Source organism: Methylobacterium sp. WL7 (assembly GCF_008040085.1).
GTDB classification, from domain to species: Bacteria; Pseudomonadota; Alphaproteobacteria; order Rhizobiales; family Beijerinckiaceae; genus Methylobacterium; species Methylobacterium mesophilicum.
In genome coordinates, this window is sequence record NZ_VRVG01000036.1 from 1 (window position 1) to 41,771 (window position 41,771).

General features: G+C 68.7%; 37 protein-coding genes. 11 read left to right on the forward strand and 26 right to left on the reverse strand.

Annotated features, from left to right (window positions below; translation table 11 throughout):
• Positions 1-525: 525 nt before the first annotated feature.
• Both frc and FV233_RS11940 read left to right on the forward strand, forming a co-directional pair.
• The gene (frc, locus tag FV233_RS11935) at positions 526-1,803 is read left to right on the forward strand and encodes a formyl-CoA transferase (protein WP_147854566.1); all 1,278 of its coding nucleotides are present in this window, start codon (positions 526-528) and stop codon (positions 1,801-1,803) included.
• A 120-nt stretch (positions 1,804-1,923) separates the two neighbouring features.
• On the forward strand, positions 1,924-2,856 hold the full coding sequence (locus FV233_RS11940; RefSeq protein ID WP_147897599.1) for a methionyl-tRNA formyltransferase: 933 nt from the start codon (positions 1,924-1,926) through the stop codon (positions 2,854-2,856).
• Between the two features lie 21 nt (positions 2,857-2,877).
• Here the strand turns inward: FV233_RS11940 and FV233_RS11945 are convergent, their stop codons facing one another.
• Both FV233_RS11945 and oxlT read right to left on the reverse strand, forming a co-directional pair.
• Positions 2,878-3,528 carry a class II aldolase/adducin family protein gene (locus FV233_RS11945; RefSeq protein WP_147897600.1) on the reverse strand — a complete coding sequence of 217 codons (651 nt, stop codon included), beginning with the start codon at positions 3,526-3,528 and terminating at the stop codon, positions 2,878-2,880.
• A 93-nt stretch (positions 3,529-3,621) separates the two neighbouring features.
• Entirely contained in the window at positions 3,622-4,899 is a 1,278-nt protein-coding gene (gene oxlT, locus FV233_RS11950) for an oxalate/formate MFS antiporter (protein ID WP_147897601.1), read from the reverse strand.
• Positions 4,900-5,386: 487 nt separating this feature from the next.
• Here oxlT and FV233_RS11955 point away from each other — a divergent pair, with 487 nt between their 5' ends.
• From FV233_RS11955 to FV233_RS11965, 4 genes are all read left to right on the forward strand, one after another.
• Positions 5,387-6,079 (forward strand): GntR family transcriptional regulator, encoded by a 693-nt coding sequence (locus FV233_RS11955; RefSeq protein WP_147854562.1) that lies wholly within the window; start codon positions 5,387-5,389, stop codon positions 6,077-6,079.
• A 560-nt stretch (positions 6,080-6,639) separates the two neighbouring features.
• The gene (locus FV233_RS30285) at positions 6,640-6,792 is read left to right on the forward strand and encodes a hypothetical protein (RefSeq protein WP_187277696.1); all 153 of its coding nucleotides are present in this window, start codon (positions 6,640-6,642) and stop codon (positions 6,790-6,792) included.
• A gap of 114 nt (positions 6,793-6,906) precedes the next feature.
• Complete coding sequence (locus FV233_RS11960) at positions 6,907-7,980, forward strand: HD-GYP domain-containing protein (protein WP_147897602.1); 1,074 nt, start codon at positions 6,907-6,909, stop codon at positions 7,978-7,980.
• Positions 7,981-8,097: 117 nt separating this feature from the next.
• A complete protein-coding gene (locus tag FV233_RS11965) occupies positions 8,098-8,592 on the forward strand; it encodes a CAP domain-containing protein (RefSeq protein WP_147897603.1) in 495 nt (164 codons plus the stop codon).
• A 56-nt stretch (positions 8,593-8,648) separates the two neighbouring features.
• On the opposite strand, the gene recJ is transcribed toward FV233_RS11965, so the two are convergent.
• The 9 genes from recJ to FV233_RS12010 form a co-directional block, all read right to left on the reverse strand.
• Complete coding sequence (gene recJ / locus FV233_RS11970; RefSeq protein WP_147897604.1) at positions 8,649-10,472, reverse strand: single-stranded-DNA-specific exonuclease RecJ; 1,824 nt, start codon at positions 10,470-10,472, stop codon at positions 8,649-8,651.
• A gap of 136 nt (positions 10,473-10,608) precedes the next feature.
• Positions 10,609-12,006: an NAD(P)(+) transhydrogenase (Re/Si-specific) subunit beta gene (locus FV233_RS11975; RefSeq protein ID WP_147855385.1), complete on the reverse strand. Its 1,398-nt coding sequence runs from the start codon at positions 12,004-12,006 to the stop codon at positions 10,609-10,611.
• A 4-nt stretch (positions 12,007-12,010) separates the two neighbouring features.
• Positions 12,011-12,466, reverse strand: a complete 456-nt coding sequence (locus FV233_RS11980) for a proton-translocating transhydrogenase family protein (protein WP_147855384.1) — start codon at positions 12,464-12,466, stop codon at positions 12,011-12,013.
• Positions 12,467-12,490: 24 nt separating this feature from the next.
• Positions 12,491-13,720, reverse strand: a complete 1,230-nt coding sequence (locus tag FV233_RS11985) for a Re/Si-specific NAD(P)(+) transhydrogenase subunit alpha (protein ID WP_147855383.1) — start codon at positions 13,718-13,720, stop codon at positions 12,491-12,493.
• A gap of 187 nt (positions 13,721-13,907) precedes the next feature.
• Complete coding sequence (locus FV233_RS11990; protein WP_147855382.1) at positions 13,908-14,201, reverse strand: aa3-type cytochrome c oxidase subunit IV; 294 nt, start codon at positions 14,199-14,201, stop codon at positions 13,908-13,910.
• Between the two features lie 124 nt (positions 14,202-14,325).
• The gene (locus tag FV233_RS11995) at positions 14,326-15,687 is read right to left on the reverse strand and encodes an AarF/ABC1/UbiB kinase family protein (RefSeq protein ID WP_147855381.1); all 1,362 of its coding nucleotides are present in this window, start codon (positions 15,685-15,687) and stop codon (positions 14,326-14,328) included.
• A gap of 85 nt (positions 15,688-15,772) precedes the next feature.
• Positions 15,773-16,180 carry a type II toxin-antitoxin system death-on-curing family toxin gene (locus FV233_RS12000; RefSeq protein ID WP_147897605.1) on the reverse strand — a complete coding sequence of 136 codons (408 nt, stop codon included), beginning with the start codon at positions 16,178-16,180 and terminating at the stop codon, positions 15,773-15,775.
• Entirely contained in the window at positions 16,177-16,401 is a 225-nt protein-coding gene (locus FV233_RS12005) for an AbrB family transcriptional regulator (protein ID WP_147897606.1), read from the reverse strand. Before FV233_RS12005 ends, FV233_RS12000 begins: the two co-directional genes overlap by 4 nt.
• 61 nt (positions 16,402-16,462) lie before the next feature.
• Positions 16,463-18,334, reverse strand: a complete 1,872-nt coding sequence (locus FV233_RS12010) for a M3 family oligoendopeptidase (RefSeq protein WP_147897607.1) — start codon at positions 18,332-18,334, stop codon at positions 16,463-16,465.
• Between the two features lie 237 nt (positions 18,335-18,571).
• Between FV233_RS12010 and FV233_RS12015 the strand changes: the two genes are divergently transcribed.
• The 3 genes from FV233_RS12015 (at position 18,572) to FV233_RS12025 (ending at position 24,008) form a co-directional block, all read left to right on the forward strand.
• Positions 18,572-20,056 carry a sigma-54 dependent transcriptional regulator gene (locus FV233_RS12015; RefSeq protein WP_147897608.1) on the forward strand — a complete coding sequence of 495 codons (1,485 nt, stop codon included), beginning with the start codon at positions 18,572-18,574 and terminating at the stop codon, positions 20,054-20,056.
• 243 nt (positions 20,057-20,299) lie between these two features.
• Positions 20,300-22,303 carry a L,D-transpeptidase family protein gene (locus FV233_RS12020; protein ID WP_147897609.1) on the forward strand — a complete coding sequence of 668 codons (2,004 nt, stop codon included), beginning with the start codon at positions 20,300-20,302 and terminating at the stop codon, positions 22,301-22,303.
• 196 nt (positions 22,304-22,499) lie between these two features.
• A complete protein-coding gene (locus FV233_RS12025; protein ID WP_147897610.1) occupies positions 22,500-24,008 on the forward strand; it encodes a DUF882 domain-containing protein in 1,509 nt (502 codons plus the stop codon).
• A gap of 27 nt (positions 24,009-24,035) precedes the next feature.
• Here the strand turns inward: FV233_RS12025 and FV233_RS12030 are convergent, their stop codons facing one another.
• The 15 genes from FV233_RS12030 to FV233_RS12100 form a co-directional block, all read right to left on the reverse strand.
• Positions 24,036-24,287: a hypothetical protein gene (locus FV233_RS12030; RefSeq protein WP_147855265.1), complete on the reverse strand. Its 252-nt coding sequence runs from the start codon at positions 24,285-24,287 to the stop codon at positions 24,036-24,038.
• Between the two features lie 204 nt (positions 24,288-24,491).
• A complete protein-coding gene (gene ppdK, locus FV233_RS12035; protein ID WP_147897611.1) occupies positions 24,492-27,182 on the reverse strand; it encodes a pyruvate, phosphate dikinase in 2,691 nt (896 codons plus the stop codon).
• A 155-nt stretch (positions 27,183-27,337) separates the two neighbouring features.
• On the reverse strand, positions 27,338-27,490 hold the full coding sequence (locus FV233_RS12040; protein WP_147855263.1) for a DUF3096 domain-containing protein: 153 nt from the start codon (positions 27,488-27,490) through the stop codon (positions 27,338-27,340).
• A 118-nt stretch (positions 27,491-27,608) separates the two neighbouring features.
• Positions 27,609-28,721, reverse strand: a complete 1,113-nt coding sequence (pufC, locus tag FV233_RS12045) for a photosynthetic reaction center cytochrome PufC (RefSeq protein ID WP_147897612.1) — start codon at positions 28,719-28,721, stop codon at positions 27,609-27,611.
• A 10-nt stretch (positions 28,722-28,731) separates the two neighbouring features.
• Positions 28,732-29,712, reverse strand: coding sequence for a photosynthetic reaction center subunit M (gene pufM, locus FV233_RS12050; protein ID WP_147855261.1), 981 nt, complete (start codon positions 29,710-29,712; stop codon positions 28,732-28,734).
• Between the two features lie 95 nt (positions 29,713-29,807).
• Positions 29,808-30,632, reverse strand: a complete 825-nt coding sequence (gene pufL, locus FV233_RS12055; RefSeq protein WP_147855260.1) for a photosynthetic reaction center subunit L — start codon at positions 30,630-30,632, stop codon at positions 29,808-29,810.
• Positions 30,633-30,715: 83 nt separating this feature from the next.
• Positions 30,716-30,904, reverse strand: a complete 189-nt coding sequence (pufA, locus tag FV233_RS12060) for a light-harvesting antenna LH1, alpha subunit (protein WP_058194393.1) — start codon at positions 30,902-30,904, stop codon at positions 30,716-30,718.
• A 10-nt stretch (positions 30,905-30,914) separates the two neighbouring features.
• A complete protein-coding gene (gene pufB, locus FV233_RS12065) occupies positions 30,915-31,151 on the reverse strand; it encodes a light-harvesting antenna LH1, beta subunit (protein ID WP_147855259.1) in 237 nt (78 codons plus the stop codon).
• A 124-nt stretch (positions 31,152-31,275) separates the two neighbouring features.
• Positions 31,276-31,497 carry a hypothetical protein gene (locus tag FV233_RS12070; protein ID WP_187277756.1) on the reverse strand — a complete coding sequence of 74 codons (222 nt, stop codon included), beginning with the start codon at positions 31,495-31,497 and terminating at the stop codon, positions 31,276-31,278.
• Between the two features lie 35 nt (positions 31,498-31,532).
• Positions 31,533-32,999, reverse strand: coding sequence for a chlorophyllide a reductase subunit Z (bchZ, locus tag FV233_RS12075; protein ID WP_147897613.1), 1,467 nt, complete (start codon positions 32,997-32,999; stop codon positions 31,533-31,535).
• The gene (gene bchY / locus FV233_RS12080; protein ID WP_147897614.1) at positions 32,999-34,528 is read right to left on the reverse strand and encodes a chlorophyllide a reductase subunit Y; all 1,530 of its coding nucleotides are present in this window, start codon (positions 34,526-34,528) and stop codon (positions 32,999-33,001) included. The genes bchZ and bchY overlap by 1 nt, the downstream gene beginning before the upstream one ends.
• A 3-nt stretch (positions 34,529-34,531) precedes the next feature.
• Positions 34,532-35,536 (reverse strand): chlorophyllide a reductase iron protein subunit X, encoded by a 1,005-nt coding sequence (locus FV233_RS12085; RefSeq protein WP_147897615.1) that lies wholly within the window; start codon positions 35,534-35,536, stop codon positions 34,532-34,534.
• Positions 35,533-36,471: a chlorophyll synthesis pathway protein BchC gene (gene bchC / locus FV233_RS12090; protein WP_147897616.1), complete on the reverse strand. Its 939-nt coding sequence runs from the start codon at positions 36,469-36,471 to the stop codon at positions 35,533-35,535. The genes FV233_RS12085 and bchC overlap by 4 nt, the downstream gene beginning before the upstream one ends.
• Before the next feature lie 100 nt (positions 36,472-36,571).
• Positions 36,572-37,636, reverse strand: coding sequence for a methyltransferase (locus tag FV233_RS12095; RefSeq protein ID WP_187278096.1), 1,065 nt, complete (start codon positions 37,634-37,636; stop codon positions 36,572-36,574).
• A gap of 86 nt (positions 37,637-37,722) precedes the next feature.
• A complete protein-coding gene (locus FV233_RS12100) occupies positions 37,723-38,592 on the reverse strand; it encodes a polyprenyl synthetase family protein (protein WP_147897617.1) in 870 nt (289 codons plus the stop codon).
• A 109-nt stretch (positions 38,593-38,701) separates the two neighbouring features.
• On the opposite strand from FV233_RS12100, the gene crtD reads away from it, so the two are divergent.
• Together crtD and FV233_RS12110 are read left to right on the forward strand one after the other, a co-directional pair.
• Positions 38,702-40,237, forward strand: a complete 1,536-nt coding sequence (gene crtD / locus FV233_RS12105; RefSeq protein WP_147897618.1) for a 1-hydroxycarotenoid 3,4-desaturase CrtD — start codon at positions 38,702-38,704, stop codon at positions 40,235-40,237.
• Positions 40,234-41,094 (forward strand): carotenoid 1,2-hydratase, encoded by an 861-nt coding sequence (locus FV233_RS12110; protein WP_147897619.1) that lies wholly within the window; start codon positions 40,234-40,236, stop codon positions 41,092-41,094. Before crtD ends, FV233_RS12110 begins: the two co-directional genes overlap by 4 nt.
• Positions 41,095-41,771: the final 677 nt, after the last annotated feature.

A 41,771-nucleotide genomic window follows, 5' to 3' on the forward strand; every position in this document is an offset into this window, starting at 1 on the left:
CCATGAACCTCATCCGCACCGCATCCGACACGGACAGCCTCAAGACCCGCAGAAAAGCCGCCGCTTGGAACCACGACTACCTCAGAGCCATCGTCACTCAGACCGCCTGATCCCCTTCAAGCGATCGTCCTGGATCAGTTCCCCCAGTGCACGTACCCCGCCGCGTTGAGACGCAGAACTCTTGGGCCTATGCTACGGTGATGCCTACAACCTTCGCGAGTGCTTCTTTCTACTCGCCTCCCGCGGATGGCATGTGGTATACAAGTGTGACGGCCCTCTCGACGGGGCCGGCGTGACGGGTCCGCGAATCGACGGGACCGCGCATCGGGAGGGAGTGTCGGCATGTTCCGTCCGAGACGCGAGGACGCGGGTCTCCACGATCGTTACGCAACCGTCTCGACGGCGCGGCGCGCGAGACCTCGCCGCAGCAGCCCGTCACCGTCCGTCGGCGCCCGGCCCATCACGGCCCCGACCTGAGACACCCCCGCCGCTTCCCGAAACCCGATCCGAGATCCGAGACCGACCATGACCAAGGCCCTCGAAGGCGTCCGCATCCTGGACTTCACCCACGTGCAATCCGGCCCGACCTGCACCCAGCTTCTGGCCTGGTTCGGCGCCGACGTGATCAAGGTCGAGCGGCCGGGAGTCGGCGACGCCACCCGCCAGCAGTTGCAGGACATCCCGGATGTGGACAGCCTGTATTTCACGATGCTGAACCACAACAAGCGCTCGCTCACGCTCGACTCCAAGAACCCGAAGGGCAAGGAGGTGCTCTGGCGCCTGATCGAGGAATGCGACGTCCTCGTCGAGAACTTCGCCCCCGGCGCGCTGGCCCGGATGGGTCTGACCTGGGAGAAGATCCACGCGAAGAACCCGCGCATGATCCTGGCATCCGTGAAGGGCTTCGGCCCCGGCCGCTACGAGGATTGCAAGGTCTACGAGAACGTCGCGCAATGCGCCGGCGGCTCGGCCTCCACCACCGGGTTCCGGGACGGCATCCCGATGGTGACCGGCGCCCAGATCGGCGATTCCGGTACCGGCCTGCACCTGGCGTTGGGCATCGTCACGGCGCTCTACCACCGCACCCAGACCGGCCTCGGCCAGAAGGTCGACTGCGCCATGCAGGACGGCGTGCTGAACCTCTGCCGGGTCAAGCTGCGCGACCAGCAGCGCCTCGAGCACGGCCCGCTCAAGGAATACAGCCAGTTCGGCGAAGGCATCCCGTTCGGCGAGGCGACCCCGCGGGCCGGCAACGATTCCGGCGGCGGCCAGCCGGGCCGGATCCTGCGCTGCAAGGGCTGGGAGCAGGACCCGAACGCCTACATCTACGTCATCACCCAGGCGGCGGTCTGGGACCCGATCTGCGACATCATCGGCGAGCCCGACTGGAAGACCGACCCGAACTACGCCTCCCCGAAGGCGCGCCTGCCGCACCTCAACGAGATCTTCACGCGCATCGAAGCCTGGACGATGAAGATGTCCAAGTTCGAGGCCATGGACATCCTGAACGGGCACGACATCCCGTGCGGCCCGATCCTGTCGATGAAGGAGATCGCAGCCGACGAGGCGCTGCGGGCGACCGGCACCATCGTGGAGGTCGATCACCCGACCCGCGGCCGCTACCTCTCGGTCGGCAACCCGATCAAGCTCTCGGCGAGCCCGACCGAGGTCGTGCGCTCGCCGCTCCTGGGTGAGCACACCCAGGAGATCCTGCGCGACGTCCTCAAGTACTCGGAGGAAGAGGTCGGCGAGATCTCCGGCTCCGGCGCCATCGGGGGCGTGCAGAAGATCGCGGCCGAGTGAGGCCGCCAGGCGATCCCGGGCCGAGCGTCCGGGGTCGCCGCCGACCGTCCGCGTAACGTCGTAGTCCATACCCAAAAGATCCCGCCTCGCTTCGGGGCCGGACGACGCCAGGGATCGCCCATGCGCATCGCCGTCATCGGTCAGCAGGACTTCGGCAAAGCCGTCCTGGAGGCGTTCCTGAAGCGCGGGGATACCGTGGCGGGCGTGTTCTGCGCGCCGGAGAAACCCGGTGCCAAGCCCGACGTGCTGAAGACCGCGGCGGAGGAGCACGGGCTGCCGGTGTTCCAGTTCCCCAGCCTGAAGAGCCCGGAGGCCGAGGCGGCGATGCGCGGCCTCGAGGCCGATATCGGCATCATGGCGTACGTGCTGCAATTCGCGCCGCAGAGCTTCGTGACGATCCCGAAGCACGGCACCATCCAGTACCACCCCAGCCTGCTGCCGCGGTATCGCGGCCCGTCCTCGATCAACTGGCCGATCGCCAAGGGCGACCTTCAGACCGGGCTGACGATCTTCCGCCCCACCGACGGCCTCGATGAGGGCCCGGTCATCCTGCAGAAGGTCTGCGAGATCGGCGGGGATGCGACCCTCGGGGACATCTACTTCAACAACTTGTTCCCAATGGGCGTGGACGCCATGCTGGAGGCGGCCGACCTCGTGGCGGCCGGCCAGCATATCGAGATCGACCAGGACGAGGACGCGGCGAGCTACGAGGGTTGGTTCCGCACCGCCGAGGCCGAGATCCGCTGGTCCGCCCATGCCGAGCAGATCTACAACCTGATCCGCGCCGCGAACCCGGCCCCGGGCGCCTGGACCACCCTCGCGGGCAAGAAGCTGCAGATCTTCGACGCGCGCCTGCACCCGGTCCGCCGCCTGGGCGACGTGAAGGGCAAGCCGGGCGAGATCATCGCCGTGGACGACGACGGGTTCAGCGTCTGCGCGCAGGGTGGCCGGATCGAAGTCCGGAAGGTCAAGCCGGAGGACGGCAAGAAGGTCTCGGCCGCCGAGTTCGCCGCATCCGGCGGCATCGCGGTCGGCCAGTTTCTCGGACGCTGACCGCCGGCCGCGACCCGAGCATCAGTCGGCGGCGTTCAGCCCGTAGCCGCGGAAGCGCTCGACGGTGCCGGCGATCTCGTGGTCGGACAGGACGTTCGGAGCCCCGACCTGGAGCGCCACGGCGTATTGCCAGCACAGGGTCTCCAGCTCGACGGCCAGCCATACGGCCTTCTCCAGGCTTCCGCCGGCGGCGATCATGCCGTGGTTTGCCAAGAGGCAGACGTTTCGGCCTTCGAGGGCGGCGAGCGCCAGTTCCGACAGCTCTGCGGTGCCGTAGGGCGCGTAGGGGGCGCAGCGCACGTTCGGTCCGCCGAAGGCCGCGATCATGTAGTGGACCGCCGGGATCTGCCGTCCGCAGAGGGCGAAGGCGGTGCAGTGGATCGGGTGCGCGTGGACAACGGCGCCCACCTCGGGCCGCGCCGCGAGGATATCCCGGTGGAAGCGCCATTCCGAGGACGGCTTGAGCCCCGTCGGGTGGGTCCCGTCGAGCGCCATCGGCACGATGTCGTCCGGGCCCATGCGCGCCGTCGGCACCCCCGAGGGCGTGATCAGCAGGCCGTCGCGGAACCGCACCGAGACGTTCCCCGAGGTGCCCCGGTTCAGGCTCTGCGCGTCGAGATCCCGCGCCGCCGCGACGACACCCTCGCGCGCGATCCGTTCGTCGTTGTCCATGCCCGGTCTCCGGTTGCATCCGGCATCCGGTACGCATGAAGGCCCGGCGCCGTAAAGCGGCGCCGGGCCTTCGAGCTGACGGGCGCGCTGGCGTTACTGAGCCAGCACCGGTGCCAGGTTCGCCTGCGGGGCCTTGGTGTAGGCGGCGCGCATCGGCTTGAGGACGAACAGGGCCAGGAGCGCCGCCAGGATGTTGAGACCGGCCGCCACCAGGAACACCGTGTACCAGCTTCCGGTCATGGTCGTCAGCACGCTGGTATAGGGCACGATCAGGGCCGCGGTGCCTTTGGCCGTGTAGAGCAGGCCGGCATTGGTCGCCGCGTATTTCGACCCGAAGGTGTCGCCGCAGGTCGCCGGGAACAGCGAGTAGATCTCACCCCAGGCGAAGAACACCAGGCCGGTGAGCAGCACGAAGGCGATCGGGTTCTCGCCGAACTGGCTCAGCGCGTAGATGCCCAGGCCCTCGATGGCGAAGGCGATGAACATCGTGTTCTCGCGGCCGATATGGTCCGAGATCCAACCGAAGAACGGTCGCGTCACGCCGTTGAGCACCCGGTCCAGCGTCGCCGCGAAGGTGAGCGCCGGCAGCGTGATTCCGAGCAGCGAGACCGGAACGTCGGCGATCTTGAAGTCCTTGGCGATCGGGCCGAGCTGCGCGGTGGCCATCAGGCCGCCGGCGGCCATCATGACGAACATCGCGTACATCACCCAGAAGATCGGGGTGCGCACCATCTCGCCCGGCTTGAAGTCGCGCTTGGACTGGCTGACCCGGGCGACGTCCGGGACCTGGCCCTTGGCCGGCGAGCGCAGGAACAGGGCGACCAGCATCACGATCAGGCCCTGGCCGATGCCGAAGTAGAAGAACGCGGCCTCGTAGCCCTGGGACTTGATCATCGCCTGGATCGGCACGACGGTCAGTGCCGAACCGGCGCCGAAACCCATCGCGGTGATGCCCGCGGCGAGACCGCGACGGTCCGGGAACCACTTGAGCGAATTGCCGACGCAGGTGCCGTAGACCGCCCCGGCGCCGGTGCCGCCGATCGCGGCCGCGACGTAGAGCATCGTCAGCGTCTCGGCGTAGGAGTTCATCACCCAGGCGATGCCGCAGAGCAGGCCTCCGAACAGGGTGACGATCCGCGGACCGTACTTGTCCACGAACCAGCCTTCGATCGGGACCAGCCAGGTCTCGGTGACGACGAACAGCGTGAACGCGACCTGGATCGCGGCGCGATCCCAGCCGTGACGCTCCTGCATCGGGTTCACGAAGAAGGTCCAGCCGTACTGCATGTTGGCGATCATGCACATGCAGACGACGCCGAATGCGAGCTGCAGCCATCGGCCCGCCCCAACCGGTTTGCGAATCTCGGACATACGCTTCCCTCCTGGCTGGATTTATTATTCTGTATCTGATCCCGGCTGTGTTTATGCCCGGACACGGCCGCCCTTGTCAGAACAAAGCGAACGGCATGCTTTGAAAAATTCTTGACCGACAGACAAACGAAAACTCTGTCGGCATCGTCGCCAACCGTCGCACCCCGTCACCGAATACATGCTGGTGTACGGTATGCCAGAAGGATGGTGCTGGCGGCGGGAGATTCTGTCAATCGATCCTGCACAAAAATACACGAATATGCCGCTGGATTAACGCGGCGCTTCGTTCGTGCGGGACGAATTCGGAATTACCCTTCCGGATATTGCTCCGTGCCGGGGCGGAGGCCGGATCGCATACGGGACCAAGGGTCTGTGGGTCGGCTCGTAATTGACTAGGATCGGGAAAAGGTTTGGGTTAGTTCGTTTTACGAGCGCACGACAGAGAACACGTGCGAGACAATATGGGCATGGACCGGCTGGACGAGGCATGTCGAACTCAGAACCGTTGAGCGTTAAACCGATCGTCGCCAGCTCCAGTCTACGGACCTTGGCTTATGAAGCGCTCAAGACTGCTATAACCAACATGGATATCTACGGGCGGCCCGATGAGGTGCGGCTCGATGAGCGGAAACTGTCGCAGGACCTCGGGGTCAGCCGAACGCCCGTGCGCGAGGCGCTCACCGTGCTGGAGCAGGAGGGCTTCGTCCGGTCCGAGGCCCGTCGCGGCGTGTTCGTCATCAAGAAGAACAAGAGTGAGATCGTCGGCATGATCCACGCCTGGACGGCGCTGGAGAGCATGGCGGCCCGGCTCGCCTGCACCCGTGCCACCGACGCGCAGCTCCGTGCGCTGCGCGAGTCATTCCCGGAATTTTATGAAGGACAGCCGTCCGAGCACATCGACGAGTATTCGGACGCCAACATCCGCTTCCATCAGCGGATCATTGCACTCGGACATTGTGAGCCGATCGCCGAACTCACCAGCAATCTGCTGATGCATGTGCGGGGGATTCGCAGCACCGCGCTGCGGCAGGGCGACCGCGCGCAGCATTCGATCCGCGAGCATGTGGCGATCATCGCCGCGCTGGAGGCTCGAAACGCCGACACGGCCGAACGGCTCGTGCGCGAGCACGGTCTGGGGCTCGCGCAGCACGTCGATACCTACGGTGATTATCTGGACTGAGGATTCGCGACCGGGCGATGAAGCGGGGTCGAATGGTGTCCGCCGTCCATGAGGCTGCTTGACCGGTCATTCCCGTTTTCGCCCTCATCCCAAGGCGACGAAGTGAAGCGGAGGCCTCGAAGGGAACCGTCCAGCCTGCCGCGCGATCCCTGGCGGCCTCCTTCGAGGCTGCTGCGCAGCATCTCAGGATGAGGGGACAGGTTGGGGTCTCCGCCGGTAGAACGTTCATTCGACGGCGATCGTGCGGTCAGACAGGCTCTGAGCAGTCTCTTCGAGCATTGATTATCGAACGCGCGTTCTGGCAGGGCCGATTGCGTCGGATCACACAGCAATCCGATTGCAGTGCAACATACGCCTATTCAACCGGCCCAATTCGGTACCTCGCACGCGGAGCGGCCGACGCCGCGATCGACGTTGAGCGGTGTCTTTCAGCGAGCGATCGCGTCATGCGCTCCTGACATAATTGGCATTCGGTATTTGGAATACCAGTTTGCGCTGCGACATGGCATTTCATGCATCGCACCATCCAGTGTCCAGCCGAGCCGTACCGGAGCCGTCCGATGATCGCCAACTTCCTCGTCGTGTTCACCGCCTTCGCCGCCTGCCAGGCCCTCCTGGCCGTCAAGCTCGCGGACGTGCTGAGCCCGACTTCCGATGCCGGCAAGCCCGCCGCTCAGCAGACCCGCCAGGACGGCGCTGTCAGCCTCGCCTGAACACTGATTTTTCAGCGTCTACACGCCGGGAGACTGCGTAGGGTTAACACTTCGCTCAAAGGTTTCCGTTAGCGTCAACACATCGTTGACCATGCGGACCGGGGAGCAACCGCGTTGGCCCTCGGCATACAAGCGCAGACCACGAACAACCCGTTCGTGCTGTTGATTTCGGATCGCCCGACCGAACGGGCGGCCCTGGAGCGCGCCATCGCGCTGGTCATGGATTGCCGGGCGGTCGCCGCTGGGTCGGCGATTCCGCCGGGGCGCCCGCACCTTATCATCCTGGACCTGCATCCCGCACAGGCCGCGGCGCTCGAGCCGGCGCTGACCCATCGAGGCCGGCCGGTCCCACGCCTGGTCCTGGTCCGCGGCGAGCCGCTCAAGTCCGCGCCGCATCTTCGGCAACTGCCCGCCGCCGCACCGCGCCAGGTCGTGCTGGCCAACGTCTTCGCCATGATCGAGGCGGTGACGCGCTCGGTGGAAACCCGCATGCAGCGCCTCGTCGGCCGGGTCACGGATGCCACCGGGATCGTGGCCGAGCTGTTCGACAGTGCGGCGCTCGGGGCGGGCCTGCAGCGCGCCGATGTCGAGCGCGGGACCGAGCTGGTCCTGGCCGCCGTCTCGGAAGCCGGCATCACGGCCTGGCTCGCCGAAGTCTGGCGCCACGATGTCGGCGTCTACCAGCACACGCTCGGGGTCGCGGGTCACGCCGCCAGCTTCGGCGCGCAGATCGGCTTGAGCCGGATCGATCTCGCCCGCCTCGTGCGATCCGCCCTCCTCCACGACATCGGCAAATCGCGGATCCCTTCGGAAATCCTGAACAAGCCGGGCCATCTCGATCCGGAAGAGTTACGGCTGATGCAGCGCCATCCCGTGATCGGCGCCGACCTGCTGCGGGCACAGGGCGGCTTCGAGGACGAGGTGATCGACGTCGTCCTGCACCATCACGAACGGCTCGACGGCGCCGGCTACCCGGACAGGCTCTCCGGCCGGGCGATCTCCGATCTGGTGCGGATCGTGGCGATCTGCGACGTGTTCTCGGCGCTGACGGAGCGCCGCGCCTACCGGAAGCCGGCCAGCCCCGCCGAGGCGCTGGCGATCATGGTCGATGGGATTGGCCATCTGGATCCCGATCTCCTGCGCGTGTTCGCACCGGTCATGCTCGGGGGTGACGCACTCGCCGCCTGAGGCCCGTGGCCTTGGTGACACGGTCGGCCTATTGCGCCTGCGGGCGCCTTCGAGCGCCGCGCTTTCGCCGCAACCGGTCCCGAGGGAGACGCATCCCTCCCGGAACCGCGATCGACCGTGTCCAAAGCTCTCCTTCCCCTCGCCGCGGCCCTGGCGCTGGCACTTGCTGGCTGCGGCGGCCTGTCTTTCACGCCCGAGCCCAGTGTCGAGAACGTGACCCATACCGCGATCCTCGATGAGGTCGCGGCGGCGGCCGCAATCTCGGCCTATCGGGTCCAGCACGGATTGAGCCCGGTCGTCGTCGATGGCGGCCTGGTGAAGGCGGCCGCGTTCCAGGCCGGCAACAACGCGCGCAACGGCCAGCTCAGCCACGATGTCGGCGGCAGCTTCACGTCGCGGATGGCCTCGGCCGGCCTGGCGAAGTCCTACGCGGCGGAGAATCTCAGCGCCGGCTCGGAGACCTTCGAGCAGGTGCTGGCGCGCTGGAAAGCGAGTTCCGAGCATAACAAGAACATGCTGCTCCCCCAGATCCGCCGGATCGGCATCGCCCGGGTCGATGCGCCCAACACCCGCTACAAGCGGTTCTGGGCCCTGGTGATGGCCGGAAGCTGAGCGTTCGGCGCACCGTCGATTTCCGGAAGCCGGCGGCCAACTTTCGGAACGATGCCTCAGGCGTCGGCCGGAGCCAGATCGACGATCCGCAGCTGCGCCCGCTCGGCACCGCGCCAGCGGTCGCAGGACAGGGTGCCGGCGACGTGCATCTCCTGGCCGATGCTCCGAAGCAGGGCTTGGCCGAGCGGCCGCTCGGCGGCCCGAAAGCAGATCGCGCCGACGGCCTGCCCGTCGCGGCTGCGCAGGCGCGCGCGGACATGCCCGGTGCCGACCACGGCGGCATCGACCAGACGGTGACGGCCGAGCGCGAAGACCGGCTCCGGCGCGCCCTGCCCGAACGGACCGGCGCGCTGGAGCAGCCGCACGGTCTCGGCGGTTGCGCCGCCGGCGCTCAACCCGCCGTCGATCAGCAGGGCGTCGGCGGCCCGTGAGACGGCGACGCTGGCGCCGAGCAACGCGGCGAGATGGGTCTCGAAGCGCGGGATGTCGTCGGCCCGCAGGGTGACGCCCGCCGCCATGGCGTGGCCGCCGCCCTTGCTCGCCAGCCCGGCCTCGACGCAGGCCCGGACGGCCAGGCCGAGATCGGCCCCGGGGATCGAGCGCCCGGAACCGGTGGCGCTGCCGTCGGGCCTGATCGCGAACGCGAAGGCCGGCCGGTTGAAGCGCTCCTTCAGCCGCGCCGCGATCAGCCCGACGATGCCCGGATGCCATGCGGCGTCCCCGGTCACCAGGACGGCGCGTGCCGGATCGAGGGTCAGGGCGCGGTCCATCTCGGCTTCCGCCCCCGCCACCGCATGGGCCTCGATGGCCTGACGCTCGCGGTTGAGACGGTCGAGGTCCGCGGCGATGCGGGCGGCCTCGGCGGGATCCGCGGTGGTGAGCAGGCGCGCCCCCAGCGCCGAATCCCCAATTCGGCCGCCGGCATTGATCCGCGGCCCGAGCACGAAGCCGAGATGCCACGCTTCCGGGGGCTCGCTGAGCGAGGCGGCGTCGAGCAGAGCGGCCAGGCCGGTCCGGCCCCGGTGGCGCATCACCGTCAGCCCCTGGGTCACGAAGGCGCGGTTCAGGCCCACCAGCGGCACGACGTCGGCGACGGTCGCCAGCGCCACGAGGTCGAGGGCATCGGTGAGCGCCGGCTCGGGGCGATGTGGCCCGAAGAAGCCGTCCCGGCGCAGGGCACGGTTCAGGGCGGCGAGGGTCAGGAACACCACACCGGCGGCGCAGAGATGGCCGAGCCCGGAGAGGTCGTCGAGGCGGTTCGGGTTCACCACGGCCCGGGCCGGGGGCAGCACCTCGGCCGCCGCGTGATGGTCCAGGACGATCACGTCGAGGCCAAGCTTCTCGGCCTCCTCCAGCGGGCCGTGGCCGCTGGTGCCGCAATCGACGCAAACCAGTAGCGTCGCCCCCTCGGCTGCGAGCGCGGTGATCGCTGCGACGTTGGGTCCGTAGCCCTCGGTGATCCGGTCGGGAATGTGGATTGGGGCCCGGAGGCCGAGCTGGCGCAGGTAGCCGGCGAGCATCGCGGCGCTGGCCGCGCCGTCGACGTCGTAATCGCCGAACACGGCGACGATCTCCCCGCGCCGGATCGCGCGGACCAGCCGCCGCACGGCCACATCCATGTCGAGAAGCGTATCCGGATCCGGCATCAGGTCGCGCAGGCGCGGCGCCAGATGCCGGGCGGCCTCGTCCGGGGCCACCTGCCGACCGGCCAGGACCCGGGCCAGCAGCTCCGGCAGGCCGTGGGCCTGGACCATCTTGGCGATCTGGTTCTGCACCGCCGGGCCGGCACAGCGCTCCTGCCAGCGCCGTCCGGTCACGGATGCTGAGACGCCCAGGAACGGCGGCGGTTCGGTGATCGGCGAGGCGGTGGCGGCGGACACGGGTTGCACCCTACACCGTGTGGGCCCCGGGCGCGCGGGCGCGACAGCAACAGCGGCCGCGCTCGACCGTGAGCCGGCACGACAAAGGGGCGCGCATCGCTGCCCGCCCCTCGCCGAAACCGAACCCCAGGGTGTCTCAGAACGCCTTGAGGATGTTGTCGACCACCTTCTTGGCGTCGCCGAACAGCATCATGGTGTTGTCGCGGAAGAACACCTCGTTCTCGACACCGGCATAGCCCGAGCCCATGCCGCGCTTGATGAACAGCACCGTCTTGGCCCGCTCCACGTCCAGGATGGGCATGCCGTAGATCGGCGAGGCTTTGTCGGTCTTCGCGGCCGGGTTGGTGACGTCGTTGGCGCCGATCACGAAGGCCACGTCGGCCTGCGGGAACTCGCCGTTGATGTCCTCCAGCTCGAACACCTCGTCGTAGGGCACGTTCGCCTCCGCGAGCAGCACGTTCATGTGGCCCGGCATGCGGCCCGCGACCGGGTGGATGGCGTACTTCACGTCGACGCCCTCCTTCTTCAGCATGTCGGCCATCTCGCGCAGGGAGTGCTGCGCCTGCGCGACCGCCATGCCGTAGCCCGGGACGATGATCACCCGCTCGGCGTTCTTCATGATGTAGGCCGCGTCGTCGGCCGAGCCCTGCTTGACCGGGCGCGTCTCGACCTGACCCGGGCCGGCGGCCGCCGTATCGCCGCCGAAGCCGCCCAGGATGACCGAGATGAACGACCGGTTCATCGCGTGGCACATGATGTACGACAGGATCGCGCCCGAGGAGCCGACCAGCGAGCCGGTGATGATCAGAGCGAGGTTGCCGAGGGTGAAGCCGATGCCGGCCGCCGCCCAACCCGAGTACGAATTGAGCATCGACACGACGACGGGCATGTCGGCGCCGCCGATCGGGATGATGAGCAGGCCGCCCAGGGCGAAGGACAGCAGCACGATCAGCCAGAACACTGCCTTGCTCTCGTTGCCGATGAACAGGGCGATCAGCACCACCAGCGCCACCGCGATGCCGATGTTGATCAGGTGCCGCTGGGGCAGCATGATCGGCTTGCCGGACATCCGCCCGTCGAGCTTGGCGAAGGCGATGACCGAGCCGGTGAAGGTGATCGCACCGATCGCGGCGCCCAGCGCCATCTCGAACAGCGACTGCTTGTGGATGTGGCCGTTCTCGAGGATGCCCACCGCCTGCGGCGCGTAGAGGGTCGCCGCGGCGCCAGCCACGGCAGCCAAGCCGACCAGCGAGTGGAACGCGGCCACGAGTTGCGGCATCGCCGTCATCGGGACGCGCTTGGCGATGACCGCGCCCGCGCCGCCGCCGATGCCGATGCCGAGGATCACGAGGATCCAGGCGCCGAAGCCGGCCGGCGGATGGCCGATCAGCGTGGTCAGCACGGCGAGCGCCATGCCGATCATGCCGTAGAGGTTACCCTGCCGCGACGTGGTCGGGTGCGAGAGCCCCCGCAACGCCATGATGAACAGGACGCCGGCGACGATGTAGAGAAGGGCGGAGACGTTCTGGGACATCGTCTCAGGCCTTCTTCTTGTACATGCCGAGCATGCGCTGGGTCACGAGGAAGCCACCGAAGATATTCACGCTGGCCAGCACGATGCCGATGAAGCCGAAGGCGCGGGCCCAGCCGGTGCCCTTCTCCATAAGCGGCACGCCGGCCGCCAGGAGTGCGCCGACGATGATCACCGACGAGATCGCGTTGGTGACCGACATCAGCGGGGTGTGCAGCGCGGGGGTCACGGACCAGACGACGTAGTAGCCGACGAAGATCGCCAGCACGAAGATGGCGAACTGGAAGATGAAGGGATCGACGGCCCCGCCGGTGGCGGCGCTGATCCCATGGCCCATCCCGGCCGCGATGGCCTGGGCCTGGTCGGCCGCGTTGCGGGCGACATCGGCGGCTGCGCGCGCCGCGTCGGCCAGGACGCGGGTCTGATCAGCGGCCTGATCGGGAGGGACGACAAGGTTTGCCATACTGCTTCTCCTCGCGATCGGTCTTCAGCGGGCGTCGGACGGGGCCGGGGCGGGCTCGGCCTTACCGGTCTCCGACTTGGCCAGACCCACGGCGGCAGCTTCCGAAGCCGGCCCGTCGGTCTTCGCCTGGAACGAGGCGTGGACCACGGAACCGTCACGGGTCAGGTTGGTGGCCTTCACCAGCTCGTCGTCCCAGTTGATCGCCAGCGCCTTCGACTCCTTGTCGATCAGGGTCTCGACGAAGGCGTAGAGGTTGCGCGCGTAGAGGCTCGACGCCGTGGCGGCGAGGCGCCCCGGCACGTTGGTGTGGCCGACGATCTTCACGCCGCGATCGGTCACCACCACCTCACCCGGCTTGGCGCCCGCGACGTTGCCGCCGCGCTCGACCGCGAGATCGATCAGGACCGAGCCAGGCTTCATCGAGGCGACCATCTCCTCGGAGACCAGCTTCGGGGCCGGACGGCCGGGAATCAGCGCCGTGGTGATGACGATGTCCTGCTTGGCGATGTGGCCCTTCACCAGCTCGGCCTGCTTGGCCTGGTAGCCCGCCGACATCTCCTTGGCGTAGCCGCCCGCGGTCTCGGCCTGCTTGAACTCGTCGTCCTCGACCGCGACGAACTTCGCGCCGAGGGACTCGACCTGTTCCTTGGTGGCGGGGCGCACGTCCGTGGCGGTCACCACCGCGCCCAGGCGCCGGGCCGTGGCGATCGCCTGGAGGCCGGCGACGCCGACGCCCATGATGAACACGCGGGCCGCCGGCACGGTGCCGGCCGCCGTCATCATCATCGGCATGGCGCGGCCGTACTCGGCAGCGCCGTCGACGACCGCGCGATAGCCGGCGAGGTTCGCCTGCGAGGAGAGCACGTCCATCACCTGCGCACGGGTGATGCGGGGCATCAGCTCCATGGCGAAGCCCGAGACGCCGGCTTCGGCCATCGCCTTCAGCGCGGGCTCATTGCCGTAGGGATCCATGATCGCGACCACGGTGGCGCCGCGCTTGAGCAGCGACAGCTCCTCTTCGGCCGGCCGCCGGACCTTCAAGACGAGGTCGGCATCCCGTGCCGCGTCGGCGGCGCTGCCGGCGATCTCGGCCCCGGCCGCCTCGTATTCGGAATCCAGGACCCCGGCCTTCTGCCCGGCCCCCGCCTGCACGGTGATGTCGACACCGAGCGCCTTGAACTTTTTGACGGTCTCCGGGACCGCGGCCACCCGCGGCTCCGCAGAGTCCGTCTCGGACAGCACAGCGATGCGCATGCGAGGCTTCCCCTGGATAAGCTTGGCCTCCCGAATGCGCGAACCGGCACGGCTTTTCGAGACGCGAATGAAGATTGCGCTGATGGAATAAGTGGGAATGTAACCCGCGGGCTGCCGACAGGACAGCCGCGCTTCAACGCGTCATCGAACCGCTCGTCCAATCGGGCGCGCGGTTATCTTCGCGCGATCAGGCGAAGGCCAGGTAGAGGAACAGGAGAATCGCCACCACGAGGGGGCCGCGCCAGCCGATCGCGGGGGCAAGCGCCCCGACGGCGCCGGCGGCACCCGACACGATCACGCTGAGGATCGCCAGCAGCCAGGCTTCGCGGATGCCGCCCACGGCGAGGGCCAGCACCCAGCATATCACCACCCCGGTGCCGATCTCGACGAAGCGAACGAAGCCGCGATAGGTCTGCTCGTGGGTGCTTGCGTCCATCGCCGGGCTGTAGGTGTGCCCGCCCACCGTCTCACTCTCGGCCATCGTGCGCTCGTTTCCCTTGGATGCGACTTCTTGTGGTCGCATTGGGATGTAGCTCAAGCGTTTTCCTGCCGCAATCGGACGCACGCAAGTTGATTGCCCCCTCGGTGGACTCCCGAAGGGCCAACTAGGCCGGCATCGGCAATCCGGCCTGGGTCAGGATCTGACTCTGCCGCTGCGCCAGCTCCTCCAGCGAGAAGTGCTCGATCTCGGCCTCGAACAGCTGGTGATAGTTCAGCTCCGAGCGGAGATGGAGGAACACCGCTCCGAGGCCCACGGCGGCGCGGTCCATGAACACGAACTCCTGCGGCACCGTCACCGGGCCCCGCTCCTTTAGAGCCTGGTGCACCTGGAACGCCTGACTCCGGCCGTACTCGCCCGGTTTGACCCCATCGGCCACGGTGCGGGTGCGATCCTCCAGGAGCGGGCCATAAATGAACCGCGCCCAGATGTTCAGGATCTCGATCTTCTCCTTGTCGAGGTTCTTGAAGCCCCAGACCTCGTAGGCGTGGACGATTCGCGCGCCATCGTCCTCCAGCAGGCCCCGATACAGATCGACGACGCCGCCGACGAAGCGGGGATGGAAGATCCGCACGCAGCCGTAATCCAGCAGGTTGATGCCGGCTGCCTCGCCGCCCTCGGAGAAGACCGTGTAGTTGCCGAGATGCGGGTCGCCGTGGATGACGGCCGCACGGCTGAACGGGTGCCACCACGCCTTGAACATCGACTGCGCGATGCGGTTGCGAACCTCGACGGGCTCCTCGGCGAAGCTCAGGATCTTGGCGCCGTCGAGCCAGCTCAGGGTGAGCAGGCGCTTGGTCGACAGGTCCGGATAGACCCGCGGCACACGCACGGCGTCGATATCCTTGAGGACCTCGCCGTAAAGGCTGGCGTGCTTCGCCTCGTGCTCGTAATCCAGTTCCTCGCGGACCCGGGCGCCGATCTCCTTGGCGATCTCGCGGGTATCGAGCCAGCTGTTCATGCGCCGGTGAAGCGCGAAGGCGATCTCGAGCTGCTTCAGGTCGGCCTCCACGGCCGATTGCATGTCGGGATACTGGAGCTTGCAGGCCAGCAATTCGCCATCCGTCGTGGTCGCCCGGTGGACCTGTCCCAGCGAGGCCGCGGCCGCGGGCTTCAGGTCGAAACTGCCGAATCGGCCCTGCCAGCCGATCCCCAGCTCGGATTGCATCCGGCGCTTCACGAATGCGGCGCCCATGGGTGGCGCATCGGCCTGGAGCTTTTGGAGTTCCGCCGCGTATTCGGGCGGCAGCAGGTCGGGAATGGTGGCCAGAAGCTGCGCCACCTTCATGATCGGACCTTTCAACCCGCCGAGAGCCTGCGCCAGGGCCGCTGCGCTGGTCGTCCCCTCCTTGCCGAACAGCCGGGACATCGCCATCCGCGCGGCGACGCCGCCGACATTGGCGCCTACGCTGGCGTAGCGGCCCGCGCGGGCGGAGAAGCGATTGGCTTCGCGGTCGGTCTCGGCCATTGTCCAGGATCTTCCTCGGTGCAGACTTGGACATAAGCCTTCGCCGGCGGCGCACCAGAGCGCCGGGTCGCTGCGCCGCGGCGTCTCAGCCGGCCGGCCAGTTGTCTCGGATCCAACGGGTCAGGCCGAATTCGTCGATCTCGCCCGCCGCGAGGCCGCGTATCATCACCACAGCCTCAGCCTCGTCGGCGATGAAATCGATGTCGTTGAGGCCGAGGAACGTGATGAGCGCCAGAAGGGCAGCCCGCTTGTTGCCGTCGATGAACGGGTGGTTCTTGGCGATACCGAAAGCGTCGGCTGCTGCGAGTTCGGCCAGGTCGATCCGAGCGCCATCCTCGGCATAGGCAATTCGATTGACCGGCCGTCCGAGCGCCGATTCGAGGGCTCCCTCGTCGCGCAGGCCAGGAGGCCCGCCGAACTGCTTCAACTGCAGGGCGTGGAACGTTTTGACGAGTTCGCTCGTGAGCCAAACGATCTCGTGATCGGTGCTCATTTCGCCAGTTCCGCCAGTGCATTCCGGTAGGTCTTCATCGCCTTCTCGGCGATTTTCATGCCCTTCTCGAACGCCGGGTCATAAGGGGAAAGCCGCACCGAGCCGTCTGCATTCTCGGTCACGTAGAGCCAATCGCCCTGCGCGAGATTCAGCTTTCCGAGAAAATCCTTGGGCAGGATCAGGCCCGTGGAGTTGCCGACGCGCTTCACCTCGAGCTTCATGACCAACCTCCGCGATGTTATACGCAATGTATAACATCGCGGAGGCGTGCCTGGAAGTGGTTCAGGCCCCCACCTCCATCCCTTCCAGCTCGACGATCATCCCCTCGATCATCCCGAGCCCGATCTGCCAGAAACCCGGGTCCCGGGCGTCCAGGCCGAACGGTGCGAGCAACTCGCCGTAAGGCTTCGAGCCGCCGGCCGCGAGCAGCGCGAAGTAGCGGTCCACGAAACCGGATTCGGCCTTCGCGTAAACTCCGTAGAGGGAGTTCACGAGGCAGTCGCCGAACGCGTAGGCGTAGACGTAGAACGGCGAGTGGATGAAGTGGGGGATGTAGGCCCAGAACGGCTCGTAGCCCGCATCCAGGGTGATGGCGGGCCCCAGCGATTCCGCCTGGACCGAGAGCCAGAGGGCGTTGATCTGGTCGCTGGTCAACTCGCCCTTGGCGCGGGCGAGGTGGACCTTCCGCTCGAACGAATAGAACGCGATCTGGCGCACGACCGTGTTGATCATGTCCTCGACCTTCGCGGCGAGCATGGCCCGGCGCTGCGTCGTGTCGGTGGTCGCCGCCAGCAGCTTGCGGAAGGTCAGCATCTCGCCGAACACGCTGGCCGTCTCGGCGAGCGTCAGGGGCGTCGGCGCCATCAGGGCGCCGTTCGGACCGGCCAGCACCTGGTGGACGCCGTGGCCGAGTTCGTGGGCGAGCGTCATCACATCCCGCGGTTTCCCCTGATAGTTCACGAGGACGTAGGGGTGGACCGAAGGGACGGTCGGGTGCGCGAAGGCGCCCGGCGCCTTGCCGGGCCGCGTCGGCGCGTCGATCCAGCGCTCGTCGAAGAACCGCTTCGCGATCCCGGCCATCTTCGGCGAGAACGCGTCGTAGGCCGACAGAACGGTGTCGCGGGCCTCCGTCCAGGGAATCGTGCGCTGCTCGACCCTCGGGAGCGGCGCGTTGCGGTCCCAGTAGGGCAGCGCATCCTGGCCGAACCACTTGGCCTTCAGCCGGTAGTAGCGCTGCGAGAGCCGCGGATAGGCCGCCTGCACGGCATCGACCAGGGCGGCCACCACCTCGGGCTCGACCCGGTTGGCGAGATGGCGCGCGTCGGCGACGTCCTTGAACCCGCGCCAGCGGTCGGAGATCTCCTTGTCCTTGGCGAGCGTGTTGGTAATCAGCGTGAACACGCGGAGATTGCCGCGCAGGACTTCACTGATCGCGCCCGCAGCCTCGCGGCGCACGGCGCCGTCCGGATCCTGCAGCTTGTTGAGCGTCGGCTCGAGCGGCATCTGCTCGCCCTGGACGGTGAAGCGCAGGGCCGCGATCGTCTCATTGAAGAGCCGGTCCCAGGCGGCGTTGGCCGTGACCGACTTCTCCAGGAACAGCTTCTCGGTGCGGTCGTCGAGCTGGTGCGGCTTCTCGCGCCGCAGATCCTCGATCCAGGGCGCGTAATGCGCCAGCGGTCCCTGGGACATCGCGGCATCCATCACCGCATCGTCGACCCGGTTCAGCTCGAGGGCGAAGAACAGCAGGTCGGCCGAGGCATCGGTCAGGCGCTCGCGGGTGTCTCCGTAGAACTTGGCCCGCGCCTCGTCGGTCGTGTCCCCGGAATAGATCAGGCCGGCGAACGACATCAGCTTGCCGAGCAGATCCTCGATGCCCTCGTAGGCCTTGACCGCCTCGGCGAGGCGGTCGGACGCGTTCTCCGCTGCGGCCAGCTCGGCGATCCGGCCGGCATAGCGGTCTGAAAATCCGCGGCACATCTCCTCGGCCCGGGCCATGTCGGCTGCGAATTCCGGGGCCTCGAGGCCGGAATAGAGGTCCGACAGATCCCATTCCGGAAGATGGCCGAGGTCGACGGCCTTGGCGGCGGCGCGTGCGGCGCTCACGCCCTCGGGCAGACGGACGTTCACCGGCGAAGCGGTGGTGCTCGGCATCATGTCTCGCGATCCTGTTGGGGGGCTCATCCTCGTACCGTGATATCGAGCGCGCGGCCACGCGTTCAACGGCACCGGCCGCCCCGACGCTGTGACGACCGAATGCAAACGTCGTTAAGCGCCACTTTACGTCTCTCCGGCACCCTACGGTTCGAAACGAAACAGTCGCCGACTCAGGCGGTGCGGTGCGGGCCTGTCCCGAGCCGTCTCCGGGCCTGACGCGCCGCGCAGGGAGCCGCCATGTCCACCACCGTTCTCATCGTGGACGACGACCCGGTTCAGCGGCGCCTTGCCGAGGCGGCGGTGCGCCGGTTCGGGTTCAACGCACGCGTCGTGGAGACCGGCGCCGACGCGCTGACCGTGCTGAAGACCGAAGGGGCCGACGTGGTCCTCCTCGACCTGGTGATGCCGGGTCTCGACGGGCTCGGCGTGCTCGCCGAGATGCGCAGCAGCGGGCTCGACACGCCCGTCATCGTGCAGACCTCGAACGGCTCGATCGACGCCGTGGTCAACGCCATGCGGGCGGGCGCCGTCGACTTCGTGGTCAAGCCCGCCGGGGCCGAGCGGCTTCAGGTCTCGATCAAGAACGCCCTGCGGGTGGACGTGCTGGAGGAGGAGGTGCGCCGGATGCGTCGCCGCGCCTCCGGGGCGCTGACCTTCAAGGACCTGACGTCCAAGAGCCCCGACATGGAGCGGGTCATCCGCCTCGCCGAGCGCGCGGCCAAATCCAACATCCCGGTGCTGATCGAGGGCGAGTCCGGCGTCGGCAAGGAAGTGCTCGCCCGGGCGATCCAAGGGTCGGGCGACCGGCGCGGCAAGGCGTTCGTCACCGTCAATTGCGGTGCCATCCCGGAAAACCTCGTCGAGTCGACCTTGTTCGGCCACGAGAAGGGCGCCTTCACGGGCGCCACCGAAAAGCATGCCGGCAAGTTCGTCGAGGCCTCCGGGGGGACCCTGTTCCTCGATGAGATCGGCGAACTGCCCCTGGACGCGCAGGTCAAGCTGCTGCGCGCGCTTCAGGAAGGCGAGGTCGATCCGGTCGGCGGCAAGCGCTCCGTACGGGTCGACATCCGCCTGGTCTCAGCCACGAACCGCTCGCTGCTCGACCTCGTGAAGCAGGGCAAGTTCCGCGAGGACCTCTATTACCGCCTCAACGTCTTCCCGATGACGCTGCCGCCCCTGCGCGCCCGCCGCGAGGACATCCCGGATCTGGTGCGCTCGTTCTGTGCCCGGTTCTCGGCGGAAGAGGGCAAGCGGGTCCGGGCGATCACCCCGGAGGCGATGGCGCTGCTCACCCGCTATCCCTGGCCGGGCAACGTCCGCCAGTTGGAGAACGCCCTGTTCCGCGCCGTGGTGCTCGCCGATTACGACGAGTTGACCGTGGCCGAGTTCCCGCAGATCGCCGCCCAGGTCGAAGGGTTCGACGTCCGCATCCCGGCGGCGCCCACCCAGCCGCAGATGCCGGCCTACGCCCCCGAGCCGGTGCGCGAGATCGTCAGGGTCGAGGTCCGCGACCCGCATGCCATGTCGCTGGTCACCGAGGAGACCGGCGAGATGAAGACCATGGATGTGCTGGAGGCCGAGATCATCCGCTTCGCGCTGCAATTTTATCGGCAGCGCATGTCCGAAGTGTCCCGCCGCCTCGGAATTGGCCGATCCACCCTCTACCGCAAGCTGAAGGACCTTGGTCTGGAAGGCGACGAGAAGGCCGAGGACGCCGCCTAGCCAGGGCGGGGTGCGCTAGCGCACCGGGCGTTTCCTAGAGCGCCGGCCTGACGAACGACTTCGCGGCTCTGTCGAGCCCACAGGACCGACCAAACGACAACACATCGTTTGCCATTCCGATAAGATGTTTCGGCGCAAGAACTGAAGACTAGACGACGAAGACTGCAGTTGCTCAACGCCACGCTTGAGCGGATAATCACAATCTGAGCGTGCGGCCATGCCGCCGCGTCCCGGGAGATCACGATGCGCGTCCCGCGCTCCAGCCTCGTCGCGCTGGCCGCCCTACTGACCGGATCGCTGGCCTCGGCCGGCGCGCTCGGCGCCGAGACCGCCACGCTCGACCCGGCGGTCCTCGGCACGCCCGCGCACCCGGCCGAGCCCGCGCAAGCGGCCCCGACCGGGTCCGATCCGGTCTCGACCGCCCTGCCCGACTACAAGCCCGAGGCGCCGAAACCCGAGCCGGCTCCGGCGCCGGTCGTGACGGCACCCGTCGCGCCGGCCGATCCGCTCGGCGCCGCGATCTTCGCGCGGTTCGCCGACACCCCGCCGCTGCTGCTTCGCCTCACCGGCAAGGACCGTGACGCGATGCGCGCGTTCTACGAGGCACGGGCCTACAAGCCGCTCTGGATCGCCGACGGCGGCTGGACCGAGGCTGCCAAATCGGTCTCTGCGCGCCTTGCCGCGGCTGCCGAGGACGGGCTCGACGCCCGGGCCTACACGGTCCCGAACCTTGCCGGAACGCCTGACGCGAAGGCGGTGGCCGACGCCGATCTCCGCCTCTCGGCGGCGGCTCTGCTGTACGCCAAGGACGCCCGGGGCGGCCGCATCAACCTGGCTTCCATCTCCCGCCTCATCACCCCGCAGCTCGATCTGCCCGATGCCGGTGCGGTCCTGACAAAGCTGTCCGAGGCAGGCGCCAACCCTGGCGAGGCCCTCCAGGCCTACAATCCCTCGACGACCGGCTACCAGGCGCTGAAGACACGGCTTGCCACCCTGCGCGGACCGGCCCCGACCGCCGTCACGCCGTTGCGCCTGCCCCCGGGTCCGGCCCTGAAGACCGGCATGCGCGATCCGCGGGTGCCGCTGCTGCGCGCGCATTTCGGGCTCGAGACGCGCCCGGCCGGGACGCTCGACCGCGCGCCCGGCGAGCCGGAGGATTACGACGCGACGGTGGCCGACGCGGTGGCGAAGTTCCAGCGCGGCCGCGGCCTGCCAGGCAACGGCGTGCTGAACGTCCAGACCGTCCTGGCACTCGCCGATGCCGGCCGGCCGGCGCGCGCGAGCGGCAGCGAGGCCGAGCTGATCGTCAACATGGAACGCTGGCGCTGGCTGCCCGGCGACCTCGGCCCCGACTACATCCTGGTCAACATCCCGGAGTACCGCCTGCGCGCCTATCGCGGCGGTAGCCTGCGCGACGAGGCCCGCGTGATCGTGGGCAAGCCGGAATCGCGCACGCCGCTGTTCTCCGGATTGATGGAATACGCGGTGGTGAATCCGTCGTGGTACGTGCCGCCCTCGATCCTGAAGACCATGGCGCCCAAGCTCGCCGGCTACGGCGGCAAGACATGGGGCGGCTACGAGGTGGTCCGCCGCGGCGGCCACGTCTCGCTGCGTCAGCCGCCGGGCGAGCGCAACGCGCTCGGCTTCATCAAGTTCATGTTCCCGAACCAGCACGCGGTCTACCTGCACGACACGCCGAACCGGTCGTTGTTCTCCGCGGCCAAGCGCGATTTCAGCCATGGCTGCGTCCGCGTCGACGACCCCTTCCGCCTGGCCGACGCCGTGCTGCCGGACTGGTCCGAGGCGCGGCTCAAGAAGCTGATCGGCAAGGGCGAGCGCACGATCCGGCTGCCCGCGAAGCTGCCGGTGCATCTGGCCTACTTCACAGCCTACGTGGACGACGGCGGCACGTTCCGCACCCTCCCCGATCTCTACGGGTACGACGCGCCGATGCGCGCCGCGCTCGGCTTGCCCGGCGGCGGCGGACCGGCGATCGCCAAGCTCCCGGAGGAGAAGGCGCGCCGGAAGCCCGAGGCCGCACCCGTGGCCCAGGCCCATCCGGCGCCCCGCCGCGAAGCCGCGCGCCCCCGGCGTTACGCCGACCCGGAGCCGAGCGCGCGTTACGACGAGTACGACTCGCCGCGGCGGCACGTTCGCCGGTCGGCCCGCGCCGACGGGGCGCCGGAATACGGTGAACCCGGCCTGTGGACGCCGGCACCGGCGCCGGTGTCGCGCGGTTGGTGGTAGTTCGACCACCGGGATTCGACCTCAACTCTCAGGTGCGCGGCCACACAGCCGGGCACGATTTCGCCACGGTCCAGCCTTAGCCGTTTCCCTCGCAGACTCAGGCGAAGGGGAGCGCTGTCGGCCGTCATGGGCCGATCGCTGCGACCGGACATCCGCCGGGCACCCTTTGCGGGTTCGGGAGAGGATCAGGACCACCGTGCCGAGCCTTCGCAGAACCGCCCGACACCTCGTCCTCGCCCTGTGCGGCACGGCCCTCGGCTTGATCGCCGGAACGGTCGAGACCGAGAACGCGGTGGCCAACGGCGATACCCGCACGCTCACGATCTACCACACGCATACCAAGGAGAGCGCGACCATCACGTTCAAGCGCGATGGCCGGTACGACCGCGCGGCCCTGGAGCAGATGAACTGGCTCCTGCGCGATTGGCGCGTCAACGAGCCGATCAAGATGGACCCGCGCCTGTTCGACACGGTCTGGGAGGCCTACCGGCAGGTCGGCGCGACCCAGCCGATCCACGTCGTCTCGGCCTATCGCTCGCCCGGCACCAACGCGATGCTGCGCCGCCGCTCCCGGATGGTCGCCGAGTTCAGCCAGCACATGCTCGGCAAGGCGATGGACTTCTACCTGCCCGAAGTCTCGATCGACCGGATCCGCGAAGTCGGGCTGCAGATGCAGCGCGGCGGCGTCGGCTGGTATCCGCATGCCGGCACGCCCTTCGTCCATCTCGACGTCGGCTCCGTGCGGATGTGGCCGCGCATGACCCACGACCAGCTCGCCCGGCTGTTCCCGGACGGCAAGACCGTCCACCTTGCGAGCGACAACCGCCCGTTCCCGCGCTACGAGGAGGCGAAGGCCGAGATCCTGTCGCGCGGCGGCACCGTCGCCGGCCTCACCACCCAGATGGCGAGCGGCGAGGAGGAGGACGGGCCCGGCCTGTTCGGCTTCCTGGCAAGCCTGTTCGGCGGCGGATCCTCCACACCCGAGCCCGCCGCGGCCCCGCCGCCGGCGCCCGTCGCGAAGAGAGGCCGCCAGGCGCCCGTCGTCGCGGTCGCCAGCGCCGATCCGCAGGATCCGGTCGGCACCCGCGCCGCCCTGGCCTACGCCGCGCCGACGGCGGACGACACGCTTCGCAGCACGCTGACCCGCCAGGATCAGACGAGGACCGACGTCAATCCGCCGGTCGATGCACGGGCCCTGCTCACCGTGGAGAAGCCGTCTACGGGCGCCGACGAGGCCGTGGCGGGGATTCTCGCACCCCTGCCGCCGCGCCGGCCCTCCGGGTTCGCCGTCGTGGCGGCGGCCGCCATCACCATGCCGTTGCCGCCGCCGCGTCCTGTCCAGTTCGCCTCGATCGCGGGCGGCATGGCCAACCTGTCGGCTCCGACCGCAACGCGGGCTCTGACCAAGGATACTGCCGTCGAGCCGGCACCGCGGCGCCCCCTGGTGGCGGCCGATGCAGACGCGAAGGCGCAGTTGCGCTCCCTGTTCGAGGCGGCGTCCACCGGTCCGGTCACCGCGCCGGCAAGCCGCAACGCCCCGGTTCGCGTTGCCGCCACGCGTCTACGCGAGGCCGCGCCGGATGCAGTCGTGGCGGCAAGGCCGGGACCGGTGGCGACCAAATTCAGCGCGAAGAGCCCCGGCGACGAACTCACGGCGGCGCGGTTCACCGGCTCGGCTACGCGCACGACGGCCGGAACGCGCTGAGACCGGGATGGGTGGGAAAGCCTGCGCTCAGCGCAACGGCTTGGAGAGGTTGATCGCCAGGGCGGAGACCAGGGTCGCGGCGTAGCCGTCGTCCTGCGTGTCGGCGATACGCTCGGCCTCGCCGCCGCTATTGGCCGCGACCGACATCATCAGCATCACGGCGGTGGTGATCGCCCCGAGGCCGGCGACCGTCGCGACGTAGGCCCGCACGGCCGCCCGCGGGACGGGAGCCGCCTGGCCGGCGTCGACGTAGAGCGAAGGTGGGCTGCGGGGAATCATGGCTGGTGATTCTGGCGCCTGACACTGGGCCCGGCACGGAGCGATGTGCACCTCGCGCGACCGGCCGGATCAATTAGTAAACGTGCCGTTCTAGGCCCGGTTCAACAGCCGCAAACGCTTTTTCAACAGTGTTTCATCGGTCCTGGTTGACGGCCGGTATCGACGGCGGCGACCCGCCCCCGATACCGGCCGCGGATAGCCGGCTCAGCCTTCCTTGCCTTGCACCTTGCCGAGGGCCGCCTGGGCCGCCGCGAGGCGGGCGATCGGCACCCGGTAGGGCGAGCAGGAGACGTAATCGAGCCCGACCTCCTGGCAGAAGCCGATCGACGCCGGGTCGCCGCCATGCTCGCCGCAGATCCCGAGCTTGATGTCCGGACGTGTGGCCCGGCCGCGCTCGACGCCGATGCGGACCAGCTCGCCCACGCCCTCCTGGTCGATGGTGATGAACGGGTCGGCCGCCAGGATCCCCTTCTGGGTGTAGGGACCCAGGAAGGTCGCCGCGTCGTCGCGGGAGATGCCGAGCGCCGTCTGGGTCAGGTCGTTGGTGCCGAACGAGAAGAACTCGGCGGTCTGGGCGATCTCACCGGCCTTGAGCGCCGCCCGCGGCAGCTCGATCATGGTGCCGACCTGGTAGTCCAGGGTGGCGCCCTTCTCCTCGGACACCGCCTTGGCCATGGCGTCGATCCGCGCCTTCACGATGTCGAACTCCATGCGGGTGAACACCAGCGGCACCATCACCTCGGGGGTGACGGGGCTGCCGGTATCGGCGGCGGCCTGCACGGCGGCCTCGAAGATCGCACGGGCCTGCATCTCCGCGATCTCCGGGAAGGCGATCGCCAGGCGGCAGCCGCGGAAGCCGAGCATCGGGTTGTGCTCGGACAATTCCCGCATCCGGTGGCGGATCTTGTCCTCCGATACGCCGGTCGCCTTCACGACCTCGGCGACCTCGGCATCGGTATGCGGCAGGAACTCGTGCAGCGGCGGATCGAGCAGGCGGATCGTCACCGGCAGGCCGGACATGATCGTGAACAGCTCGACGAAGTCCTGGCGCTGATAGGGCAGGATCTTCGCGAGCGCCGTCCGGCGGCCCTCGGCGTCGTCGGCCAGGATCATCTCGCGGACCGCGATGATGCGGTCGCCCTCGAAGAACATGTGCTCGGTGCGGCACAGGCCGATCCCTTCCGCGCCGAAATTCCGCGCGGTGCGGGCGTCGGTCGGCGTGTCGGCGTTGGCCCGCACCTTCATGCCGCGGAACTGGTCGGCCCATTCCATCAGGGTCGCGAAGTCGCCCGACAGCTCGGGCTCCAGCATCTTCACCTCACCCTGGATCACCTGGCCGGTGGAGCCATCGATGGTGATCCGGTCGCCGGCCTTGAGGGTGGCGTCGCCGACCTTCATGGTCTGGGCCTTGTAGTCGATCCGGATCGAGCCGACGCCGGAGACGCAGGGCTTGCCCATGCCGCGGGCGACCACCGCCGCGTGGCTGGTCATGCCGCCGCGGGTGGTCAGGATACCCTCGGCGGCGTGCATGCCGTGGATGTCCTCGGGCGAGGTCTCGATGCGTACGAGGATGCACTTGCGCTCGGCCTTGCGCAGGGCCTCGGCGTCCTCGGAGTTGAACACGATCTCGCCGGTGGCCGCCCCGGGGGAAGCCGGCAGGCCGGAGGCGATGACCTTGCGGTCGGCCTTCGGGTCGATCGTCGGGTGCAGCAGCTGATCGAGGGCGGAGGGCTCGACCCGGCCGATCGCCTCCTCGCGGGAGATCAGCCCCTCGCCTGCCAGATCCACGGCGATGCGCAGGGCCGCCTTGGCCGTGCGCTTGCCGTTGCGGGTCTGGAGCATCCAGAGCTTACCCTTCTCGATGGTGAACTCCATGTCCTGCATGTCGCGGTAATGCGCTTCCAGGATCCCGTAGATCCGGGTCAGCTCCGCGTAGCTCTCGGGCATGGCCTTCTCCATGGAAGGCTTGTCGCTTTCGGCCTCGATCCGGGCCTTTTCCGTGATGTTCTGCGGCGTGCGGATACCCGCCACCACGTCCTCGCCCTGCGCGTTGATCAGGAACTCGCCGTAAAGCGCCTTCTCGCCGGTGGAGGGATTGCGGGTGAAGGCGACGCCGGTGGCGGAGGTGTCGCCCATGTTGCCGAACACCATGGCCTGGACGTTGACGGCCGTGCCCCAGCTTTCCGGGATGCTGTTCAGCTCGCGGTACTTCTTGGCCCGCGGGATCATCCAGGAGTTGAACACCGCGCTGATCGCCCCCCAGAGCTGGTCCTCGGCGACCTGCGGGAAGTCGGAGCCGTGCTCGTCTCGGACGATCTTCTTGTAGGTCTGGATCAGGGTCTTCCAGTCCTCGGCGCCGAGCTCCGTGTCGAGGTCGTAGCCCTTGCCTTCCTTGTAGTGCTCCAGCGCCTCCTCGAAGGCGTGGTGCTCAACGCCGAGCACCACGTTCGAATACATGGTGATGAAGCGGCGGTAGGAATCGTAGGCGAAGCGCTCGTCGTCGGCCTCCTTGGCCAGCGCCAGCACGGTCTGGTCGTTGAGGCCGAGGTTCAGGACCGTATCCATCATGCCCGGCATCGACGCACGGGCACCCGAGCGCACGGAGACCAGGAGGGGGTTGGCGGCATCGCCGAACTTGCGGCCGGTCAGTGTGCCGATCTGGTCCAGCGCGGCGGCGACCTGGCCCTTCAGCTCCGGCGGATAGGCCTTGCCGTTGTCGTAGTAGGAGGTGCAGACCTCAGTCGTGATGGTGAAGCCGGGGGGGACGGGCAGGCCGAGGTTGCACATCTCGGCCAGGTTGGCGCCCTTGCCGCCGAGGAGGTCGCGCATCTGCGACTTGCCCTCCGCCTTGCCGTCGCCGAAGGCGTAGACCCACTTCGCGCTGCCGGTCGCCATGTCGAACCCGTCCGTGTCTGATGCCCGGCACAGGCCGAGCTGATGGGCGCGGGTTGGACCATCCCGCAGCGCAACGCAAGATGAACGCATTGCGGGCTTGTGCGCGCGCGACTGACGCGCAGCGAAGTCTGTCAGGGATCGCGCGCGGACAGGCCTTACGAGAAGCCGCGCAGCAGCCCGAGACCAATCACGCCGACCACGATCAGGTAGATCGCCACGATGTAATTGAGGAGGCGCGGTGCGATCAGGATCAGGATACCGGCCAGGATCGCGATGATCGGTTGTAGGTTCGAGATGGTGATGGTCACGGGCGCCTCCGGGGGCCGAGCTCGGCCGTCCACAACCGACGTCCGTACAGCATGGCGGTTCCCTGTAGCTGGAGCGTGACGAAGCGCCGGATCGTCTCCGGCGCTTCGTGTGGTGGCGTCAGGGCTTCGACGGCTTCAGGGCCGGCGTATTGGTGCCCGGGATCGGATCCTTCGCCTCGCCGGTGGGTAGGCTCGCCTCGATGGTCGGATGCGAGAGTTCCGGATAGGGGCCGATCACGTTGGCGCCGTTGAGGGGCTTGTTCGCGCCATTGTGGCAGGTTGCGCAGTTGATCTTCGGCACGTCGCCCAACGCACCGAGCCTGTTGCGCGGGAAGGTCGAGGTCAGCGGTTCCATGAAGTCCTGGTTCAGGTCCCGCACCATGCGGATGCCGTACCAGGCATGGATCCGGTTAGGCGTGCTGGTGTCCCACTGTGCGACCGACCGGGTGTTGTGGCAGAACGTGCAGTTCACCCCGAGCGATTGCGACATGCTGATCATGATCGCGAAGGTCTTCTCCGCGTCCTGGATCGGCTTGCCCTTGGTCTCGGGCAGCACCGTGGTGCCGTTGACCCGCACCGCGTCCTCGGGCGTGTCCTTGTGCTGGTAGAACGCCTGGTAGACATCGTAGGGCAGCGAGGTGTTGCCGACCTCCGCGGAGGCCATGTTCTGGCTGTTGTTGCGTGGCTTGAACCGGCCCTCGCCCTGGACGGGACGGTCGAACCAGATGTTGGCCGGAACCGGATTGCCCCGGTGGCAGGTGTAGCAGGTCACGCCCGCCTCGTGGACGTGTTTCTCCTTCCAGGACGTGTTGATCGTCTGGGTCATCTGCAGCATCCGACGGGCGACCCGCTTCTGGTACAGCTCGTCGGACGCCATGTTCTCGGTGCTGTGGCAGTAGGTGCAGCCCTGCTGGGGCGCCACCCACTCCGTGATCGACACCATCAGCCGGTTGAACTGCTCGGCCGAGAGATCGCCCAAGACCTGCACGTTCTCGTAGACCGCCGAGGCCTTGTCGCCGCCGGCATCGGCCGGGTCGGCGGGGGCCGGGGCGACGTTGGCCGCCGCGAGCGCCTCGTTGCCGGCCCGGGTACGGATCAGGTCCATGCCGGTGCCGCGGAAGCCGGTCTGCTTGGCCGCCATGGGGGGATGGGTCCAGCCCGCGCCCCCGAACATCGCGATGGTGAGGAACAGGGCGAGCGCCCCGCCGACCACCGCCAGAATCGTCTTCATGACGGCCTCCTCACGGCTTCATGCCGGGTGCGAGATGGGCGGGGTCGACGATCGGGCCGTAGACCTGCGGATAGGACGGGGCGACGCCGTGCTTGACGGCCCAGAGGTACCAGTTGTCGACCACGGTACCGGTGAGCAGGATGCCGATGCCGCCGGTCAGCGTGGTCAGCACCGCGAACCACCACGCCCAGCGGTGGATGGATTCCATCGTGGCGTTGAAGCCCATGGTCCAGCGCCAGAACAGGGCGGCGCGCTCGGTGGCTGTGCCGCGATCGACGATCTGGTCGATCTCGCGGTCGGCGCCGTAGCGGGAGCAGGCCAGGATGGTGCCCCCGTGCATCGCGAACAGCAGCGTCGATCCGTACAGGAACGTGATCGAGAGCATGTGGAACGGGTTGTAGAACAGGTTGCCGTAGCGGAGCGAGAATGCCGCTGTCCAATCGAGGTGGGGGAAGATCCCGAACGGCACCGCCTCGGACCAGGAACCCATCAGGACCGGCCGGATGAAGCCGAGGACGAGGTAGAGCCAGATCGCCGAGGCGAACGCCCACGGCACGTGGGTGCCCAGCCCGAGCGCCCTGGCCCGGCGGTAGAGGTGGACCCACCAGAGCAGGATCGAAGTGGTGAGGAAGAAGCCGGCGATCAGCCACCAGCCGCCCTCGTTGAGCGGGGGCAGCACTTTGAGCCCGTATTTCGGCAGTGGCGGTTCCAGAGCGAGCCAGGGCAATTGCCGCACGAACTGCACCGGATCCCAGTTCACCGAGGCCCACATGTTGAGCCCGATGATCTCGAAGGCGATCAGCCCACAGACCATGGACAAGGCCGCGACGTAGCCGATGTAGATCGGACCGACCTGGCTGTTGCCCAGCAGGCCGAACAGGTAGCTGTTGAACGGCTTGCCGACCCGTTCGTTCGAACTCACCGGGACGCCGTTCTCCGGCTCCAGCGGGCGCACCTGAACCTGGGTGAAGATATTCTGATAATAGGCCATCGCCCGCCCTCCCCCCGGTCGTCCGCACGGTTCATGCGGCGCCGGCCTGGATCATTGGTATCGGTTCGCCCGATTCTCGGCGGGCGACGGGTATCTCAGCGCCAGACCGGCAGGTTGAGCCACCAGCCCCACCATTGCGGCCAGCCCTGCGTCCAGAACGGCCCGCTGATCACGATGCAGACCGCGCTCCAGAAGCCCGCCGACAGTGCCAGGAACAGGCCGAGGCGGTGGATGCCCAGCGTGCCGATCGAGTAGCCGATCGTGTCGCGGAAGAACGTGTCCTCGTGCTCCGGGGTCTTCACGGTCTCACCCTTCTTCGGGTTGGTCGCCGAGAGGATGAGGCCGCCGTGCATGGCGAGCGCCAAGGTGGTCGTGAAGAAGAACGTCACGGCCAGCATGTGCGCAGGATTATAATGGAAGTGTAGATACTGATATCCGGTGTTCGACACCCAATCGAGGTGACTGAGGATGCCGTACGGGAACCCATAGCCCCAGGCGCCCATCAGGAACGGCCGCACCACGACGAGGGTGAAATAGGCGAAGATCGCCATGCCGAAGGCCGCCGGCACGTGGTAGCCGATGCCGAGCTTCCGACAGATCTCGACCTCGCGCATCATCCAGGAGACGAACGACCCGAGCGCGCAGAACGTGATGATCTGCCAGAGGCCTCCCTCTTTCAGCGGTGCGAGCTTCAGCCCGTAACTGATGTCGGGCGGCGCGATGTTGATCTGCCAGACGTTCCAGGTCGGCCCGATCGCGGCGCCGTAGATGACCAGCGCGGTGCCCAGCACCGTGAAGAACAGCCCGGTGACGCCGAAGAATCCGACGAAGAACGGCCCGACCCAGAAGTCGAACAGGTCGCCGCCGAGCAGCGTACCGCCGCGGATCCTGTACTTTCGCTCAAAGCTCAGCATCGCCATGGCGGACACTCCTCAGCCCGGCCGCAATTTTTTGGGGTTTTTGGACCGCGGCCCCTAGGAGTCGCGGTCCCGGCCAGCCTGGATCAGGCGGGCATGCTCGGCAGAACGAGCGTGATGTTGCTCGCCGCCTTGTTCGCCTTCGGACCTTCCAGCCAGTTGAACCGGTCGGTCGAGAGCAAGATGAAGTGGATCAGCAGCGCAAGGATGAAGAGAAAGGTGAACAGAGCCACCAGGGTGCGCCGCGGATCGAACAGCAACCAGACCTTATGCATTCGATCCTCCTCAGCCGATCATCGTGACGAGGGCGCGGGCCGCATCGGTGACGCCTTCGAGAGAAGCGTAGCCCTGCGGTCCGGGAAGCCACGGACGCCACATCCACACCAGGATGTGCGCGACCACGGCAATCGCCGTGAAGATGAGGAAGCTCGTCAGGAAGATCGCGTGGAACTCCTTGGCTTCCGGTTCCGTCAACCCGGACAGGCTGCTCGGTCTTTCTGTTGCAACGGGTCCACCGGCCATCGTTCAGACCTCCGTGTGTTGGCCGCACTCCTTGCGAAGGGCGACGGGTGCTGCCGTGGTGCTCAAGGCGGTCACGGCTTGACTTCCCCCGCGTCACCGGACGGAAGCGTCTCGATCAGGGCGTTCAGCCCATGAAAGCGAAAGGAATCGTCTGGACCGCCATCGCGCGGGCTTCGCCGAACACGGAGCGGTGCGCCGGCGCGATGCCGGAGCGGGACGCGGCCCGGGCCGGCTTGAAGCGGGCGAACGCGGCGGCGGCCAGGAAGCACGGATAGGTCGCGGCCAGGATCAACCGGAACTGAAGGGCTTCATGATGCAGGCGGGCGGTCGGGACCATCGTGCGCATCGTCAGGTCTCCTCTGGGGGGAACGGAAAGGCGGCTCATGCGGGGATCCCCCCGGCAAGATCGGCTCGGGCGCGCGCCACATGGGCGGGGGCCACGGCAGCGGATTCGGTCGTGCGGGCGGCGCGCTCGGCCGCGTCGCGCAGACGCTTGGCGGCGGAGATGCGGGCCAGAACCGGCTGCGCCTCGACCAGCTCGTCCAGCGCCGCGCGGGCGGCTTCGTCCCAGGGCAGCTCGCGATGGCGGCGCGCCGGGGTCGCCTCGACCTTGTCCATGTCGCGGGCGAGCGGCAGGATGTGGAAGAGCGTGTCGAACAGGGCGTTGCAGACCTCCTGGACCAGGTAGGTCGCGCCGGCAAAACCCATGAACGGCGTGCCGGTGTGCCGCCGGATGATGGCGCCGGGGAACGAGGCCGGGATGTAGGTGGCCCGGGCTCCGCATTCCGCGAGGTACATCCGCTCGTTGAACGAGCCGAACAGCACCAGCGGAGTCTTCTCCGCCACGGCCTTGCGCACCGCGTCGTTGTCGGGCTTCTGACCGGCCGAGCGGCTGAACGCGAAGTTGCAGGGCAAGCCCATCTCGTCTTCGAGGAAGTGCCGCACGCCGCGGGCGTAGGTCTCGGTCGCGACGATCCCGAAGCTGGCGGTCCCGAAGAAGTCCTGCGTGACCGAGCGCCAGAGGTCCCAGACCGGCTTGATCGTGGTGTGGCGCTCGCGCTCGATGAACGGCTCCGGGTCGAGCCCGAGGATCGCGCCGAGCGAGCGCAGGAACTTGGTGGTCGAGAGGATGCCGATCGGCGCCTGCAGGTAGGGCCGCTCCAGATCTTCGCAGAGCAGACGGCCGAACTCGCGGTAGAGACAGATGTTGGCGTCGGCGTTGACGAGCTTGGGCACGTCCGCGAGGTGCGAACCCAGCGGGAAGGTCAGGTTCACGTCGGCCCCGATCCCTTCCACCAGGCGCCGGATCTCGGCGAGGTCGGAGGGCATGTTGAAGGTGCCGTAGGCCGGGCCGATGATGTTCACCCGCGGGCGCTCGCCGGGCTTCTTCTCGGGACGCGCCGGGATGCCCTTCTTGGCGAACTTCTTGGCGGCGTATTCCTGCCAGAGCCAGCGTATGGCGCGGTCGGCGGCCTGCCACTGGTCCTCGTCGATGGTGCGCGGGAGGAAGCGCTGGAGGCCGGTGCCCTCGGGGGTCACGCCGCCGCCGATCATCTCGGCGATCGAACCGGTGACCACCACGCTGGGCTGGCCCGGATCGAGGGTGGCGTGGGCGCGCTTCATCGCGCCCTCGGTGCCGTGGCGGCCGAGTTCTTCCTCGGCGAGGCCGGTGACGACGATCGGCAGCTCGTGCGGCGGCAGCGCATCGGTGTAGTGGAGCACCGAGGTGACCGGCAGGTTCTCGCAGCCGACCGGACCGTCAATGACGACCTGCAGGCCCTTGATCGCCGTGAAGACGTAGACGGCGCCCCAGTAGCCCCCGGCCCTGTCGTGATCGAGGATCAGCATTACACCATCTCCCCGATCGGCTTCATCGGGCCTTCGATCTTCGGACCCTGCCGCCGCTGCGGCGTGTCCTGCCAGACGCCGGCGGTGAAGCCGGTGCCGACGCCCTCGAAGAAGTCGCGCATCGCGTCGAAGCGGGGCTTGTTGGCCAGGGCGGCGTTGATCACCCGTGCCAGGGAGCCGGCTCCTGCCGCGCCCATGAGCGGGCGCGCCGAGATCAGGTTGGTGAAGTAGAGGGCGGGCGTGCCGCGCTCCTTGGCCTTCTGCACCACCGGCGTCGTGCCGATGGCCAGATCCGGCTTCAGCGCGTCGAGGGCGTAGAGGTCGTCCTCGAGGGAGGCCCGATAGCGAACTTCGGTACCGCGGGCTTCCAGCCAGTCGCGATCGGCCTCGGACCACGGCGTACGCGGACAAGCGGTGCCGACATACGGGACCTCGGCCCCGCTTTCCACGAGGAGCCGCGCGACCAGCAGTTCCGAACCCTCGTAGCCCGAAAGCGTGATCCGGCCCTTGATCGGCATGGCGGCAAGCGCGCCGCGGATGCCGGGCAGGAGCTGGTTCTTGGCCGCCTCGACGGTGGCCCGGGCGACGCCGCAGGCCTCACCGATCCGGTCGAGCCAGTCGGCAGTGCCGTCGACCCCCACCGGGGCGGAGCCGACCACCGGTCGGCCGGCGGCTTCGAACTCGCGGATCGAGGCCGTGTAGAACGGGTGGATCGCGGCGACCGCGGTGCAATCTAGGGCAGAGTAGAGTTCGCGCCATTCGCGGGTCGGGACCACCGGCCCGGCCGCGAGGCCCAGAGGCTCCAACAAGGCGGCGATCACCACCGGGTCGGCCGGGAAGATCTCGCCGAGCAGAGCCACGCTCGGGCGCTCCGAACGGCCGCCGCGTGGGGTCGCGACCGGCCCCTGCTCGGCCTCGGTGCGGGCGACCTTCAGCATCGCGCCGGCGAGCACGTCCTTTGCCTCGGCATGGGTCGGAACCCCGAAGCCCGGGACGTCGATGCCGATCACCCGGACGCCGTCGATCTCCTTCGGCAACAGGCGGAGCGGGACGCCGGAGGCGGTGGGGACACAGAGGTTGATGACGACCACGGCGTCGTAATCCGCGGGCTTGGCCGTGGCGAACACCGCATCGCGGATGTCCTCGAACAGCTTGCCGGTGACCAGCGTCTCCGAGTTGAACGGCACGTAGCCGACGCTGCGCCGGGCGCCGTAGAAATGCGACGTGAAGGTCAGTCCGTAGACGCAGCAGGCCGACCCGGACAGGATCGTGGCGGTGCGGCGCATGCGCAGGCCGACCCGGAGCGAGCCGAAGGCGGGACACATGCTCTGCGGCTGGTCGTGCGGACCCTGCGGATAATCCTCCCGCAGCTTCGCCAGCGTCTCCGACATGCCGGCCGCCTCGGCGGCCGCCCGCATCGCGTCCTTGCCGGCGTGGCAGCCGAGCCCGTCGCCCTGGGTGGCGGCGAGGTCGACGGGCGCGGAGGCCTTGCGGGCGCGCAGATCGGCGATGTCGAGGGAGACGGCCATGCCCTAGACCTCGTCGTAGACGACTTCGAGGGACGGCTTGGTCACGTGGGCGACGCCGCACATGTCCTCGTGAGTCGCCGGGACCAGGACCACGTCGCGGCCGGTGACGTCGCTCGAGAACAGGCCGAGCAGCCCGTCCTGCGTGAGCGGGGTCGGCCGGTGCGGCGCCGCCGTCGCGACGTTGGCGGCCAGGTCCGAGAACAGGCTGCCCCAGCGGCTCTCCGGCCGACCGATGATCTCGTAGTTCGCGCTCTTGCGGCGGATGTCGTCGTCGGCCGGGATCGAGGCCAGGACCGGGATGCCGGCGGCGTCCGCGAAGGCCTGGGCTTCGCCGGTGCCGTCGTCCTTGTTGATCACCAGGCCGCCGACGCCGACATTGCCGCCGAGCTTGCGGAAATACTCGACGGCCGAGCAGACGTTGTTGGCGACGTAGAGCGATTGCAGGTCGTTCGAGCCGACGACGATGACCTTCTGGCACATGTCCCGGGCGATCGGCAGGCCGAAGCCGCCGCAGACCACGTCGCCCAGGAAGTCCAGGAGGACGAAGTCGAAGCCCCAGTCGTGGAAGCCGAGCTTCTCCAGCAGTTCGAAGCCGTGGATGATGCCCCGGCCGCCGCAGCCGCGCCCGACTTCGGGGCCGCCGAGTTCCATGGCGTAGACGCCGTCGCGCTTGAAGCAGACATCGCCGATCGCCACCGCCTCGCCGGCGAGCTTCTTCTTGGTCGAGGTCTCGATGATGGTCGGGCAGGCCTTGCCGCCGAACAGCAGGGAGGTTGTGTCGCTCTTCGGGTCGCAGCCGATCAGCAGGACCTTCTTGCCCTGTTGGGCCATCATGTAGCTGAGGTTGGCCAGGGTGAACGACTTGCCGATGCCGCCCTTGCCGTAGATCGCGATGATCTGCGTCTCCTTCTTCGCCGGCGCGGTGGAGACCGCATCAGGCTCGATCGCCGCCTCGGCGCGGAGTTGGGTGGCCTGGTCGAGGGCGGCCTTGTTGAGCTGAACGTTCACGCGGCGTCCCTCCAGTCGAGAATCATCTTGAGGCAGGCGGGATCGGCGAAGGCGGTGCGGTACGCGTCCTGGGCTTGCGCCGCCGGGGCGCGGTGGGTGATCAGCCCATCGAGAGAGAGCCGGCCGCCTTCGATCAGAGCCGTGACGGCCGCGAGGTCGTCGGGGCGGAACTCGGCCGAGATCCGGATCCGGGCTTCCCGCATGAAGGCAGGCGGGAAGGCGAAGGACAGCGGCGCCTCGTAGAAGCCGGCGAGCACGATCTCGCCGCCGGGCGCGAGGTGGGTGATCAGCCCGTCGAGGCCGGAGGCGTCACCGCTGACATCGGTGATCACCGCATAGTCGCGCCGGGCATCCTCGTCCGGCGCCAGAACCGCGTAGCCGGTGCCACCGTCCCGCCGGGTCGGGTCCGTCTCCCAGACCGTCGGGTCTGCGCCGACGGCGACGGTGAGGCGAGCCAGCAGACGCCCGAGCACGCCGTGCCCCACGATCAACGGCGTGGAACCGGCGGCGACGCCGCCGAGCGCCCGGTAAGCCGTGGCGGCGAGTGCGATCAGGCAGGCGCGGTCACCCAGTGCCGGATCCACCGACACGAGGCGGGCGGCGGGGGCCACGAGATGGGAGGCGGCGCCGCCGAACAGGCCGCGGACGGCGCCGAAGCAGCGGGCGCCGGGAACGAAGACGGTTTGGCCGACCCGGACCGGCGCGTCGGCGGCGGCTTCGACCACCGTGCCGACCGACTCGTAGCCCGGAACCAGCGGGTAGCCCATGCCGGGGAACGGCGGCATGCGGCCCGACCAGAGAAGTCGCTCGGTCCCGGTGCTGATGCCGCTCCAGCTGACCGCGATGACCGCGTCCGCCGCTCCGGCAGGTGTCAAGGGCAGGCGGGAGACCGCCAAGCGCTCCGGACGTTCGAGGATGACGGCGAGAGCGTCCATGACTGGAATATTCCGCCCGCTGTTTGTGCGACTCTCGCTTGTGCGGAACCGCTATGTGTCATCCTAGATAGACACATTGCTGCGTCAAGTCATTCTTACTCTAACGCGCGTCTTTCTGCGCGACGATCAGTCGGGTGAGGAGCGGACGGCGCGTCCGATGCTCCCGCGCAATCGTGAAACCGGCCCTGCGCAACATGGCTTGGAGTTCCTCGGCGCGGCGCGGCCGGCCGGAGCCCATGGCGAGGAGGTAGAAGCCGAAATACGCGTCGCCGACCGGCTCGGCGCCGGGCGTGCCGGCCATGGGCTCGGCGAGGATCAGGGTCCCGCCCGGGGGAAGCGCCGCATGCGCGGCGGCGAGCAGCGCCAGGGCCGGGCCATCGTCGTGATCGTGGACGATCCGCACCAGGGAGATCGTGTCGGCACCCACCGGTAGGCCGTCGTGGAAGCTGCCGCCGCGGCAGGCGATCCGGTCGGCAAGCCCCGCCTGCGCGAGCCGCTCGGAGGCCCGGCCGGCCACGGCCGGGAGGTCGAACAAGGTCAGGGCCAGGCCGGTATGCCGGGTCGCCACGGCCTGCAGGAAAGCACCCTCGCCGCCGCCGACATCCATCAGGTGCCGGCTTCGCGACAGGTCGCAGGCATCGAGCACGTCGTCGGCGATCAGCGCCTGGGAGGAGCCCATCAGGCCGCCATAGGGCGCCACCGCGTCCGCGTCGGCGGCTTTGCCGGCGGCGTAGGGCCAGTAGCGCGCGAGCCGGGTCGGCGCCGCCGTCCCACGCAGGAGCGCCACCGGATCCGCGAGGTCGGCGTAGAGCAGCGCGTGGTGCTCGATCATCGCGGCGATGCCGGGATTGCCGTTCAGGGCGGCCCCGAGATCGGCGAGGCCGAACCGGTCGCCGGGGAGCGCCCGGACGAGGTCGAGGGAGGCGGCGGCGTGCAGCAGGCGGCGCGCGTTCTCGACCGGGAGATCGAGGCGAAGCGCCAGCGCGTCGAGGGCCAGCGGCCCTTCGGCCAGGACCCGGAACAGGTCGAGGCGGACGCAGGCCGTCAGCACCTGCGCGTAGACGAAGCCGGCGCAGAGATCGAACAGCGCCCGCGTGTTCTTCCGGGCGATGCCCCGGGTCAGCGGAAAACCCGCCGCCCAGCGCTGGAAGCGCGGGCTGGCCACCAGGCGGTTGCGCAGGCCGAGCCAGCGGTCCCGGAGCGAGGGCGCAGCCGACGAGGCTGCGCCGGGGCGCGGGACCGAGCCGGCGGTCAGGCCGGCACCGCGCGCAGGCTCGCGGGCAGGAACAGCCGCGCCTGCGCCTCGATCTCGGCGGTGAGTCGGGCCACGCCCGGGCAGGCCGGGATCGCCGCCACCGCTTCCCGGGTGAGCCGGGACAGGCGGTCCAGGGCGCCATCGGTGCCCAGCAGGGCGGCGGCATTGGGGCGGCCGAGGGTGGCGTCGCGGCCGGCGGGCTTGCCGATCTCCTCCTGGCGGCAGGCGACGTCGCGCAGGTCGTCGGCGACCTGGTAGGCCTCGCCCAGGCATTCGCCGAGGCGCCGCCAGGGTTCCGGATCGGCCCCCGCGGCGGCGGCGCCCAGCACGGTTGCGGCGGCGAACAGGGCGCCGGTCTTGGCCTGCTGGTAGTCGCTGAGGCTGATATGCGCTTCGGATTCCCAGGCCTGGCCGGCCGCGATGCCGTTGGGGGAGCCGGCAGCGCGCCCGAGGAGGCCGACCAGGCGGGCGAGCCGCACCGGATAGGGGCCGGCGGCCCGAGCCAGGGTTTCGAAGGCGAGCACGATCAGGGCATCGCCGGCCAGCACCGCGACCGGCTCGCCGAAGGCGATGTGGACGGTGGGCTTCTGCCGGCGCAGGGGGGCGTCGTCGAAGCAGGGCAGGTCGTCGTGGACCAGGGAGGCGCAGTGCAGCAGCTCGATCGCGGCGGCGGCGGCTTCCGAGGCGGCCGGATCGTCGTCGCCGCAGGCATGGGCCACCGACAGGCACAGGCGCGGGCGAATGCGGTGTCCACCGGGGAAGACGGCGTAGCGCAACGCTTCAGCCAAAAGGGGCGGCGCACCCGGCGCCTCGGCATAAGCCACGGCGCGATCCAGCGCCTGTTCGATCCGCCGGCCCGACTCCATGGCGCGCCTCCCGTGTTATCATCGGTTGTCAGCGACAAGTGTCATTTCTTATTGACACTTTGCAGACCGGAGATCAATCCCAATCGGTGGCGCAAGTGCGAGGTTGAGCGTGGCGCAGGACCGCGTCGTCGTGATCGGAGCCGGGATCGGCGGTCTGGCCGCCGCCTTACGGTTGGCGCATGCCGGCCTGTCGGTCACGGTGGTTGAGCGCGCCGCACGGCCCGGCGGCAAGATGGCCAGCGTTCCAGTCGGCCAACTCTTCGTCGAAACCGGTCCGACCGTGTTCACGATGCGATGGATCTTCGAAGAATTGTTCGCCGAAGCCGGCGCAGACTTCGTCGATCACGCGAAGCTAACGCCCGCGAGCCTCCTCGCCCGGCACGCCTGGTCGCAAGATGCGCGTTTGGACCTGTTCGCTGATCCGGAAGCGTCGGCGGCGGCGATCGCCGAGTTCGCCGGCCCCCGGGAGGCCGACGGCTACCGCCGGTTCTGTGCCCGGTCGGCCGAGGTCTACCGGACCCTGGAAGGTCCGTTCATCCGCGAGGGCCGGACCAGCCCGACCGGCCTGGCGCAGCGGGTCGGGATCTCGGGCCTCGGCGACCTCTGGCGGATCCAGCCGTTCGCGACGCTGTGGTCGGCGCTGGGGACGTTCTTCCGCGATCCGCGGCTGCTGCAATTGTTCGGGCGCTACGCCACCTATTGCGGCGCCTCGCCGTTCACCGCGCCCGCGACCCTGATGCTGGTGGCGCATGTCGAGCAGGCGGGGGTCTGGACCGTGGCCGGCGGCATGAGCGCGCTCGCCGGGGCGGTCGCGGACCTGGCGACGCAGCGCGGCGCCACGTTCCGATTCGGGATGCATGTGGACCGGATCCTCACCGAGGGCGGCCGGGTCTCCGGCGTAGTCCTGTCCGATGGCGAGCGGATCCCGGCGGACACCATCGTCTGCAACGCCGACGCGGCGGCGCTCGGCGCCGGGCTGTTCGGCCCGGAGGCGGCACCGATGGGCGAGCGGCTGGCGCCGGCCGAGCGCTCGCTCTCCGCCGTCACCCTGTGCCGGGCGGCGGTCCCGCGGGGATTTCCGCTGGCCCACCACAACGTGTTCTTCTCGGACGACTACCGGGCGGAGTTCGACACGATCCTGCGGCGGCGCCGCCTGCCCGACGACCCGACCATCTACATCTGCGCGCAGGACCGGACCGAGACGGGCGCCGCGCCCGCCGGGCCGGAACGCCTGCTGATGCTCGTCAACGCTCCGGCGGACGGCCGCGAGCACCCGCTGACGCCCTCGGAGATCGCCCGATGCGAGACGAATCTGAACCGCCGGCTGGAGGCCTGCGGGCTGACCTTCGCGGAAACCCTGCCCCCGGTGGTGACGGACCCGGCCGGGTTCGAGAGCCGGTTTCCCGGGAGCGCGGGGGCGCTCTACGGCCGGGCGCCGCAGGGCTGGGCCTCGACCTTCAAGCGGGCGGGCGCCCGGACGGCGTTGCCGGGGCTGTACCTGGCGGGGGGCACGATCCATCCCGGCCCGGGCGTGCCGATGGCGGCGCAATCGGGCCGGCTGGCAGCGGCGGCGATCCTGCAGGACCGCGATTCGACGGCCCGGTCGCGCAAGACGGCTACGCGTGGTGGTACGTCGATGCGGTGAGCGACGACGGTCGCCAGGGGCTGACGATCATCGCGTTCATCGGCAGCGTGTTCTCGCCCTACTACGCGTGGAGCGCCGACAAGAACCCGTTCGCGCACTGCGCCATGAACGTGGTGCTGTACGGCGACCGCACCCGCTTCGCCATGACCGAGCGCGGCGCCGGAAGCCTGTCGCGCAGCCGCCACCACATCGCCATCGGCCCCAGCGCGATGGAATGGGACGGCACCGCCCTGACGGTCCGGATCGACGAGCGCGGCGCTCCCCTGCCCCACCGCATCCGCGGCACGGTGCGCCTGGAGCCGCGGGGCTTCACCCCCGGGCCGTTCCACCTCGACCCGGGCGGGCGCCACCGCTGGTGGCCGATGGCGCCGTCCTCGCGGGTCGAGGTCGCGTTCGACAGGCCGGACCTGCGCTGGACCGGCAGCGGCTACTTCGACACCAACGACGGCGACGAGCCCCTGGCCTCGGCCTTCACCCGCTGGACCTGGTGCCGGGCCGACCTGCCGGACGGGGCCGCGATCCTGTACGACGTGCGCCACCGCGGCGGCGGCGGCCAGAACCTGTCGCTGCGCTTCGCCCACGACGGCAGCCGCCGCGAGATCCGCCCGCCGCTGGCCGCCGCGCTGCCGGCCACATCGTTCTGGCGGATGCCCCGGGAGACCCGTAGCGACGACGGCCGCTCCCGGGTGCTCACCACCTTCGAGGACACGCCGTTCTATTCCCGCTCCCTGCTGGCCTCCACGCTCGGCGGCGAGCCCGTGCGGGCGGTGCACGAGAGCCTCTCCCTCGACCGCTTCCGCAACCCGCTGGTGCAGCTGATGCTGCCGTTCCGGATGCCCCGGCCGTATCAGGGGTGATTTTTTCGGGGGATGCGTTCGGTCCGGGCGGATGCGCGATAGCCTACCCCGTCATTCCGGGGCCGCGAAGCGGAGCCCCGGAATGACGGGGTGTAGGTTCGACATCACGTCTTGAATGCGATCGCACCGGACGGCCGAAGCGCAGCCATGTTCAGGTCGTGCTCGCTCTCCCATCGCGTCAAGACAGAACCATCGGCCCCGAACCACCCACCCTCAACCGCATTCTGAGAAACTGTGAGCCTTTCGATCGATCGCCCTTCTATTTCCCATGCACCCGACGCCTTAGCGGCGCCGGACGGGCGTATACCCCCGGCACGAGCGGCGGGTCCCCTCTCCCGTGCGGGCTACGACGTTCACGCATCGGCTCTCATAGGGCGCGACAAGCCCCCTCTCCCGTGCGGGAGAGGGTTGGGGTGAGGGACCAGGTCTTTCCGGAGATGTCGCATCCCTCACCCTGTCCCTCTCCCGCACGGGCTTGGATGTTCACACATCGTCCTCGGTCAGGCCCGACGCGCTCTCCTCCCCCTTGTGGCAGGGGAATCGCATTTGTCAGCGGGGTCTTTCGGCGAAGCGCGAACTGGATTCTTTAAGGTCTCCTGGAGCACGGGAGATCCTGCATGGGCGGTCTGGGTGTGTTTTTCGCGGCGGTTCCGGATCCTCGGTCCGGCAATGCGCGG

What these genes read in the sequence shown, in the direction of transcription:
- frc (WP_147854566.1), top strand. Translation starts at nt 526, where the DNA reads ATGACCAAGGCCCTCGAAGGCGTCCGCATCCTGGACTTCACCCACGTG.
- FV233_RS11940 (WP_147897599.1), top strand. Translation starts at nt 1,924, where the DNA reads ATGCGCATCGCCGTCATCGGTCAGCAGGACTTCGGCAAAGCCGTCCTG.
- FV233_RS11945 (WP_147897600.1), bottom strand. Translation starts at nt 3,528, where the DNA reads ATGGACAACGACGAACGGATCGCGCGCGAGGGTGTCGTCGCGGCGGCG.
- oxlT (WP_147897601.1), bottom strand. Translation starts at nt 4,899, where the DNA reads ATGTCCGAGATTCGCAAACCGGTTGGGGCGGGCCGATGGCTGCAGCTC.
- FV233_RS11955 (WP_147854562.1), top strand. Translation starts at nt 5,387, where the DNA reads ATGTCGAACTCAGAACCGTTGAGCGTTAAACCGATCGTCGCCAGCTCC.
- FV233_RS30285 (WP_187277696.1), top strand. Translation starts at nt 6,640, where the DNA reads ATGATCGCCAACTTCCTCGTCGTGTTCACCGCCTTCGCCGCCTGCCAG.
- FV233_RS11975 (WP_147855385.1), bottom strand. Translation starts at nt 12,006, where the DNA reads ATGTCCCAGAACGTCTCCGCCCTTCTCTACATCGTCGCCGGCGTCCTG.
- FV233_RS11980 (WP_147855384.1), bottom strand. Translation starts at nt 12,466, where the DNA reads ATGGCAAACCTTGTCGTCCCTCCCGATCAGGCCGCTGATCAGACCCGC.
- FV233_RS11985 (WP_147855383.1), bottom strand. Translation starts at nt 13,720, where the DNA reads ATGCGCATCGCTGTGCTGTCCGAGACGGACTCTGCGGAGCCGCGGGTG.
- FV233_RS11990 (WP_147855382.1), bottom strand. Translation starts at nt 14,201, where the DNA reads ATGGCCGAGAGTGAGACGGTGGGCGGGCACACCTACAGCCCGGCGATG.
- FV233_RS11995 (WP_147855381.1), bottom strand. Translation starts at nt 15,687, where the DNA reads ATGGCCGAGACCGACCGCGAAGCCAATCGCTTCTCCGCCCGCGCGGGC.
- FV233_RS12000 (WP_147897605.1), bottom strand. Translation starts at nt 16,180, where the DNA reads ATGAGCACCGATCACGAGATCGTTTGGCTCACGAGCGAACTCGTCAAA.
- FV233_RS12005 (WP_147897606.1), bottom strand. Translation starts at nt 16,401, where the DNA reads ATGAAGCTCGAGGTGAAGCGCGTCGGCAACTCCACGGGCCTGATCCTG.
- FV233_RS12010 (WP_147897607.1), bottom strand. Translation starts at nt 18,334, where the DNA reads ATGATGCCGAGCACCACCGCTTCGCCGGTGAACGTCCGTCTGCCCGAG.
- FV233_RS12015 (WP_147897608.1), top strand. Translation starts at nt 18,572, where the DNA reads ATGTCCACCACCGTTCTCATCGTGGACGACGACCCGGTTCAGCGGCGC.
- FV233_RS12020 (WP_147897609.1), top strand. Translation starts at nt 20,300, where the DNA reads ATGCGCGTCCCGCGCTCCAGCCTCGTCGCGCTGGCCGCCCTACTGACC.
- FV233_RS12030 (WP_147855265.1), bottom strand. Translation starts at nt 24,287, where the DNA reads ATGATTCCCCGCAGCCCACCTTCGCTCTACGTCGACGCCGGCCAGGCG.
- ppdK (WP_147897611.1), bottom strand. Translation starts at nt 27,182, where the DNA reads ATGGCGACCGGCAGCGCGAAGTGGGTCTACGCCTTCGGCGACGGCAAG.
- pufC (WP_147897612.1), bottom strand. Translation starts at nt 28,721, where the DNA reads ATGAAGACGATTCTGGCGGTGGTCGGCGGGGCGCTCGCCCTGTTCCTC.
- pufM (WP_147855261.1), bottom strand. Translation starts at nt 29,712, where the DNA reads ATGGCCTATTATCAGAATATCTTCACCCAGGTTCAGGTGCGCCCGCTG.
- pufL (WP_147855260.1), bottom strand. Translation starts at nt 30,632, where the DNA reads ATGGCGATGCTGAGCTTTGAGCGAAAGTACAGGATCCGCGGCGGTACG.
- pufA (WP_058194393.1), bottom strand. Translation starts at nt 30,904, where the DNA reads ATGCATAAGGTCTGGTTGCTGTTCGATCCGCGGCGCACCCTGGTGGCT.
- pufB (WP_147855259.1), bottom strand. Translation starts at nt 31,151, where the DNA reads ATGGCCGGTGGACCCGTTGCAACAGAAAGACCGAGCAGCCTGTCCGGG.
- FV233_RS12070 (WP_187277756.1), bottom strand. Translation starts at nt 31,497, where the DNA reads ATGCGCACGATGGTCCCGACCGCCCGCCTGCATCATGAAGCCCTTCAG.
- bchZ (WP_147897613.1), bottom strand. Translation starts at nt 32,999, where the DNA reads ATGCTGATCCTCGATCACGACAGGGCCGGGGGCTACTGGGGCGCCGTC.
- bchY (WP_147897614.1), bottom strand. Translation starts at nt 34,528, where the DNA reads ATGGCCGTCTCCCTCGACATCGCCGATCTGCGCGCCCGCAAGGCCTCC.
- bchC (WP_147897616.1), bottom strand. Translation starts at nt 36,471, where the DNA reads ATGGACGCTCTCGCCGTCATCCTCGAACGTCCGGAGCGCTTGGCGGTC.
- FV233_RS12100 (WP_147897617.1), bottom strand. Translation starts at nt 38,592, where the DNA reads ATGGAGTCGGGCCGGCGGATCGAACAGGCGCTGGATCGCGCCGTGGCT.